Genomic DNA, 45,669 nt, shown 5'->3' with positions numbered 1-45,669 from the left:
TGGATCCTCCGTTTTCCTAAACATAACGGCGGACCACTTCAAAGGGGGAGGATCAGTGATTCATAGGCTTCCATCTGAATTGATGGAGGCGTTGATGGCGCGTATTTTGAGTTCTGACCTGCGGCGCCGGGTGATTGAAGCGATCGAAGGCGGTGTTTCGACACGTGCTGCAGCCCGCCGCTTTTCGATCGGAGTATCTACCGCAGGCAGTTGGCATCGGCATTGGCGCAAAACGGGCAGTTACGAGGCGCTGCCTTGAGGCGGCAGGGCGGGGTCGGTCCTTGATGCTCATGAAGCGTTCTTGTGTACCCCTCCGGTGAAGGCCGCATTGCTGGCGTAGGCTGAAGCCTGTCAGTCCTAGTGATAGCACTAGGAGTAGTCATATGACGAAGCAGCATATTGAGTAATCACGTCGGTTGAGCGTCGCCGGCGATGGTCGCAGCCGGATAAGGAGCGGCTCGTCGCTGCCTGCCTTGAGCTAGGTGTGAGCGTATCAGAGGTTGCCCGGGCAGTGGGTTGTCATGTGAGCCAGTTACTTCGGTGGCGCAAGCAACTCTGCACGATTTCCGATGACCGGACGGCGGCAGATCACGGGACACTTGCACCGGCACCTTCTACGAAGTTTGTCCCTGTGACGATATCGGATGCTGGGTCCTTGCCGGCTCCTGGTCAATCGCCGGACCCCGCTCCGCCGCAACGTGCACGTCGCAAGCCGAGCGTTGTGACGATCGAGTTAGGCCGGGGCAAGCGGGTACGGGTCGACGGTGATATCGACACGGAAGCCTTGGGGCGTATTCTCGATCTTCTAGAACGGCGATGATCCCGGTTCCGAGCGGTGTGAAGGTCTGGCTTGCGACGGGCCATACGGATATGCGCAGAGGCTTTCCCGGGCTGTCGCTGATGGTCCAGGAGACATTAAGGCAGGATCCGATGAGCGGGCACCTGTTTGTTTTCCCCGATCGGAGCGGAGGCTTAATCAAGGTGATCTGGCACGATGGCCAGGGGGCTTGCCTGTTTACGAAGAAGCTGGAACGCGGTCGGTTCATCTGGCCATCGGCAGCGGACGGGACGGTATCCATCACCCCGGCCCAGCTCGGTTATCTGCTGGAAGGCATCGACTGGCGTATGCCGCAAAAAACCTGGAGGCCGAGTTCTGCCTGATAGTGGAAAGCGCTGACATGGTGGGAACGAATTTGGTTCCATCCCGCCATGCTCGATGCGGCTGAACACCTTCCCGACGACCTTGCCAGCGCACACGCGATGATCCTCGCTGAGCGTACGGCCCGCCGTGAAGCTGAGGCACTCGCTGACCGTGCCCAGGCGGTGAACTCGCATTCGGAGGCCCTGATCGCCCGGCTGAAGCTGGAGATCGAGAAGCTCAAGCGCGAGATCTATGGACACCGTTCGGAGCGCAAGGCCCGCCTTCTGGATCAATTGGAATTGCAGCTCGAAGAGCTGGAAGCCGATGCTGCCCAGGACGAACTGGCGGCAGGGGACTCGGCACGATCATCGACCGTTAAAGCGTTTGAACGGAAGCGCCCGTCAAAAAAACCGTTTCCGGAGCATCTAACGCGTGAGCGTGTGATTTTTGCCACTCCGGAGAGCTGTCCATGCTGCGGATCCTCGAAGCTGGCAAAGCTCGGTGAGGACTTCACCGAGACGCTGGAAGTGATCCCACGCCAGTGGAAAGTGATCCAGACCGTGCGGGAGAAGTTCACCTGCCGGGAGTGCGAGAAGATCACTCAGCCGCCAGCTCCGTTCCATATGACGCCGCGCGGCTTTGCCGGTCCGAACCTCTTGGCGATGATCCTCTTCGAGAAGTTTGCGCAGCACCAGCCGCTGAACCGGCAAAGCGAGCGTTATTCGCGCGAGGGCATCGATCTGAGACTGTCGACGCTGGCCGACCAGGTCGGCGCCTGCGCGGTGGCACTCAAGCCGGTCCATTCGCTAATCGAGGCGCATGTACTCGGTGCTGAACGCCTTCACGGTGACGACACCACTGTGCCGATCCTGGCCAAAGGCAAGACCGATACCGGTCGCATCTGGACTTTTGTCCGCGACGATCGCCCGTTCGGCGGGCAATCCCCGCCGGCAGCCCTTTACTATGCTTCTTCCAACCGGCGCCAGGAACATCCCGAGCGCTATCTGAAGAGCTTCACCGGCATTCTACAAGCTGATGCCTACAGCGGTTACAATCCGCTATTCCAGGTGGACCGGGATCCTGGTCCGCTGACCCAGGCACTGTGTTGGTCACATGCGCGCCGCAAGTTCTTCGTGCTTGCCGACATCGCCGCCAACGCCAGGCGCAGGAAGAACGCTGCACCGATCTCACCGATTGCGCTGTGGGCGGTCACACGCATCGATGCCCTCTTCGACATCGAGCGCGAGATCAACGGGCTCGCTGCCGGCGAACGCCTGGAGCGGCGGTGCAGGGACGGCGCTCCGCTCGCCGAAGGTCTTGAGGAATGGCTGAGGACTGAACGGGGTAAGCTGTCGCGAAGCTCCTCGGTTGCCGAAGCGATCGATTACATGCTGAAGCGTTGGGACGGCTTCACCACCTTTCTTCACGACGGCCGGATCTGCCTGACGAACAATGCGGCCGATTGGGCACTGCGCGGCTTCGCCCTCGGCAGGAAGTCATGGCTGTTTGCCGGATCGGATCGCGGTGCCGACCGCGCCGCCTTCATGGCGACACTGCTCAACACGGCAATGCTCAATGACGTCGACCCGCAAGCCTGGCTTGCCGATGTCCTCGCCCGCATCGCCGAAACGCCCGTTTCCAGAGTCGAGGGACTGGTGCCCTGGAACTGGGAACCGCGTACTCCGGCATCGGCACCAGGGTCATGATGCAGAACGAACAGAACGCCCGGTTGCTCATCAAGCTTGATGACATCGAACCCCTGATCTGGCGCCGGGTTGAAGTTCCGCTCGCCATGAGTCTGAAGGGGCTGCACGACGTTATCCAGGCTGTCATGCTGTTTGAGGACTTCCACCTTTTTGAATTTGAGGCCGGTGACAGGTTCTATGATGTCCGTGACACTGCCGAGGACTTCGGCCACAAGACCTATGCCGCGAAGAATGTCCGCATTCGAACGCTCATCGACCGCGGCATCACCACCTTCGCCTATATCTATGACTTCGGCGACAACTGGCGCCACACCCTCATCGTTGAAGCTGTTGAGGATGCCGATCCCGTATACGAGTATCCTCGCTTCCTGGAAGGCGAAAACCGTGCTCCGCCGGAAGACGTTGGCGGGACCTTCGGCTTCGCGGACTTCCTGGAGGCGATGTCAAAGCCACGCCACCCGCAAAATCGCGAGCTGGTGCGGTGGTATGGCAGTCGCTTTGACACGAACGATATCAGCGTCGACCTGATCAACCAGCGCATCGTCCAGCTCGCTCGGCGCCGAACACTCGGCAAAGCCGGCTTTGCCAAAAGCCAGAACAAGCAGCACTGATCGGGAACTGACCGCGCCGCGGTCTTCGCCGGATGCTTACGTTCTTGTTGGGCTTGATCGCGGAACAGGCCGACATCACTCTCGCGGAGATGGTCAAGCGCCTTGAGGGAGAACGCTCCTTGAGGGTTGGACCTTCGACGATCTGGTATTTTCTCCACCGCCGGGGCATCATGTTCAAAAAAAGATAACGCATGCGAGCGAACAAGGTCGACCCGATGTCCTGAGACGGCGCGAGGCCTGGTTCCGCGATCAGCTCGACTGGAACCCGGATAAATTGATCTTCATCGATGAAACCGGCGGGTCAACCAAGATGGCGCGTCTTTATCGCCGCTCACTGCGCGGCGAGCGATGCCGAGCGTCCGTCCCGCATGGACATTAGAAGACGACAACCTTCGTTGGGGCCTTGCGACGATCCGGCATGACAGCGCCCATGGTGCTCGACGGTCTCATGCATGGAGCGGCCTTCCTTGCTTATGTCGAGCAAGTCTTGGTCCCGACCCTAAAGCCCCACGATATCGTCATCATGGACAATCTTCCTGCCCACAAACCAGTTGCCATTCGTGAAGCAATTGAAAAAGCAGGCGCAAAGCTGCGGTTTTTGCCACCCTACAGCCCAGACTTCAATCCAATCGAGATGGCCTTTTCGAAACTCAAAGCCATCCTAAAGGGCGCCGCATGCCGAACAATCGAGGAACTATGCAAACCATCGGAAGCGCAATCGACCGGATCAAACCAATCGAATGTCAGAACTACTTCAATGCCGCTGGATATGACCCCGTATGACGTCAAAACGCTCTAAGTTGACGTAAAATGAGCTGTGACCCGCAGTGTTGAAGCGTGCAGCAATTAGAAATTCGGGCTTTTGCGTTGTGGTGCCACTATGCCGTTTGTGGTGGCAATTCAGGTTGAACTGTGGGGGGGCAGCTCAGACCGTAAGCGCGATTCAACGCCGCTTGGAATTGATTTTACTTCGCGGCAAAGGAGGTGCACACCATGCTGGCGGCAAGTCAATCAGCGGAGCTTTAAATTTTTGAACAAGACCACCAGTCGACTTTCGGAATAAACTGACTGCATCTGAAAGTCGTTCTGGATCAGGAAATTGCTCACGGCAGGTAGCGTGCTTTCTTTGCTTTGACCCCTTTCAAAGCCGCAGTCGACTGAAATAAATCCAGTCTTCGACAGTGTCTGGCGTGCGCCTTGAAGGATCTCGGGTTCAGCCCCTTCGGCTTCAAGTTTCAATAGGGTAACCCTGTCGATGTTCTCGCGTTCGCAAAACGTGTCCAATGAGATCGCAGCGACCATCGTTGTTTCATCGAACCCCTGAAATGCAATGACCGAGGAATCCGCAGTACTGGATTTGTTGAACAACTCCAACTGGGTGTCTTCAAACCACAATGCAGCGTTCACACACCGTTTTCCCGGATTGTTCAATCCGCAGACTTCAAATTCAGGGCGGCCCGGCTCGAAAGCGATATAGTCGAGATGGCTGAGCCTCTTGGCTAGCAGCACCCCGATCTCGCCGACATTGGCTCCACAATCGATAACGACACCGCCAGCATCGAAATCGACATTCTGAAACATGTACTCGCTAGCCAACTGGCTAAGGCGCGCGCCAATACCCTTCTTATATTTTTCGAGCCTGTGCTGACTGAGTATGTAAATTTCATCACCTGCCGAATCGCAGACCTGGAAGCAATCTCCCTTCCAATCAACCTTCAGGCCCCACTTCTTAAGTTTGAGGTTGTACTTGAATGCCTTGGAGAATGCCTCCGGGTCTTCAAGCTTCCACATCCAGTTGTCGTAAATCTTTGTTAAACTTGGTATTTTCAAGATGAAGTGTCCCACCTCAAGCGCTATAAAGCAATGCCGAATACTCGGCGCAAATTTCGTCTCGACCGACTCGCGAGGCATTTCCGCCTGATGAAGTGCCCAATCTACTCATTTGTGTTCTATCGCTAACAATCATTTTGATAGACCCCACCAATCCGTCCACATCGCCACACTCCGAAAGCAACCCCGTCTTGCCGTGCTCGATCAGCCAGCTTGGTCCTTGTGAGGCCGTTGCAACGACTGGAAGGCCTGCATTCCATCCCTCCAGAACGACATTTCCGAGTGGCTCATCGTCAGACGGACAAACAAGGATGTCAGCTGCAAGAAGGAAAGGCGAGGGGTCGCGATGCCAGCCGAGAAAATGTGTACGGTTCTCAACGCCCAGATCGCGCGCGAGGCGTTGCATCTCCTCCAGAAGGTCGCCGTCGCCGATGAGCCAGGCGTGAATGGTCTCGGGTAGTTGCGCGAGTGCCTTGATGATCAGGTCGAACCGCTTACGTTCCACGAACCGACCGAGTGCTATCAGAACGGTCGCGTCCTTCGGCGTATCGAACTCCGCGCGGCACACGGGCTGGAGGCTGTCCGGCAGGGGATCCACGAAATTGCTGATCATATGCGCCCGGTCGGCGGGCCAACCGGCCTCGACCGCCTGCCGGACGATTTCAGGCGTGTTGCCGATCAGATGCTCAACATTGCCATAAGTGTGGAAACCGTCCGGAAAGTCGCCGAGGCGCAGGAAGGTGCGCATATCGGGGCCGGGTTTCGGCAACCACTTGCTGGCCGGGCTCATCCAGCCGAGGGTCGCTTTCGCACCGAAATTCTTGATCTCGCGGGCAATACCCCAGCGCACGAAGTGGCGCTTCAGATGCGAGCGGCTGAACTTCAGTTCCCGGACCGTGCAGTGTTCGGCGAGTTCATCGCGCCACGGTCTGTCGTGCCGGATGAAGGCGATCTGTTCGACGCCGCGCTTCGCCAGCGCCCGCGACAGCCTTACGAAAAACTTCTCTGCGCCACCGTCGACGCCAAGATGAATGTGGGCAAGTTTTGTCGAGCGCTGTGCCACGTCAGTTGCCATCGATCACGTCATAGTAGTTGTGTGCGCGGCCAAGCAGTCCGCGCAGGTTTCCCGACCCTTTCATCAGGCGGATGAGCCCGTAGTAAAAGAGTTTTTCCCCCCGCTGGCGCGCGAACGGTTTCAGGCAGAAGCCGAACAAAGTGGCAAGCAGTCCAAAGACCATGCGCCGCGTGCTCTTGGGAATGAAATGCAGCGCCGCCTTGCCTCTCCCCTCACGCAACACGATGTTGAATGCGCCCGAAGTTGCTGCCATGTGCATCCTGCTGAGCAGCCGCTTGGTGGTTACGCGGGAGGCGGGAATGTCTTCTTCGACAAAGGCATCGTCGACCCAGATCATCTTGGCACCGGCCGCATGGGTCCGGCGGAAAAAGTCAATGTCCTCGCTGCCGAAGGTCAGGCGCTCGTCAAAGCGCAGTCCCAGCCCGTCTGCACGGATTATTCTTGCGTTGATCAGCACGTTGTTGGTGGGCGCTTCGGTGATCTCGGTTCCGGTTGGCCGGGGTTTGAGGAGTTGCGACTTCCACCAGTGCGGCGCAGGTTTTTCGTAGATGCGGCGGACAGGCCCGTTGGCTACCTCGGCTGAAAATGTTTTGCAGGCTTGCAGCAGTTTTTCGATCCAGTCGGGCTCTGCGCGCTCATCGTCATCGATCAGCGCGACCCAATCCGGATCGTGTTCCAGCGCGGCCTCCAGCGCCGTGTTGCGCGCAAAGGGAATGCCCCTGCGCCCCTCGTGATAGAAGAAGACCGGGATCTGCAGAACCGACGTCGCCTCTTCGGCCGAAGCGCCGGTGAAGTAGGGTTTGGGATCGTTTTCCACCACCACGATCGAAAGCTCGGTGCTTTCCGGACCGACAAGCCGATCGAGGCTTGCAAGGCACGCCTTGAGCATGTTCGGGCGTTGCGCTGTGCACACGGCAATGACCAGTTTCTGGGTCATGAAGTAGATTTGATCCTTCCGGTTGGCGGCAAAGGTCCTTCGCATGAGCCGGACCCCGGGTTCGGGCAGGGGTTTGGCGCAACTGGGACGCACTGTCAAAGGATTTCGTCAGTCAGCCTTCCCAGAGAGCGACGCCCACGCTACGGTCTGTCGCGAGGGTATGCACCCGGGCCCTTTGAACGATTGCGTATTCGCAACAGTGTTTGGGAGGACACGAATGAAGGGAATGATGATGCACCGTCCGCTGAAAATAGCGGACATCATCACCTTTGCCGCGGAAAACTATCCGCTCGGTGAACTCGTCTCCGTTCGAACCGAAGGTGATATCCACAAAACGACCTACCGAGAAACGGCGCGTCGCACCGCGCAGCTGGCCCATGGTCTGAAGTCACTGGGGGTAGCGCAGGGCGACCGGATCGCGACACTTGCCTGGAACGGCTACAGGCATTTCGAACTTTACTACGCGATCTCCGGTATTGGTGCGGTCTGTCACACAATCAATCCGCGGCTTTCAGCCGAGCAGATGATTTACATCATCAATCACGCGCAGGACCGGATCATCTTCTGCGACACCACATTCGTGCCTATCATCGAGAAACTGCGCGACCAGCTGCCGAATGACCTGCGCGTTGTCATCATGACCGACAGGCAACACATGCCACAGACTTCGATGGAAGATGTGCTGTGTTACGAAGAGCTGCTGGAGGGACAACCTCAGGACATCGACTGGCCGGATTTCGATGAGAATGAAGCAGCGGGTCTTTGCTATACCTCCGGCACCACGGGAAACCCCAAGGGGACGCTCTTTTCGCACCGTTCGACGGTACTGCACGCCTTTATGCTGTGCGTAACGATTCCGAAGGTTCTGCAGGAAGGTGGCCGCATATTGCCGGTGGTGCCACTCTTTCATGTGAATGCGTGGGGGCTGCCCTATGCAGCTCCGCTCTCCGGAGCAAGCCTGGTGTTTCCGGGCGGCGCGCTCGACGGCAAAAGCCTGTTTGATCTGCTCGACAGGGAAAAGGTCTATTCTGCATGGGGTGTGCCGACTGTCTGGCTCGGCCTGATGAATGAAATCACGCAGAGAGGCAACTTGCCGGATGGCTTTGGTGATGTCGTGATCGGAGGTTCCGCAGCGCCGCGCGCGCTCATTGAGGCTTTTGAGACGAAGGGCGTGAACGTCTGTCACGCCTGGGGCATGACAGAAATGAGCCCGGTCGGCACCCAGTGCAACCTGCCGCCGGATATGGCGGATCTGCCGCTTGAAAAACGTATCGATCGCAAGCAGTCCCAGGGGCGCGGTGTGTTCGGCGTGGATATGAAAATCGTCGACGATGCGGGCAATCGATTGCCGCATGACGGCAAGTCACAAGGGCATCTCTATGTGCGCGGCAATACGATCACCTCCGGCTATTTTGAAGATCCGGAGGCTTCAAAACCTGTGTTCGATCAGGATGGATGGTTCTGTACGGGCGATATTGCCAAGATCGATCCGCAAGGGTTTTTGCAGATCACCGACCGGTCGAAGGATCTGATCAAGTCCGGCGGCGAATGGATCAGTTCGCTCGATCTTGAGAACATTGTCATGTCCCATCCAGGCGTCGCCAATTGTGCGGTGATCGCCGTGCCGGATTCCAAATGGGACGAAAGGCCGTTGCTGATTGTCGTTCCCCGGGAGGATGCGCAGCCGCAGGAGGACGAGTTGCGCGGGCTTCTCATGGCCAAGCTCGCAAAATGGCAGGTGCCTGACGAAATTGTCTTCGTGGATCAGCTTCCCCTTACTGCGACAGGCAAGGTTTCCAAGCTGACACTCAGAAAACAGCGTGCCGAGGGCAATTTATGACCCCGGATGCTCTTTTTGGACTTTCTGGAAAAACGGCACTTGTCACCGGTGGCGCGACAGGGGTTGGTCGTATGGCGGCCGAAGGACTGGTTGCTGCCGGTGCCAGGGTTTTCATCGCAAGCCGAAAGGAAGAGGCCTGCGAGGCAGCCGCGGATGATTTGAATGCCGCCGGTTACTCCGGACGGGCAGAGGGTTTTGGCGGGGACGTCGCAACCGAGCAGGGCATTGATGCCCTGGCTGCCGAAATCGGCAATCGTACAGAAAAGCTCGACATATTGATGAACAATGCCGGCACCAGTTGGGGCACGCCGCTGGGCGAGTTTCCATATTTCGCCTGGGAACGGGTCATGCAGCTCAATGTGACAGGTTTGTTCCATCTGACCCAGAAACTCCTGCCCCTGCTGGAAACTGCAGCAAGCGATGACGATCCCGCGCGCGTCGTCAATGTCGGATCCGTCATGGGGGAATTGCCGCATGGCGATCGTGCATACAGCTACGCAGCCTCCAAGGCGGCAGTCCACCACCTGACGAAGATTCTCGCCAAGGAACTGGCTGACAGGCGGATTACGGTCAACGCACTGGCTCCCGGACCATTCGTCAGCAAGATGACCGCCTTCGCGACGGAAGATGAACAAGTCCGGAGCCGGGTCGGCGCACAGGTTCCACTCGGTAGGGTCGGGCGCAGGGAAGACATTGCTGCGGCCCTGCAATACCTGTGCGGTCGCGGCGGGGCTTACGTCACCGGCGCAATCCTCCCGATCAGCGGAGGTATAAACGTCGAAACCGGACCGGACCTGTTCCAGGAGGCCTATGCGTGACTGTGAGTGAGGATGCGCGCGCACTTACGGTCGATAAGCTGAAATCATTGATCGGCGAGGATGTCGGGGTGTCGTCCTGGTACCTGATTGATCAGGCGCGCATCGACTCCTTTGCCGACGTGACGCAGGATCACCAGTTCATTCATGTCGACCCGGAAAACGCTGCCAAGACCCCGTTTGGCGGAACGATAGCGCACGGCTTTCTGACATTGTCCCTGCTCTCGGTCATGGGCCAGGAGGCGCAGCCGAAAATCTCCGGATCTCGCCTGGGCATCAATTACGGTTTCGACCGGGTCAGGTTCCTTTCTCCAGTGAAGGCCGGGCAAAAGGTTCGTGGTCGTTTCGTCCTGGCAAAGGTGAACGAAATCAGGCCAGGTGAGGTTGATCTTCTCTGGCAGGCAACCGTGGAAATCGAAGGCGAGACCCGTCCCGCGCTCAAGGCTGATTGGCTCAACAGGTTCTATCTGGTCCGCAATGAGGAGAAACAGCCAGCATGCTGAAGGCGCGAACGCTTCCAACTGTCTTGCAGGACATGCGAATTCCGGCAGTGGCGGCGCCACTTTTCATCGTCTCGTGCCCGGATCTCGTGATTGCGCAGTGCAAGGCCGGGATCATCGGTAGCTTTCCGGCACTCAATGCCCGGGATGAACCAGGCGGTCCGGTGTTGCTCGAGATATGGCTTAAGAAGATTACCGAAGAGCTTGACCGCCATAATCAGGCAAATCCGGATCGGCCGGCGGCGCCGTTCGCCGTCAACCAGATCGTCCACCGGTCCAATGACCGGCTCGAACGGGATGTCGAAATCTGTGCGAAATGGAAAGTTCCGGTCTGGATCACGTCCATGGGTGCGCGGGTCGAGGTCAACGACGCCGCTCATTCGTGCGGGGGCATTGCGCTTCATGATGTCATCAACAACACCTATGCAAAAAAGGCGGTGGGCAAGGGCGCCGACGGACTGATCGCGGTTGCGGCAGGGGCGGGCGGTCACGGCGGGCCACAATCGCCATTTGCCCTTGTGCGCGAGATCCGCGAGTGGTTCGACGGCCCATTGTTGCTTGCAGGAGCGGTCTCCACAGGTGAAGCTCTTTTGGCGGCTCGCGTGCTGGGGGCCGATTTCGGTTATGTCGGCTCACCCTTCGTGGCAACGAACGAAGCCAATGCCGACCCGGTCTACAAGGAGATGATGGTGAAGGCAGCGGCGGAAGACGTCCTGACGTCATCCCTTTTCACCGGGCATCCGGCCAACTACCTCAAAGGGTCGTTGACGCGCGTCGGTCTCGACCCGGACAACTTGCCGCCGGACTGGGATGTGAGCGTCATGCCGGACGATGGTCCGCTGCCGAAGGCCTGGCGGGAAATCTGGGGCGCGGGGCAGGGGATCGGCGCGATCAAGTCGGTCGGACCGGCAGCGGCCGTGGTTGATCGTCTGGAACGTGAATACCGGGATGCTTGCGAACGCATGCGAGAGATCATTTAGGGAGACGTCATGGATCTGGGCATATCGGACCGGGTGCGGCCGCTCATCGAGCAGGTCCGGCAGATGGTCGAGGAAGAGATTGCACCGCTGGATATCGAGTTTCATCACGAGGTTGGCGGGCATCCTTCCGGAGACCGGTTCCAGCATACGCCGCGGCAGCTGGAAATTCTGGAAACCCTCAAGACGAAGGCGAAGGAACGCGGCCTCTGGAATTTCTGGCTGACCGACAGCGAAAGAGGCTTCGGGCTGTCCACCGTCGAATATGCCTATCTCGCGGAGGAAATGGGCAAGGTCGGGATCGCCGCCGAGGTCTTCAATTGCAATGCACCCGACACCGGCAACATGGAGGTGCTTGAGCGCTATGGGTCACAGGTGCACAAGGAGCGCTGGCTGAAACCGCTTCTGGAGGGAACGATCCGCTCCGCATACCTGATGAGCGAGCCGGACGTCGCCTCGTCCGATGCCACCAACATTGCGCTGAGCGCGGCCCGCGACGGGGATGACTGGATCCTCAACGGCGAAAAATGGTGGGCGACCGGGGCGGGAGATCCGCGTTGCAGGCTCTATATCGTCATGGCTTCAACAGATCCGTCTGCCCACAAACACAGCCGGCATTCCATGTTCCTGGTGCCGAGCGATTCCGACGGGATTGAAGTCCTGCGACCGATGCAGGTCTTTGGAGCAGATGATGCCCCGCATGGCCACATGCATATCCGTTTCACCGATGTCCGGGTTCCGGCGGAAGATCTGGTGCTCGGCGAGGGACAGGGCTTCGAGGTTGCGCAGGGCCGTCTTGGTCCGGGCCGCATCCACCACTGCATGCGGGCGATCGGTCAGGCCGAAATGGCGCTTGAACTCCTGTGCAAACGGGCCATGAACCGGCAGGCATTCGGCAGGAAACTGACCGATCTCGGTGCCAACTACGACATCATCGCCGACGCGCGCATGGAGATCGAGATGGCGCGTCTGCTCTGTCTGAAGGCGGCCTGGATGATGGATACAAGGGGAACGCGCGCCGCCCAGCCCTGGATCAGCAAGATCAAGGTCGTCGCGCCCCTGATGGCGCTGAAAATCGTCGACGAGGCCATGCAGGTTCATGGCGCAGCCGGCATCAGCCAGGACTTCCCGCTTGCTGCCATGTGGACTCACCTGCGGACACTGAGATTCGCGGACGGTCCGGACGCCGTGCATCGACGTCAGGTGGCCCGCACGGAGCTGCGGAAGTATACCAATGACAGGATCTGATGATGGCACCTGCCGGTTCGGAACTGGACTTGAAGGCACTAGCCGATTGGCTGAACTGGAATCTCGACGGATTTGCAGGGCCGGTACAGGCTGTAAAATTCAATCGGGGCCAGTCCAACCCGACATTCCGATTAACGTCAGCTTCCGGCAGTTATGTCCTGCGCCGCAAACCGCCCGGTGTCCTGCTGAAATCCGCTCATGCAGTCGACCGGGAATTCCGGGTTCAACGCGCTCTCGCGGGCTCCAATGTCCCGGTCGCGAAGATGCATGTCCTGTGTGAGGACGACAGCATTCTCGGGTCGGCCTTCTATGTCATGGAACTGGTGAGGGGCCGGAACTTCGACGATCCGAGGCTGCCCGGACTCGATAAGACCCTGCGGACCGGCATCTACGACAGCATGAACCGGGTTGTGGCGGCCATTCACGCGATTGACCTGGCGGCGGTTGGCCTTTCGGACTTCGGGCCTGAGGGAAACTACTACAGACGCCAGATCGATCGCTGGACCAAGCAGTATCGGGCCAGCGAAACCGAACAAATCGCAGCAATGGACATGCTGATCGATTGGCTCGACAAAACCGTACCGGACGACGACGGCAAGAGGACTCTGGTTCACGGTGACTATCGTATCGACAATCTTCTTTTTGCCGAAAATGGCCCCGAATGTGTGGCCGTTCTGGACTGGGAACTTTCGACAATCGGCCATCCCTTCGCGGACCTTGCCGCCCTGATCATGCAGTGGCAACGGCCTCCGGGAAATGAGGGGCGGGGTCTCGCAGGGGTCGACCGGGCGATGCTGGGTATTCCCGGGGATGAGGCCTTCATCGACGCCTATTGCGCGCGCATGGGGCTGCCCGGCATTCCGGGTTTCGGCTTTTACCTCGCCTTTGCCTTTTTCCGCATGGGTGCGATCCTCCAAGGCGTCAAGAAGCGAGCTCTTGACGGCAATGCTTCCAATCCGGAACTGGGATTGAAGCTCGGGGCCAGTGTACCCGAATACGCAAAAGGCGGGCTGGAAGCGGCGAAATCTGCTTGAATCCAAACCGCCGATACTTGATGTCCCGAACGGTGCTGAAACCCCGTTTTGTTGTCCCGGGCGCCGCGCAGCGAAGACCCGGGATCCAGTAATTGCATTTGTTTGTGGGTTTACCGGAAAACGCCGGCGTTTTGGATCCCGGTCCTGGCCCAGGCGCCAAACCGGGATGACAACCGGAGAAACCAACGTCACGAAAGATGGGCCTCATGTACCGGAATTCGTGACACTTCCTGCAAGGCAGCGCTACTCGCTTCCACAGGACGAGGTCGTGGCCAAGTCAACACCCAAAGATGTTTCAGCTCTGCTCATTCATCTCGGCAAAGGTCCCACCGCTTTCAGCCAGCTTCCGCAGCAACGCCGGAACCTGCCAGTAATACGCGTCTTCCTGCGCATAGTCCTCGATCCGCCGAACCAGTTCCGCCGCACCGATCTGGTCCGCGGTGTGCATCGGGCCGCCGCGGAAGCGAGGGAAGCCGTAGCCGAACAGGAAGACTGCATCGATGTCGACAGGCCTGAGTGCGATGCCTTCCTGAAGGACGCGCGTTGCTTCCAGGATCATTGCGGTGATGAAGCGGCTGACAATCTCGTCTTCGGCAAAGGTCCTTGGTGAAACGCCAGCCTTGGCGCGCTCTGCGTCGATAATTGCAAGCGCGGCCGGATTGGGTCGGGTGCCCTCTGCGTCGTAGATGTAAAAACCCTGTCCGGTCTTGCGTCCGAACCAGCCTTTTTCGCAAATCTCGTCGGCGATCGGAATGTAGCGCTCTTCGGCAGGGCGCGTCGCCGCGCGGCGTTTGTTGGCAGCCCAGCTGATATCAAGACCGGCAAGGTCGGCCACCTGGTAGGGGCCCATGGCGAAGCCGAAGCCGGTAATCGCCTTGTCGATTTCCTCCGGTGAAGCACCATCCATCATCATGTAGTCGGCCGCCTTCTTGTAGAAGGTCATGATCCGGTTGCCGATGAAGCCGTCGCAGACACCTGAGCGAACTGCGATCTTCTTCAGTTTCTTTGCAAGGGCGAAGCCGGTGGCAACCGTGTCCGCGCCGGTCTTTTCGGCAACGACCACTTCCATGAGACGCATGATGTGGGCGGGGGAAAAGAAGTGCAGTCCGATGACATCCTCCGGCCGGCTGGTCGCCGCCGCAATCTGGTCGATGTCGAGATAGGAAGTGTTGGACGCAAGAATGGCGCCTTGTCTGGCCACCTTGTCGAGCGTTCCGAAGATCTCTCGTTTGACACCCATGTCCTCGAACACGGCCTCGATGATGAGGTCGGCGTCCGACAAGGCATCAAGTTCCGTCGCCGTTGAGAGCTTGGAGGAAAGAATTTCATCCCGGGCCCCGGCGCCTAGCTTTCCGCGTTTCACGGCACCGTCGAGATTGGCTCCTATTGTCGATGTGCCCCGGTCGAGACCGACCTTGTCCCGCTCGGTCATGGTCACTTGAAACCCGGCAAGGAGAGCGGCGGTCGCGATGCCGGAGCCCATCGTGCCGCCGCCGATGACACCGATTTTCCGGATGTCACGCGGCGTGGCGGAGGCTTCCGGAACCTTGGCGACCGCGCGTTCTGCGAAGAAGGCGTGGACCAGGCCACCCCGTTGCGGACTGTCCATGCAGTCGTTGAAAAGACGGCGTTCCTCCTTGAGGCCCTCCTCGCGGGGCAGTCTGCTGGCCTCGACCGCATCGACGCATTTGTGCGGCGAAAACAGCAGCCGTTGCGTTTTTGCCAGTTTGTCGCGCATCGCGGTCAGCGCCTGCGGGTCGTCTTCAACGGTAAGGTCGCATGTGCGTCTGCTTGCCAGTTCGCCGTCGAGCAATTCCCTGGCTGCGGTCAGGGCAACCTCGCGCGGCGCGCCGTCTGCAATTTGATCAATCAGTCCCTGTTCCAGCGCCTGGTTTGCCGAAATGGGTTTGCCGCTCGTGATGAGATCGAGCGCCGCCTTTATGCCGGCAAGACGAGGTGCGCGCTGGGTGCCGCCGGCACCGGGCAGAATTCCGAGGGAGACTTCGGGCAGCCCGACCTTTGTACCGGCAAGGGCGACACGTGCATGACTGGCGAGGGCGACCTCCAGTCCACCGCCGAGCGTTGTGCCGTGAAGAACGCAAACGACGGGTGTCTTGCAGTCTTCAATGAAATTACACAGGTCGGGAAGCCAGGGATCCCTGGGAGGTTTGCCGAACTCCCGGATATCCGCGCCGGCAATGAAGGTCCGGCCTTCGCCGTAGATGGCGATAACCTTGATATCCGGCTCGTTCTGCAGAGTTTCGATGGCCTGCCAGAGGCCGGAGCGCACCGCGTGCGAGGCGGCATTCACGGGCGGATTGTTCAGCGCAACGAGCGCGATCCCGCCCTGCCTGTCGATCGACACGACGTCGTTGATACCGGTCAAACCGGTCTCTGATCCTGATTTCATGAAATCCTCCCGAAACCGCCCGGAACAGGCGCTCTTTCGCCGGAATTTTCAATTCCGGACTACAGTTGTCAAGTTGTCCAAAGGGTGTGACCCGAATATCCGTTACTGGTTACGGCATGGGTTGTGTTGTCAGTCTTTCGGTGACGCCTTGGGCGTAAAGGCGCAACGGTCCGGTTTGAGGTCGAGCAGCGGAGTTCCGTTCAGACAGTCCAGGCCGCGCACGATCAATGTCGAACCCTCGACCTTCACCAGCTTTGCACCGACTGTCCCGATCGGATTGGGGCGGACGGGCGAGCGCAGTGCAAATGTTCCATATGTTCTGTCGCTGTGACCCGGGTTTTGTACGACCAGGTCCCGCCTGGATTTGTCGAGCCAGTAAAGAACTTCTATCTGGTCGTAGTCCTCGATCCCTTTCAGCGCCGGAACCCATGGTTCGAAGATCTCGATCCGGCACTCCGGTCCATCCTGTTTCCCCTGACGCGGACAGTCCTTTCGGTCGGTCCATGGCGTGTGGATACGTCCGATGAAATGAAGCCTCGCGTCATCGGGTTCGGAGGTCGGCACCATGATTTCGTGCGCGCGAATGTCGCTCATGCTTGTGTCCTGTCTGATCTCAGTCGGATAACCAGCGGACCGTACCGAGATCCTTCATGTCATACCCGCCGAGAGAATCGGCCTTGTCCCGAAAACTGGTTGTTTCCGAGAACGCGAAGAGTTTTTGCAACGGCTCGGTAAAATAGGATTTGCGGTCGATCAACAAGTCGAAACTTTCATCCACGAGGGGAATGAAGGCGAGTTTGAATTGCCTTGCCATTGCTTCTATGCCGAGCGAGGCGTCGACGTCACCGGCTGCGACGGCAGCCGCTGCATCACTTTCCGTGTGGGCCTGGTCCCTGCTCAGGTCCAGATCGCCTTCGCTCAGCCCCGCCTCGGTCAGCAGTCTGGTCAAGAGCAAGGCAGCACCTGCACCTGGCTGGCGCATTGCAACGCGCCGTCCTTTGAGGTCTGCCATGGACCGGATGCCATCATTCGTCCCGGACGCAACAAGGAGCCCGCGTTTGCGCACGGCCCAATGGATAAGGACACTGTTGACAAGACCGGCATTCGAAACTGCGGAGATGTTCCAGCCAGCTTGTTCGGGCAGATGCAGACCACTCGCTGTCGCTGCGCCCGATTGAAACCGTGTCAGCCCGTCATGACTGCCGTTGCAGAGTGTCGCGAGACCGCAACCCGAGGCCCGAATGGCCCAGTCCAGAAGCGGGTCGTGAGAACCGGCCAGCACGTTTGGCCGATCGTTGCCCGGCGGGTTATCCGGCCCATCGACCCAGGTGCGAATCGCCTCCACCGGAAACAGAAGCTTGCCCGTGATCCGTCGGTGAGGGATCTCGTTGGCGGCGGCAAGGTCATAGACCTTGCGCTCCTTGACACGCAAAAGATCAGCAACTTCCTTCGTGGTCAGGAAAAGCGGCTTGGTGTTGTCAGAATCGGGCAATTTGGTTCCTGCTGTTTCGAAAAGCGTAGCCGAGACCGAGCGCGCAATTCAACAATGCGAGACGTCAAAGATCGGCGCCGCGCCGCTTGAAGCGTAATTTGCGACGTTTTAGGCATAACGGTTCCCAAGCTTCAGATGATATTTTTCTTGTGAACTCAAGACAGCACCACGTGTGCTCAAAGAATGCACGCTGCCCTGGAAGGAAGAATTGTTCCTCCGGGATCTTTTGCATGAGTAGAATTTCCATAATTTTACCAGAAAGCAAAATATAAAGTCGGGCGATGAACAAAAATTATTCATTTTTTTTCACAAGCCTCTTTCAAAGATGCATCTTTTTTGTTTTTCTACCCCTCGATGGCTTCGGCAAATATCTGACCGGTGGCACCTGTCGCCAGACGAAACTGTTGTGCTGTCCATAAAAACAATAGAACCGGATTTGGGGACACAATGGCGAATAACAGGGGCGCTGCTGTTATGTATGACAGCGTTCAGAAGAGCTATGACGGGGAAAGCCTCGTCGTAAAGAACCTCAACCTCGATATTCCGCCCGGCGAATTTCTGACAATGCTGGGACCCTCAGGATCCGGCAAGACAACGTGCCTGATGATGCTGGCAGGTTTCGAACCGGCGACGCATGGCGAGATTTACCTAAATGACCGTCCGATCAACAACGTGCCGCCGCACAAGCGCGGTATTGGCATGGTCTTTCAGAATTATGCGCTCTTTCCGCATATGACGGTGGCGGAAAATCTGGCATTCCCGCTTCAGGTCAGAAATGTCGGCAAGGCGGAACAGGCCGAAAAGGTTCAACGCGCGCTCGACATGGTCGAACTCGGTGCCTTTGGCAATCGGCGTCCCGCGCAGCTTTCCGGCGGACAACAACAGCGCGTTGCCGTTGCGCGCGCGCTCGTATTCGACCCCGAACTCGTCCTGATGGACGAGCCGCTCGGCGCGCTCGACAAGCAGCTGCGCGAGCAGATGCAGTATGAAATCAAGCATATTCACGAAAATCTGGGCGTCACGGTGGTCTACGTGACCCATGACCAGACGGAAGCGCTGACGATGTCGGACCGTGTTGCGGTGTTCAACGACGGCATCATTCAGCAACTGTCGACACCCGACGATCTTTATGAAGATCCTCAGAATTCGTTCGTGGCGCAGTTTATCGGCGAGAACAACAAGCTGAATGGCAAGGTCGTCGGCGTTGACGGTGAGGAATGCCTTGTTGAACTCGGCGACGGCACGCAGCTCAAGGCGGACAAGGTCAATGTCTCTGCAGTTGGCGACCTGACCACATTGTCGCTCCGTCCCGAGCGTGTCGAATTCGACACCAACGATACCATGGACAATCTCGTCAATGGACGGATCGAGGAATTGATCTATCTGGGAGACCACATTCGTGTTCGCATGAACGTGGCTGGAAATGATGAATTCATCGTCAAGGTTCGCAACCGTGGAGAGAAGCGTAAGCTGCATGTCGGAGAAACTGTCCAGGTCGGCTGGGCAATGAACGACTGTAAAGCGCTCGACGCGGTTGCCTAAATTCGCGAGGTGGACGGCAAAGGGCCGCCCGCGACAACAACGGAAGATAATCCGTTCAATCCCAAATAAAGAGGGAGCTAGCTCAAATGAAGCTCAAAACTGTAATCCTGGCAGGTACAGCCCTGGCATTTGCCGGTAGTGCTGCACTCGCCACAGACCTGACGCTCGTCTCCTGGGGCGGTGCTTACCAGTCGTCCCAGAAGAATGCCTATACGGATCCGTATTCGGCTGAAAATCCGGACGTCACCGTGATCTGGGACGAGTCCTCGGCAGAGGCTGTCGCCAAGTTGCGTGCCATGAACGAGGCCGGCAACATCACCTGGGATCTGGTCGATGTTGTTGCTTCCGATGCCATCCGTCTTTGTGACGAAGGCCTGGCGATGGAAATCAATCCGGACACGGACCTGGCAGCAGCTCCGGATGGAACACCGGCCTCCGAAGACTTCGGTGACCTGCTTGTTTCCGAGTGTTTCATTCCTCAGATCGTTTATTCGACAACGTTCGGTTATCGCTCCGACATTGACGAATGGGGCGGCAAGGAACCGACCGAAATCTGCGACATTTTCGATCTGGAAACATTCCCGGGCAAGCGTTCACTGGAAAAGCGTCCGATCAACAACATGGAATGGGCACTTCTGTGCGACGGCGTGCCGAAAGAGGACGTCTATACTGTTCTTGAAACCGAAGAAGGTCAGGACCGGGCATTCAAGAAGCTCGACTCCATCAAGGACAATGTCGTCTGGTGGTCTGCCGGTGCTGAAACCCCTCAGCTTCTGGCCGACAAGGAAGTCGTGATCGGTTCCACTTACAACGGCCGTCTGTTTGCCCTGATCGAAGAGCAGAAGCAGCCGGTGAAGATGTTGTGGGACGCTCAGGTGTTCGATCTGGATGGCTGGATCATCCCGGCCGGTCTTCCCGAAGACCGTCTTGCCGAAGTGAAAAAACTCGTCATGTACGCGACCGACACCCAGCGTCTGGCCGATCAGGCGAAGTACATTTCCTACGGCCCGGCCCGCAAGTCTTCCGCGCCGCTCGTCGGCAAGCATGCTTCGCTCGGCATCGACATGGCTCCGCACATGCCGACCGATCCGAACAACGCCAAGAACACCTTCCTCTATAACTACGAGTGGTGGGCGGATTACCGCGACGACATCGACGCCAAGTTCCAGGCGTGGCTGGCACAGTAAGCCAACTGACTATGGTCCGGGTGGGGGAAAGCCTCACCCGGAACCTTTTTCTTGATATGCGGAAGACAGTTTCATGAGCGATACGACCCAGGACGGTCAGGTATTGACGACGCAGGACGGACGGCCTTTGAAAGCCGCCCTTGGCCGTGCACTGTTTCGAGAGAAATTGCGCGCATTCCTGCTGGTCGCTCCCCTGCTGATCTTTATCCTGATCACGTTTGTTGCGCCTATCATCGATATGCTGCACAGGTCAGTTGAGAACAGCATTGTTGAGGAGACCCTGCCAAAGACGGTTGTGGCGCTGCAGGAATGGGACCCCGGATCCGGTGAAGTCCCGGACGAAGCCGTCTTTGCCGCTCTCTATGACGACATGGTCGTCGCCGTGGATAAAAAAACCCACACCCGCCTCGGGTCTCGTCTGAACTATGAGCAAAGCGGGATTTCCAGTCTGTTCCGCAAGACCGGCCGCCGCATCAAGCGCATGGACGAAGGCGAGCCACTCAAGGACCAGTTTCTGGCAGCCGACAAGAAGTGGGGAGACGTCACGACCTGGCAGGTTCTGAAGCAGTTTTCACCCGCTTATACGGGCGGATACTTCCTGAACGCTTTTGATGCCAAGCTTGGCCCCGAAGGCGTTGAGCTCAAACCCGCCGACGAACGTATCTACCTGTTCCTGTTCGGGCGCACCCTGTTCCTGTCCATTGTCATCACCCTGTCATGTCTGTTGCTCGGTTACCCGATCGCATTTCTGCTGGCGGCCCTGCCGCTGCGGACGTCAAACCTCTTGATGATCCTCGTGCTTCTGCCGTTCTGGACATCACTGCTGGTCCGAACATCCGCCTGGAAGGTGCTCTTGCAACAACAGGGCGTTATCAATGATTTTCTGGTCTGGATAAATCTGATCTCCGACAGCGGCCGTCTGGTGATGATCAACAACCAGACCGGCACGATCATTGCCATGACGCACATTCTGCTTCCGTTCATGATCCTGCCGCTCTATTCGGTAATGAAGACGATTTCGCCAACATATGTCCGCGCGGCGAAAAGCCTCGGCGCGAACGACTGGACGGCGTTCTGGCGGGTCTATTTCCCGCAATCGGTTCCCGGCATCGGTGCCGGTGCGGTTCTCGTCTTCATTCTGTCGATCGGCTACTACATCACGCCCGAGCTTGTGGGCGGGACGTCCGGTATCTTCATATCCAACCGGATTGCCTATCACATCTCGTCATCGCTCAACTGGGGTCTGGCAGCCGCACTTGGTACCCTGCTGCTGGTAGCGGTTCTCGTTCTCTTTGTTGTCTACGACAAGATCGTCGGCATCGACAACGTCAAGCTCGGATAGGAGGACCAGATGAGCGCACTTCCACCATATGCGTCCCCTCTCCAGCGGACATGGTTCTACAGTTTCAGGTTTATCTGCGGGTTGATCTTCTTCTTTCTGATCTTCCCGATCATGGTGATCCTCCCGCTCAGCTTCAACGCCCAGGATTTCTTCACCTTCACCAAGGAGATGCTGTCGCTGAAGCCAGAGGGCTACTCGCTCAAGCACTACAACGACTTCTTCACCAATCCGGATTGGCAGCAGGCACTGAAGAACTCGTTTCTCATTGCGCCCGTTGCAACGCTGCTCGCGACCACTTTTGGAACCGTGGCAGCGATCGGCCTCTCGCAGTCGCATGTGCCGTTCAAGCCCGTGATCATGGCGATCCTGATATCTCCAATGATCGTGCCGTTGATCATTTCGGCTGCCGGCATGTATTTCTTCTTTTCGTACATCGGCCTGCAGGGCACCTATGTCGGCGTCGTGTTGGCGCACGCCGCGCTCGGCACGCCCTTCGTGATCATTACCGTGACTGCGACGCTGGTCGGGTTTGACCGCAGTCTCGTTCGGGCATCGGCAAGCCTTGGTGCAAACCCGGTCACCACCTTCTTCAAGGTGCAGATGCCGCTGATCATCCCTGGCGTTGTTTCCGGCGCGCTGTTTGCCTTCATCACCTCGTTCGACGAAGTGGTCGTGGTGCTCTTCCTTGGTTCCGCCGGACAGAAAACCTTGCCCTGGCAGATGTTCACGGGACTGCGCGAACAGATCTCGCCGACCATTCTGGCAGTGGCCTCCCTCATGGTGTTCATTTCGATTGCGCTTCTGACCGTACTGGAGCTCTTGCGCCGTCGTTCAGAAAGGCTTAGAGGTGTGACACCGGGCTGATTTCAGCCCAGCTGCTCACAAAAAAGGTGCCGGTGGCGGAACGCCAGTCGCCGGGTGGAAGACAAGGGTTTTCCCGGTAGCATGACAATTTGATTTTGGGCCTGGCGGGCCGGCTTCTTGAAGGAAGCCGGCCCGTTTTGCGTTTTTGGCCCTGTAACGGAAGACAAGGCGGAATAGGACCGCATTCAAGAAAGGAGATCTTCCATGAGCGACGACATGATCCGCATTTACGAAATGAACAATGGTGAGAAGGCCTTTTCCCCGTTCTCTCCGGAAGAAATGGACCGGAGGCAGGCGGGCCTGCGCAAGCTCATGGCAGGGCGCCAGATCGACGCCTGCCTGTTCACCTCCTATCACAACATCTGCTACTACTCCGGTTTTCTGTACTGCTACTTCGGTCGGAAATACGGCCTTGTAATCACGCAGGACAAGGCAACCACGGTTGCGGCCGGCATAGACGGCGGCCAACCCTGGCGCCGGACCCATGGCGATACCGTGATCTATACCGATTGGCGCCGGGACAACTACTTTCACGCCCTGCAGACGCTGGTGGGCTGGCCCAATCCGTCCGTCAGGCGCATCGGCATCGAGTTTGATCATGTTTCGCTTGATCTTCTCAAGTTGCTTGAAGCGGCTTTCCCAGGGGTCGAGTTCGTCGATATCGCCGCGGACGCCATGGCGCAGCGCACGATCAAGAGTGCCGAGGAACATGTGCTGATCCGGGAAGGCGCACGTATTTGCGACGTCGGTGGTGCAGCGCTCGTCGAGGCTGTTCAGGCAGGCGTCACCGAACATGAAGTTGCCATCGCATCGACCAACGCCATGATCCGGGAAATCGCGAAGTCCTTCCCGTTTGTCGAACTGATGGACACCTGGACATGGTTCCAGTCGGGGATCAACACCGATGGTGCCCACAATCCGGTCACCAACAAGGTGGTCGAGGCAGGCGATATCCTGAGCCTGAACTGTTTCCCGATGATCTTCGGGTATTACACGGCCCTGGAACGCACGCTCTTTTGCGAACACGCGTCAGACGAGCACCTGCGTCTTTGGGAAATCAACTGCCATGTACATCGCGAAGGCCTCAAACTGATCAAGGCGGGTGCGCGTTGCTGCGACATTGCTTCAGAGCTCAACGGCATCTACCGCAGCCACGATCTGCTGAAATACCGCAGCTTCGGCTACGGCCACTCCTTCGGTGTGCTCAGCCATTATTATGGCCGTGAAGCTGCCGTGGAACTGCGCGAGGATGTCGAAACAGTGCTTGAGCCGGGCATGGTCGTCTCGATGGAACCCATGATCATGATCCCGGAAGGCGACGCCGGGGCAGGTGGCTATCGTGAACACGATATCCTCATCGTGACCGAGGACGGCGCGGAAAACATCACCGGCTTCCCCTTCGGTCCGGAACACAACATCATCCCGAAGCGCTGATGCCATTATTACTGCGAAAGACAACGGGGACGGGGCGCAAATGCGCTCCGTTTTCGTTGACACCTGTCGGTGTGCATAGGGAATTCGCCGGCCCCATTACTCTCGACGGAAAACGCGACCTCACAGCCTTCTTGTCCGGCAAAGGTGCCCTCCTCGCGCGCGTTTCGCTCAACACCGTGACCCAGCGCACGCCCCGGTCTCTTCGATCAGTACCCTCGAATGACCGGGATTGCCTGCAGGCATTGGAACGCCACGCCGCAAGACAAACCTTACAGAGTGTCCTCCGTTCAGCCCCGCAGGAAATCTGGCGATTGGTTTGTCGATAGAAAAGGTGCCGTCACTTAGCACGCTCAATGCGCCGCTTTCCATCAATTGGATCAAACCCGCCTGCTGTGGCAGTACATCATACTCTTCGGCCTTGCCGTCGGTCACGACGCTTTCTGGATCGACGGTCGCAACGCCGTCCGGGTAGTAGCGACGAAGATCTGATTGTAGTGCTGAAGGTGTGTTTGAAGCGACCATCTCTTCAAAGCCGTCGTCAGTCATTCGAAAGCGTCTGTTGCCTTTGTGAATGACAAGACCACCACTGGCCTGTCGCGGTTTTGCTGATGTGTCGCTGCGACCAGAAGGAAGTTTCACCCAACCAAGGTCGTAGTGACCCGCCATCTGGACCTCCCGGTCAAGGTTCGCGGTCAGTAGAGCTCGTGCTTTTATCCCGTTCGAGGAATCGAGATTATGAGCCGGTGGAATGCGACATTCTTTCAGCGTGGCGAGTTCAACTCTGTCTCTCGGCAACCCGACCACCCCGATGCCGCTACGGCTCACGCCGACAAATCGTTCAACGCGCTCCGTCGCCCCGGTGATGCGCAGGACCATCGCATCGTGGACGCTAACAACGATGTAAACCGGATTTTCACCCCTTTCGATATCGAGCGTCGCAAAGCTGGTTTCACGATCAAGACCTGCTACCGCCACGTTGGACACCGCGGTTCCTTCATAACCACCCAGGAAAACAACTTCTGCCTTTTGAGATGGAGGTGGCAAATTGCAGCCGGTGGATTGCCCTATGCCAGCATTGCTTCTGACAGGAGCGCCTTCCTCGGCCACACGCCTCAAGGTTTGAAGGACTTCATCGACGACAACCACACCGTCGTCATTGGAATCGAAAACCATGAACGAGGCGCCCTGCAGCGAGCGGCGCTTACGGTTGGCTTGTTGTTTTGCCACGGTTTCGTCTGCCATAGCCCCTATTTCAGCCGCCGACAAAATCCCATCCTTGTTGGTGTCGACCTTGAGCAACATTTTCTCAAAATGCGATCTTTTTTTGCCCGACATCACGGCTCGAACGCGGTCGATCTCAAGCTGCGACACTTCTGCGTCTCCATCGAGGTCATTCTGCAAGACCGGAGCCATCACACTAATTCGGTTTGAAGCAGATTGCCTTTGATCGATTGTCTCTGCCATCTCACGCGTCAGTACACCCGTCGGCGCCATGGAAAAAAGCTGGTTGATAAGCTGTTCTTCCGCGCGCTCCGTCCCGCGACTAACAAGTTGGCGAAGCATGTCATCCGCACTTATGCGCGATTGCGACCAAGTAGGGGATGACACAGCTAACAAGGCACCAAAGATTGCAATTCTGCGCTTCATAACGAAATCCTTAAATCCAAGATTGCAAACACAAATAGCTATCTTGGATTTAAGAAAAATCTCTTAAAATCTGGGGTAGAATATGGAGCTAATCAATGAGTGCCACTTAAACGTGTGCTGTAACATTTTGTTTCGACTGAATTGATTGTCAAAGCACCTGGGACAATAGTCATGTGGTGTGACCCTGACGAACCGTCCCACGACCGAACTTACGTGTGAAGCGTTGTCTCGTGTCTGCCTAAAAGGACACAATCAATTTGCGCGGGAGTTTCTGAGCAAAACCTTCGAACTCAGCGAGATTGACAGCAGGCTCTGGCCCTTTGAAGCCCTTGCTTACAACAATGAACCTTCGACTTTAACGACGGTTGCCCCGAGTTGTTACAAACGCGCTTGGCACAAGCGTGAAATCCGTGATTCAGATTGTCAATGTCAGCGATCTCTTCGGGAGGAACATGCACGGAATTGGCGCACCCGACAGGATTCGAACCTGTGACCTCTGCCTTCGGAGGGTGGTTGTCATTCGCTTATTCCTTGTTATTTTTCAATTGGTTATTGGATGTTCGCTGTAACGCTTGTGCGCGTCCTGTACTGAGGCCATTTTGGACCTTGCTCTCTGCGTCTTCTGCATGACCGTAGGTTTCGAAAAGCAGTCTCGTGTCAGCCCAGCGGCCTTGCTTCGCGACGGAGTGGGGGTCGATCCCCTGTCTGTTCAACATCTCGGTTGCAAAGCCATGGCGGCCAGCAGCATGAGGCATGCGGACGTCAATCTTCGCGGCGTTGCAAACGCGCTTCCATCGCTTGTAGACGCTGCCACGCGAAGCGTAGCCAAAAAGCAGAATGGGACGCTCCTGGTTTGGATCTCCTGTTCTGCGCGGGCGTCGAGGTTTTAGTTCCATCAATTCGGCCGCGAGCTCTTTAGAGAGTTTGACCGGCGTTCTGGGAAAGCCTTTTGCCGGAGGCATAGAGACGACGCAGTTCTTCAGGTCGAGATCATCCGGAGTGATCGCGAGTGCTTGGCTAATCCTGGCAGCCGTTTCGAACATGAACTGCGCGAGTAGCCCAAATCTCAGATCTGTGTGTTTTCGAAACTCGAGGATCCAGCTCCAGTCCCCCGGAACCTTTTCGGGCCGGCTTTGTTTGCCGCGCCGTTGATCTTGTTTTTCTCGTTCCTGGTTCGAATAGCCTCTGATCTTTAACGCTTCGCATTTACCGAGATCGTGCGCGTGATTGATCACGGCCCGCACGGGATTGATGATTTGTTTTCGCCAGGTGTCCGTTGAATTGTGCGGGGAAATGATCGGTCCGAGATCGCGTACCAATGTTCCGGTGATCTCACTGACTGGAATGTTCTCCAGATACGGCATGACCTTCAGGAGATATCCCGCAAATTCGGGTGTCGGGTTGTAAAGCTCTACTGCATCGGAAAACAGGAATGGCCTTTCAGCCTGAGGTAGATCCGAAGCGTAAAAGGCCCTGATTTCTTGATGTTTAAACCAGGCTAGGTACGTTTCTGCATCAGCCTTTCTAGTTTTTCCCGTGCTCTTACGGATGTACTGACAGTCTGGAATTTCTTCGATGCGACCCCGGATGTGCCATACGTCGGAGTCTTTTCGTCTGATGAGTTCGAGTGGCATTGATCTGTCTGGTTCAAAATCTATTCAATGTGATCGGGATGCAGAAGCATTGGCCGCGTGCAGGAATAAAATGCACCCAGTCTTCGAGCCCTCGCCGTAAGCTGGCGGGCAGAAATCCGGATTCCTTTTTCTGCGAATATGGACACCCACTCTACGGCTGTCTTGGCTTCTGTGAGGGCTTTGGGGAGGACAACTGGTGAGCTCAATAGAACGGCTCCCTTAGCGTGGGAGCCGAGGCGGCAGGGACGAAGAGTGTGTCGGAGCATTGAGCTCATCCATCCGATGCCGGATGCAGCGCACGATTTCGCTGTTCAAGGACGATGCGTTTTTCTGAGTTTCCGATTCCAAAAATCGCTTTGTCTCAACCGGGAGGCGGACAAGGACCCTGGGCCAGTTTTGCTTGGTCATCTGCTAATCTCCAGAATAGTAGCACTATGCTATCTATTCGCCACTCTATGCCGAAACAATCGCATTATGCTAGCATTTTCTATATAGCACTTTGCGAGTATCAACAGGCCATGACGAGCCAGACCAAAGCCAAAGACAAGGATCAATTTGTCGTTCGCCTGCCCGACGGCATGCGCGATCAAATTGCCGAGGCGGCAAAACGCAGTAACCGTTCCATGAACGCCGAGATCGTCGCGCGGTTGGAAGAAACATTCTTGTCCAGTGTTTCCGCCAGATACAAATGGGCGCTTGCTCAGATAAATGACGTCGCCCAGGCGAAAATATCTGTTTCGAAAGTGGCAGAGGCCGTTTCAGAAGAAACGGCAGAGCAGCTGGAGCGAGTGTTTGGAGGGATTGCCTACCCTTCGTTCGATCTTTCCAACCGTGTTGCCAGCTACCTGAATGTGCGGCCGGAGTGGCTCAAGCACGGCGAAGGCCATCCTTTCGAAGTGCACCAGATAAGCTCATACGGCACCGAACTGGCGGATATGCTTGTGAAGCAAGATCCCCAAAAAGTCGCCTTCATCAGAAGCATGGCCAGGGAAGGCAATGTGGCAATCGTCACGTCGCATGATGGCTTTGTCAGCAAAATCTTCAATACGACGTTGAACCTTAGCGAAGTGGTCGGCGGCTCGGGTGAATTTGATCAAGCCAGCTTTTCAAACACTTGCAGGAAGCTGAGCCTGAACCAGGCGCCGATCGGGACGTCCGGGTATCTCTTGGATCCTGAAAATTTTGTTCAGCTCGTGCATGGCGACTTGAACCCTCTTCTTGCGGTCAAACAAGCTCGTTCGTCGTCTTGGTTTTCCGATTGGTGGCAACCGTCCAGCTTTGAAAAACAGGCAAATGACCATGGTTACTGGCCCGGCTATCAGGAGCTCTGCAAAAGAGTTTTTCACACGGTTGAACACTTCGATTCCTTGCGAAACGAGCGTGACAAGATTTTGAGTGGGTAGCAGCATCGGGACCCTATCCTGCGGCGGAACGCATTGCCCGAAACAGCGTGATTGGCCACCTAATGGCAGATCGTTTCCCGTGGTGTGCGTATCCTCCCTTAAATAGCCGCAGTCATTAATTAACAAAATTGCATTTTTCTTTATTAGTGAACTCCGTTATTTAAACGGACGTACTTAAAGCTCTGGAGCCATTGCCGTGCCCGTTTCCCATGAACCTGATGGACGTTTAGGAACGTTTGTCGAAACGTCGGTAGCGGGTGAGCGCGTGCGTGCCTTTGTGCCACCACCGCTGCCACCGGTGCCGCCTGTTGACCTCTCGGCCCTAGTGACACGATTGAGCGCTGCAGAGCGAGCCCTGGGGCGGCTCGATGGGGTCTCTGTCCTTCTGCCAAACAAAGAGCTCTTTCTCTATATGTATGTCCGCAAGGAAGCGGTTCTATCTTCCCAGATTGAAGGCACGCAGTCGACGCTGTCCGATCTCTTGCGGTTCGAAACGGAAGCCGCCGCCGGCGCACCGCTCGATGACATCAGGGAAGTTTCCAACTACGTCGATGCCATGATGTACGGCCTCGATCGGATGGCCACGTTGCCGATTTCCCTTCGCCTAATTCGCGAGATGCATGACCGGCTGCTCGACAGCGGCCGGGGCGCAACGCAAAACCCGGGTGAGTTTCGAAGCTCGCAAAACTGGATTGGCGGAACACGGCCAGGCAACGCGATGTTCGTGCCCCCACCACCAAACGAGGTCATGAATTGCCTTAGTGATTGGGAGCAGTTTCTGCATTCCGAAACTCGAGATATTCCGCCGCTCATCAAGGCGGGTTTGCTTCACGTGCAGTTCGAGACAATCCACCCTTTCCTGGACGGAAACGGCAGACTTGGCCGTTTGTTGATCACGCTGTTTCTGTGTGCTGAGGGCGTTCTGCGCCAGCCGCTACTCTATCTCTCGCTCTACCTGAAGACCCACCGCGCGGATTACTACCGCCTCTTGCAGGAAGTGCGCGAACGCGGTGCCTGGGAAGCCTGGCTCGAGTTCTTTCTGGATGGTATTGCGGAAACCGCCAACCAGGCTTTCGAAACCGCGAACCGGATCGCCTCCCTTTTGGCGGAGGACCGTGGGCGGATTGTTTCTGATACAGATCGAACCGGCTCGGTTCTTCAGGTTCATGACCTGATGCGCACACGCCCATTCCTGACAGCCGCTGCTGCGGTAGAGCACAGCGGCCTGACAATGCCAACCGTCAACGCAGCCCTGGCTCAACTACAGGCACTCGGCCTGGTCGAGGAAATCACCGGCCGCAAAAGAGACCGCGTTTTTGCCTATCGCGCCTATTTGGATATCCTGAGCGACGGGGTGGCCCGTTGATGGGTTTGGTGCATTCAGTCAAATTCTAAGGCTTTGCAAATTGACGCTAAAATGACAGCTTCGCGGCCCCAATTCGGACGTTCGCAGGATTTTCTCTCGATCCGTAAAGCTGCCGTTAGTTAGGGGATGAGCGTAGGTCTATTGAGGACGGAAACCGGACTTTTGCTGCGGTTGAAAGGCACTAGTCGCGATTTCCGAAAGCTGACATGTAGAGATACTGAGGCGGCGGCGTACACATCCTTCATGGATGTTAGCGTCCGAGCATTTCCATGTTGCCTTCGATCTGCAGTCGCTCCGGGACCTGCCGGATCGGGAGCAGATGGAGGATTCAGGTATTTTACGCGAGGCATGAACGATTCAGCCCGTCCTTATCACCCTTCGTCTATCGCCGTATGGGTCGAGGAAAACAGAGGGTGAAAGTCCGGCAGCATCGACATGATGCTGCCGTCAGGCTGCAGAAACTCATGTGCAGCTCCTGGTAATAGGGCAGGATCGAGCGGAAAACGCGCGTTCGGGTTGTGAAGCACGACCATGCCTTCCACCCAGGTCTCAGTCGAGGCGGGCCCCACGTCTTCGGAAAATGGCGTTGGATAGGGGTTCTCAATATTCGAATCGTTCCGCTGCATGCCGCTCCGCAACAGTTTGACGCGTGCGTCTCCGAAGCCGGTGGCTTTGCCTAGGCGGTTGAACTTCGTGACTGTTCCTTGGGGGTTGATGATAACAGCACTGACGTTTTCAGCGCCTTCAAGGTTGAAGAATCCCGAGCGCGCGCGTTTCTTGCCGTAGCGATGGGCTTTGATGCGTTCGATCTTCCTCGCACCGTCTTCAAGCCAGTGCCTGACACCGAAAACGTACTCCGTTGCAGCCGGCACAATAAATCGCATGGTTCCCTGCAGATGGAAGTCCTGAACCGCGATGCAGAACGGCAAGTTTTTCGCGGCGGGTTGTTCCCAATAGGCTGGCTTATGATTGAGTTTGTTTCGAAGAGCTGACGACAGCCGAATGGGGATGTAGTTCTCCAGGTATTGCTTGAATGCTTCAGCCTCGTCCGGGACCTTCTCTGGGCCAGAAGAAGAGGGATTTACGCTGGTCGCCTCGACCGCAAAGCTGCCAAGAATCCCCTGAAGGACATAGTCTGGTGTCGGAGCATCAGCCTGTCTGACAAATCCGAGCTCTGTGAAGGTCGCAAACAGGTATAGCTCCCAAAGCAGTGCATCCCATCCAGCTGTCTGGAATTTTTGCACGAAGTTGCCATCAACATCCTCGTGAAACCGCATCATGTTTGAAATGAGTTCTCGAGCAGGCGAATATCGCGGGTCTTTCAGCAGCATCTTGAACGAAGAATGGAACCGCTCCTCATCAACGGTGGGTTCAAAAAAGTCGACAGCTTCTCCTTCTTCATCGCCTTGGTGAAACGCCTCGTCAGGTAAATCTATCGCTTCACGCATCGCAACCATGAGCGACGAATAGGCCTCCTCGGCAGTTGGATATGAGGCGTTTACCTTGATTGCCCGAAATCGGGCTACCGCATCCCGGCCAAACATCACCCATCCGTAGTCGTCGTCAATCCGGTCCCAGCAGAGCATGCCGAGAACGCGCTCTCGGGGGTCGGCGAACCAATCCAGTTCCTTGGTGATGAGCGTGATTTTTGGATGCCTCGAGTACCCCGCGAGGGCATTGAAACGGCGTCTGTCAAGGTGTCCGAAGATCGTCACCAGCTTCTCAGTGTTCTGTCGCGATCGTGTGTTTGGCAACAAATCCGATACCCCTTCTGAATTCGTCTTGGACCTAACCGCGAAGGGGACGCCAAAACTCGAAGCTCGAACTCGAGAACGGCGGGTTTTTTTTGACTTGTTCCAATAAGCCTAACTCGTCTCCGACTCAGAGGACTTCACTTTCGCTATTTCAACAAATATGTGCGCTAGCCTTATGCGTGGCGCTATTGGCGTCCGATCATGTATCGAGTCGAAACTAGCTGCTGCGGGAGCAATCGCAGATGGAGCGATGCGAAGCGATCCGTTTTCGGACTGACACCGTAGCGCCTCGTGATGCTTGTCTATGATTGCTTCGACGTCCGCCGGCAACTCACTTGATCCAGGTCGGAAAAAGGCCCACATCGCGCCTTCTGCTGATCGGTGACCGTAGCGTCCATCAACAAACCGGGTCATCCCATCTGTAACGTAGGCTTTCGCCGGACGGCCTCTGCCGATCACTTTGAATTCGACCACGAAGTTTGGCAAGCCATGCAGCCTCCACTCAATATCTGACCGACCGATTATTCGCCTTTTGCCGTCAGGAGCCAAATCGACACGTGACAACTCGGCAAAGAACTCCCCATCAAAAGGCTGAGCTCCAGAGTCGTACTTCTTGGACAGATAGGCACCAAGTCCTTCTGTCAACTCAGGTTCACTACGGTCCGAAAATGGCTGCCCAACACCGGAGTAGCCCGCCTCATACTCAAGCCACTGGGCGAGCAAGTAGTCAAGAATCTCAGAAGTTGGCGGGCGCCTTACGAGATATGCCCAAGAAGAGGTATCCGCTACACTACTCACGCAGACATTCGCTCCCTCGACAGTGCCTGGAGCTGTAGCGCTAGTTGATTGCCGTCTTCTATCGCGCATCTACGCATCCAAAAACGAGCGATCAACGGCTTTACCAGGTATATTTGATTGCCGTCGATTGCGGCAACGTCTGGTACGGTGAGGAGAGTGTCCTCTGAATTACCAATCACGTTCCCAAGGGCCTGGGAGATAACTTCTATTATTGAGTCATCATCCAACTTATCGGCACATGGCTGGTCGCCTAGAGTCAATACTGCTGCGCCAATAGGTACACGGCGACCGGTCCATGTAGCCACTTGGATCGATCCTTGGCCACCGGTGGCGTTGCGCCATCGCAGAAGTGTTTTTGCCAACGTGCCGGCGTATCTTCGCATCATTTCGATCGTCGGGGATTCTCGGAGCGGCCTTTTAAGCGCGCCATATCTTAGGCTTGTCGGTTGCAATGCCGGTCCGGCGAACGTAGCGAGCTCTTCGATCATCGCAATTTCATTATCCGTCAGCTGAAAGTACGAATAGACAAGTTGATTGACCTCGGGCTGAACTTGCTGCCAGGCACGAGATTGCTTGAGCTCGTGCGAGTTTTCGACTCTTGCTAGTATCTGATCGACTTCCGAAAGAATGGAGCGGGCAGCATCTGGTCTTGGATGGTTTTCGAGGGACCAAAACGGCCAATCGAGCGCTTCCCGGATATGTAGTTTCGGTCGTTCCGAAGCGACACTACCACTGAGTAACAATAGCAACCACACGCCCATCGGAGAACGGAGATAGGCGGTCAGAAAGCGCGCCAAGAGTCGACCTGTTTCCGTATTTGGAGCAGCCAGAACGGCAAGAGAATGCTGAAAAGAGAACGGTTGGTCAGCGTAGATCGCTTTCACGCCGTCAATAGGGTGGGTGCCATCCGTCCACAGGACCCTTGGACCGTCAAACAACCTATCATGATATGCTGGAATGCGAGCAATTCGATCAAAAGGCAAAGACGAGAGGCTCTGCTTGGGCACAATCGGAAGATCTCTTGGCAACATGTTCGCGCTAAGAAAAGGAGCCAAAGACATCCACTCGGGAACGTCGATGTACCAGCTTTCTGGAGAGCGTCTACGGTCCTCATCTTTCGCATGAAATCCCTTTGCTTCAATCCAACCGGTCTTGGCGAGCTCGCGGATTCTTCCTCTTCGAATCAGGCGCTTAAGCAAATCGATGTCCGCATTGGATCCCCAATAACGGGTTGCAAGCTGAGCTTCATCAGTGATCAAAGCGCTCGATGGCATAGTGTCTCGGTCGCCTCCGTGCACTGCAAGGCGCCCAAATGCGAGCGATATGTCAGTCTTTGGCGTCCAGTATTCAAATCGCTCCGCCTCTATGCTCCCGAACCGCTCACTGGGAGGACGTGCGGTGGCAATCAAAACTACAAAGGGGTGGACTGCGTCAGCAAAGATAAGTCGGCGCATATCGGAGAAGTTGATGATCTTCTCAACTGAGTATCGCCCTAGAAGATGTACGCGAAAATCTCGCTGCGTCGGATCACCTGAAACAAATGGTGTCACAGGTAGTATCAAAGCAACCCGCCCGTTCGGAGCAAGCGTGTCCGCGGCACCGAGAGCGAACGCTGTTGCGATTTGACGTTTTGGAATATGAGGACGCGGCTCGCTTTGCCGTGAACGCCAATCTTCCAGTGTCCTTGCAGCTGGTTCCTGCGCCCGCAACTTACGCCACGGCGGGTTTGATAGAAAAACGGTAAACCTCTCGTTGTTTCTCTTTTCACTTTCTTCGCTGAAAAAATCCCCTTCAGCTCCCCGGCGAATATTCTCGGTCAGCGTTGGTAGCTGGTGTCCACCTTTCCTGAGCTCGATGAGGTCACTGGGGTTCAAATCTGAAAGCAGGGCGAGGTAAAGACTGAAAGCTGTGAGTTGACACGCATCCTCATCAATGTCCCCACCATAAATCTGATCCAGCAGAAGCCTCCGCCGTGTTGCGAAGTCCGCAACCGGCTCTAGTCCACTGGACACGGCTCTGACCTCGTAGGCACGAATGACACGCCGAAATGCTGCGGTTAGCAGCATGCCAGACCCACATGCACCGTCAAAAATCTTCTCGGCTAGGATATCACGGCCATCCAAGGCCAACTCAACGATCCAGTCTGCGAGCAACCGCGGAGTGTAATATGCACCTTGGTCTCGTTTGGCACCACCCCCGGCTCCTTCCTCCGAAGTGATATTACGTGACGATAAGAACGTTTCATAGATACCCGCAATCAACTCGATTGGTATCTGGCTGAAATCGTAGCGCCAAAAACTGGTCTGGCCTGTGCGCAAGGTTGTACGACTGAGAAATTGTTCCAACCAAGAAAACGATGAATCTGTCAATTGCTCCCAGCCAGTTTCACTTTCGGTGCTCGTTAGAAAGTCACCATTGAAGTCTTTTCGGAGAGCATTGATGAGCTTTCGCAAGCCTTTCCGGTCGCGTTCGCACACTAGGTCAAATAAGGGACGTACATTGCGGCTTGATCGGTATGTCGTGCCGACGATGCCTCTATCTTCCAAGTAGGTGATAAAAATCATTCTCGCGATGAGGCGCCGAGCTTGCGGAGCCCCAATGCCATTAGAGGTCAGCTTGCCCACCAGGACCAGAATGTTGTCGAGAAGAATCTTGTCAACGCGTCTCTGTGGGTCGAACCAACCATCGCGACCGCGCAAAGCTTCGCCACCGACTAGGCCGGACACCGACCACGTTCTTTCAGCCTCCTGCCTCTGTTCCAAAGTGTACTCTTTGGGATCGGCTTCTGGATTGTCCACTGACCACACCTCAAGCCGGTCGCTGCTAGTCACAAGCAGGATGCGGGCCAGGTTTTGATTCCAGAGGCGTTCGCAGAAGTTCCGGATCTCAGATTTTCGGACATCGGCATCTGATGCGAGTCGAAGCCCATCAACTAGGCAAACTGTTGGCACGCTGTCGATACAGAAGACAGCGTTTCCTGCGGCCCCGGTTTCCGGACCGAAGATCGCTCGAAGTTCTGGGGCAAAGGGATGCAGGTCTACGCTGGCTGATCCGGCCACGATATATGATTTGGGTAATTGGTCATACCCAAGCTCCGACACCCATGGTCCTGTAAGTTCACCGTCTTCTTTCATCTGCTCCATATTGGCGGACCGGTAGGTGCTAGGCGATATATCATTTTATATTGATGACATATTTTTAAAAATTGGTCATTATAAAAATATGTATGAAGAGACGAAAAGCGATCGACTTCCGGCAAAGCGTCGCGGCAGGCCGGCAAGGAAATCTGGCGATCCGCCCTCCTCTGTGCAGCAGAGGAGGCTTGTCTTCATCGAGCGAGCCCTGCTGTGGACCGGACGAGTGAGCCGTCGCGCCATTTCGACGACGTTCGATGTCAGCATGGGCCATGTGTCTCAAGACTTTCAAGTTTATCGCAAACTCGCACCGAGCAATCTTGAGTATGATCTCAGCTCAAAGTGCTACACGCCAAGTGCGGCATTCCAACCGGTTTTCTGCCAAGAAGATCCTGCAGACATTCTCGGTTTGATCGCGTCGACAGCAGCTTTGCCGCTACAAGAACGCACGCGGGTTCTTGGATTCTCGGTGGCCTGTGAATCCCTGCAGACATTCCCTTCAGGCGTTCAAAACGACGTGCTTGTCGATGTTTTGCGCGCGATCACATCAGCTAGTGCCATCTCAGTTGACTATCAATCGATGAATACTCCGAAGCCGGTGACCCGGGTCTTCTGGCCTCACGCGCTGATTTTCTCTGGACACCGTTGGCTGACGAGAGGATGGGACGTGCGGCACAACGAGTACCGAGATTTTGCTATTGGTCGAATTCTGCACTCTGAAAAGTCGGCTGATGATCGAGTTCTTACGAGAGACAACCTTTGGCACGACCGAATTGACATTGAGTTCGCCGTAGCTGACCGGCTTTCGCCCACTCAGGCTGAAGTCACTGCTCGCGAATTTGGGATGACGCGAGAAAACGGGGCATACGCTCTGCGGGTAAATGCACGTAAAGCAATGATTCCATATCTATTGGACTACTGGCGAATTCGGCCAGGTAGTGGAGAGACTCAGGCAATTCCGCTTTGCATCGAAAACTACTCCGCGATTAATGCGTACGACCGTCGCGATCTCTCGCATTAATCGTTAGTTATTGCGTTCACATCTGTTGCGTTCATCCGCATCTACTGTGAAACGGACAATTTTGGTCTGCACCCGACACGTCGAGAACGTATCTTCCGGCAGCTTTTCAAGCGTTTCTGCTTCACCATGTTCGAAAGTGACCGGAACCAATGCGACAAGCGTTGCTGGCACGTTGTGGCCGTTCCGACCAAGGAGTGAAACGGCGGCCTCGATATGTTTACGAACCTTCGAAAAAGGCGGGTTCATGACAATTCGCGGGAACTCGACCCTGCCTTTAACCTCCTCGGCATAGGTCAGAAAACAGGTTTGAATGACGGGGACACCAAGCGTTTCCACTTGGGCGGCAAGCTTGTAGTGACGCTCAACTGCGCAGATTTTCTCAGATGGGTATCCGTTCGCCAGCAGTGCCGATACCAGTGCGCCAGTGCCTGCACTCGGTTCCAGGATACTGAAATCTCCCGGCGGTCCTAGATATTCAGCCATGCGTTGGGCAACGCTGCAGGGTGTCACGTGGCACTCGCTCGCTTTGTCGATGACAAGAGGTTCTTTGATATCCAGAGCCTCGGGAATATCGCGGCAGGACCGGTGCTGAACGGAGACAAAGAAGGGTTTGTGTGGGCGCGAGTACACGGATCTTTTCATTGCAAGCCTGTTGGAGAATTGGTGTCTGGCCAACGCCGAGGGGGCAGACCCCCTCGGCAGACTTTAAGTCAAACGCTATTGGACTGTTCCTTGAAGCCATCCGGCGCCGGATGTTCCTTTGAGTCTGTCAGGAACACTGCCACCCATGGGCGCATGTAATAGGCTTCTGTGCTGGTCGGATCCTTGCAAATCTTGAACCGGAACAAACCGCACGCGCTGGTACGGGTGCCTCGCAGGTCCTGCCAGACCTTGGAATATTGTTCTTTGGTGAGTTCGATCTGGCGGAAGGCGTCCTTCCGGCCGTAGATATTCCCAGTCGCTGCGACGATCTCTCGGTCCCCGGCCTTGAAATTCAGGATAGGCGGAAGTGCCGGTTTCTTGTTCGGAACGACATAACCGACTGCCTGCATAAGGTCGCGCCAATCGTCCGCGCTAAGGTCAAGCGATTCCGCATTGGCAATATGCAGCGGCAAGGGTGCCGAGCTCGTTAGCCTGAAGCCGGTTTCACTGACCTCGGCATTCGGTTTGTGTGCGCCGTGCTCGCGGGAAAAACCCTGCAGAATGACGGGCGTTATCTCTCCTTCATATCGCCCAACCGGTCCCAGCAAATCACGTTCGTATGCCAGCCGGTTCAAAACATGATCGATCCAGCGGCGACGAGTCTCGCTGTCCAGGATCTTTTGGGCATTGCGCATCGAAGTTTCCCGTAGTTCCAGAGCAGTCATGGAGCCATCACGGAAGGCGCGTTGATGGTCCCAGTAACAGAGGTCACCAGTTTTGAGGCGCATGCCGGAGAGCTTGGCGATTGTTTCGTCGCTCGTGGCTTTCTCCCAAACCTTCACGCAAAGGGCGGCGTGATTAAGCGCGCGCTGATAGTCGCGCAATTCGGCCAGCAGGGTTTTGATGCGGTTGGCACGGACACGGGGGCTGTTTTTCATGTTGGCGAAACGTTCAACGCCCGCAGCCTTCCATTGCCAGTACTGAACCGATTTTGCAGCTTTGACCGACTTGTCCATGGCATTGTGCATGCGTTCCTGGGTCTTCCGTGCCTTGCGTTCGGAGTGATGCCCGACAAGGATTGGTTGCCCCATGTAGAATGCCTGGGAAAGATCGTCGGCGGCCCGCATGAAGGCGTTTGATTCACGGTCCCGTTTCTCAACAAGGGCATCAAGGCGTTCGGCCTTTGCCTCGGCCCGCTCCACCAGCGTGGTCATCTCCAGTTCGATTTCACCAGCCAGTTCAACTAGGAAGTCTTCACGTGCCGGGGTCCATTTGGGAGCAACAAACAATTCCTGTTTAGGTGCCCACTTGAACCCCATCTCTTTGACGTGTGCGTAGGTCTCGGCGTCCAATCTGCGATCTGCGTAAAGACGCAGCTTGTTGTCTTCCGGGCTATAGGTTGCGGTGTAGTTGTCTTGGTTCATGAGTTTGCTCCGTTTCCCTGAACTTGGCCGTTTGGCTCGTTTCATTTTCCGCGTCGCCGGAAACGGGGGCGGCAGGTCAAGGGCCGGAGGCGAGGAGGGGAATCACCCGCGCGCACAAGGCGGAGCCGCGGAGCGTGGGGAAACCCGGCGATAGGCTGCGCAGCGGTTCATCCTTGATCTGCCGGGGGCGGAGCCCTTTCCAAGGGATATGACCGGCGGACAGCCGGACTCTATGTGATGGGGGAGCGGGTCAGGTACGGGAGAAGAACGCGATCGGGACGGTTTGCCGGCGCGATCCTGTTTTTTGGAGGACCTAGACCGCTCCCCGCCGGGGCAACGCCCCTCTGGGGACAATCCGCCCGGCCCGTTCGGGACGGTCCATTGACCCAAATACCAAGAATGAAATTTGCGGGGACTGTTTCCTGATGGAAACGGCCAGCCATGCGGGGATTATCACAGGGCTGGCCACATCAGGCAGCGTTACGCCGCCTCGTCGATTACTTCCTCTGACACAGGAGCGTCGTCAGAGAATGTCATCAGGCTCGGTACCCAGCCTGTCCCCGCCACCTTGTCAGAGGCATAGGCCACCGCTTCCTTTTTCTTCATCTTGCGAACGGGGGCCGCGGCTTCCTCTCCGCAAGCCTCAACAAGGCTCTCGTGAATGAGGTCGAGCTTCACGCGGGAGAAGTAGTTTTCGGCGGTCGGTTGAAAGCGCTCGGTGATATCCGTGCCAAGCGCCAAGCCGATCCGGTCGCCGTGGTCAACCCCGGTTTTGTTGTAACCCTCGCCATATTCGATGGCATTGATCGTCTGGGCGACACAGAAGGCCTGCAATTCCAGCAGGGTCTTATGCGAGACGTTCAGACACCAGTTCCAGAGTTCGGTTGGATCAAGAGGCAGAACCGATTTCCAGCTTTCACGCTGGCGCTCAATCGCATTCAGGATATCGCACTGTCCGGCGTCCTTGATCTGGCTTTCCAGGCACGCGCTGTCGAGGCTGATTTCAATCGTGCCGTTATCCCGGGCTGCGCCGTGATTATAGAGCGTCTTGATCGCCATGGAATGAACCGCAACGGCGAGTGCAACATCAGGGTTCTTAGCCAGCTCCATGCGCAACACAGCGGTCTTGCGGGCAGTCAATTCGGCAATCAATGCCTTTGAATGGGACGCGGCTTCCGAGACGTTTTCACCCTCCTTGTCACCGGCAGCGGCCTTAGCCTTTGCATCCGCTGGGTCGATCAGTCCGCGCTCGATGCGCAGATCACCGTGATAACCAATTGAAATGATGGTGCCGCAGATTGCTTTCTGGTCTTCAGAAAACTCAGGCACATATTTCGCCTGCAGGTTCTCAAGCGCCTCGTCGGCAGCCTCGAAGACCACCCGGTCTTCCTCGTCACCTGTTTCGTTGTAGCGGGAGGCCGCATCGTCGCTTTCTGCCTGCAGGCGCTCGAGCTCTGTCTGATCTTCGGCGGAAAACTGCGGATGTTTCGGATATTCCCGGCCAAATGCCTGCATAGTAGTGTAATCAAACTCTGCCTGATACCGGACCCATTTCCAGCCCTCTCGGGCGATTTCCTGAGTTGCCGCTTCGATCTTCTCGGCGACCAGCTTTTCGACCAAGGTAATGTCTTCAACATAACCGTCGTCACGATCCGAAAAGAGATCACAGATCACGATGCCACCGGCATTACGTACAGCGTCCAGACCGCCGATGAATTGGATCCGCTTATCGGATGCCGGGACCTTGCCGTCGGTCAATGCCCTGCGGATGTCATGGCTGTTGCGGTAATACCGTGGCAGGGAGTTCCAGACCCGCTCCTGTGCGTCGTGATCGTCGCTGACGGTGAACGCCTGCAGCTGGGACAGTTCCATCTCACCTTTTTCGAAGAGCTCAAACAGGAAGGGAGAGACACGGGCGAGTTTCAGGCGCTTGGTGACGATCAGCTCGGTGGTGCCAAAGCGTTTTGCAATGTCTTCTACCGTCGTTTCTTCATCGGCAAGAGCCTTAAAGGCGCGGAACTGATCTGCCGGGTCCATGGCTTCGCGCATGACATTCTCGGCAAGGCTGAGTTCGGTTGCTTCTTCCTCGGTTCTGACCTGACAGAAGAGTTCATAGTCAGTGGTCAACAGGCCTTCCTTGATAAGGTGTTCCACGGCGCGGTATCGACGGCCCCCACCAGTCACCAGATAGTGGCCCGGTTTGATATCTGGGCGGACAATCAGGTTCTGCAGCACGCCATTGACCGCGATATTGGCTGCCAGCGATTCAATGCCGTTCTGATCGGTTTTCTTGCGCACGTTCTTCGGGTCGAGTGACAGCTTTTTGAAAGCGACTTTGATTTCGTTTGTGGTGGCTTTGGTCTTGGTCATTGGGTCTGCTCCTGTTTCCCGAAACTTCGCCGATGTGGCTCGTTTCATTTTCCGCGTCGCCGGAAACGGGGGAGGACGGTCAGGGACCGGAGAAGGGGAGGGGTATCCCCGTGCGCACAAGGTGATAACCGCGGAGCATGGGGAAGCCGCTTTTCCGGCCGCGCAGCGGTTCATCCTTGACCGGACGGGGGCGGAGCCCCGTTACAAGAGAGATGACTGGCGCAGCCAGACTGAATATCTGCAATGCGTCATGCGCGAACGATCGTTTTTGAATGGCGATCACGAATGCGAACGATTGCGGTCATCGGGACATGCCTTTCGACTTTCGGGAGGTGATCTGGCGGGTGCGGATCTGTTGCGGATCCTGTCCTGTAATAATTCGAAGGTATGATTTCTGAAGCTCGAGCGCCTCGCGCGCTTCAGCATCGACACCGGCCTGTTGCTCCAGAAAACGCCTCCAGGACAATTGCCTGCCCGGCTGACCAATTGTCATTCGCTTCCATGCAGGATGGCGTTCAAGGCGCGGATCGAGTGGCCGGCGCCGGTACCTATCCTTGGTCTGCCGGGTGCCCGGGTTCTTATACGGTTCGAATTGACCGTATTTCTCCTCCAGCCTTATCCGCGAAAGTTCGCGGTCGACCATGCTGGCTTTTTCCATCGTGCCGGTTGCGATGTCCCGAAAGACTAAGCCGTTCCCGCGCTTGCGAAGTTCAACTCCATAAAGCGCGAAGCCATCATACAGCTCTTTCCAGGAGCCGGCGCGACGATGGATCTGCAGGAAGGCGTCTTTATGATCTTTGAGGTATCCCGAGAACGACTGCTCCCAGGAATTGGCTTCCTTGTCTCGAGCTTTCTGGTTCAGGCGCTCGTTGTCCTGGCCGCGGCCTTTCACCACCTGCAAGCCGTGTTTCTTTTCCAGCATGTCGGCAGTGGACTGCAGGATCTGGAAATCACGGAAAGGCGCATGCATCCGGAACGTTTCCGGGTGCACCAGATTGAACTGGATATGCATGTGGAAGTTCTCGGTGTTGATATGGGTGCCCACAACGCGCTGATGGGCTTCGAGGCCGAGAGCCTTCGCGAACTCCAATTCGATGTCTTTCAGAGCGTCCGTTTCCGGCATCTCACCTTCTGCGAATGAAACAACCAGGTGATAGTTGGGATCGGCATTGCTGCGATGGTTCAGCGCCTGAGTCGCACGGATCTCCGCGATCGCCGTGTCCAGGTCCTCCAATCCGGCGCCGGCGTTGCAGTTAGAAAGCCAGAACTGATCCAGCTTTTCTCCCTTTTCCTTCGCACTGGCGATGTATTTCGCTAGGGCGGCCGCGCCGCGCGCCCGCTTGATAGACGTCTTCTTCGCAATCACGGCTTCAGATCCGCAATGCAAGCCTTGATCTCGCCCTGCGTTTGTCGGACTTCCCTCAACAGTGATTGCATTTGCCGGACCAGATGACCGTCTGTGGATTCGTTCATACCCTTCAGGAGCAGATTGCCAAGACGGGCCTGGTCGGCATTCACATGCAGGAGGTTCAGAATTGACTGTTCCAGAGATCGATCCGGATATTTGCCAGACTGGAGAATGCGTTCTGCCACCTTTGATACGGACATGTTTGTTCGTTTCGCATGGGTCACGATCCTCTGGTGAATGTCGGGATCCAGGTATGTGATCAGCTGGACACGCTTAGGACGTTTCAACGCGACATCTCCAGCTTCCGTTCCAGGCCTCTGTCCTTTCCTGCATTGCGGACATGCCCGCGCTGCATCTCAGCGAAGGATTCCCGCAGCGCCGTCAGAAGGCCTTTCTCACCCCGGTGTTGTTTCAGGTCGTTCCAGTCGGTCGCACGGCGATCCTTTTCTGCGGGTGTGAAGCTCGGAGCCAGAACCTTGCCGCCGACGGCCTCGGCTGCAGCCCAGGCGCACTTCAATCCCTTATTCGGAAGCGGCGGTGTTCTTTCGGGTAGATGATGATCGTCGTCGGCGGCGATCAGGATGTTGGCGGCAGGATACCGGTCGCGAACCGCTTTGGCAGTCGCTGTAAGATTGTCGCCGTCAAAGGCGACGAATGTGGGCAGCTTCGTCGCGTTATAGACATCGGCACCGGTGGCATAGCCTTCACCGACAATGACCGTCAGCCTGTCACCTTTTTCGGGTGCGTTCTTCAGATCCTTGTTCGGGTCGATGGTGTGATAGAGCCCATCCTTGCGGCCGTGTTTCAGATAGGTTTTTTCGTCACCCACGAACTGCAGGGACCAGATCCGGCCGGCATCGTCACGAAGTGGAATGACCATGCGGCCATCGTCAGCGAGCTTCACGCCATAGCCGCGGGCATTTTTCCTGGCGAGATAAGGACAGTTTTCCGGGGTTGCCCAGGTCTTCAGGTTCGTCCAGATGCCGAAGGCACGTTTTGCGGTCGCCTCCTGTTCGTTTGCCCGCTCGCGTTCGCGGTTTTCGCGGGCCTGTGCCGCCTCGGCCGACAACCGCTGCCTCTCTTCCAAAGAGACGGCGTCGCCCTTGCCGGTCCACTGCAAAGGTTCATCAGCGCCCTTGAAGTTCTTGAACTGGCCGTTCGGAACCCCGTCCAGAAAGCCGCGATAGCTGGCGTTGGTCACCTTGCCGTCACCGGCAAGTGCAACACGGTGCCACGTGCCGTCCATTTCAGGTGAGCCTTTCAGGTCGGCCCCGTTGTCGCGCAGGAATTGTCCAAACGCGGTTCTTGGATCCTCAAGGGGGCGCTCCGGCTGGTGCGATGGAAGGAATTCCCTCAAACCCTCAGGAACATCCGCTCCCTTGGCGAACCAGGCTTTCTGTTTCTTGTCCCAGAGCGCACCAGCCGCCTTGGCTGTTTCGCGCAGGTCGTAGGGAACAGAGAGATAGGTCTTATCGATAGGTTTGGCGTCGGCCATGTCGGCTAAACTCCGGTTGTAGGAAAGCAAGGATTGGATAGAAAAAGACGGACGATCAGTCGAGGTAGACGCCGTCGACGTCGAGCCGGCCGGTCATCTGGACCAAAGCTTTGGGCCAGATTTCGCGCCCGGCTGTGTCCGTGACGGAGATCCTCTGCAGCAGCACTTCGCTAGAGAGTGTGCCGCCCGTTATCTCCAGGTCGCCGAATTCCCCGTGGATCTTCAAAAGGGTTGCGATGACTTCACTGATCTTCATGGCGCTGCCTTTCCATTGGACGGCGGGAGAGAGGGAATGGACGTAGGGCAAGCGATCGGGATCCTGGCCCGGGCCTGCATTTCCTCGTTCTGGAAATAGAGCACCTGGCGGCCATAAATGGCGGGGCGCCCGGCGACAAAGATCAGCATGTCGCCGGCCCGGCTGACCTTGCCTCCGGTGCCTGTCTGGATCCCCGGCAGCGACATGCACTCATCAGGCGTCAGCAGCGGGCGCGCGACTTCGCTCAAGGTTTCGGAATAATTGGTGCCGACCCGGCCGGTAGAGCGGCTGGCGGAAGTCTTCCTCTGAACCAGCGTTGTCTTGCCGGCCATGTCGGACAGAACCCGGGCCGTCTCCATCGTGTTCGGCGCATAGGCGATCCGGACGTGACAGTTGGAAACGATCGACTGTTCTCGGCCATAAGTCTTCTGCAGCTGGGTCAGATCCTGGACGATCACAAAAGCTTTCAGGCCGTAACCTGCCATGAAGGCAACCGCCTTCTCAAAGATCTCCAGCTTGCCGACGGAGGTGAACTCGTCGAGCATCAAAAGCATACGGTGTTGGTAATGCTTCACCGACCGGCCGCCCTCGAACGCCATGTGAGAGGTAAGGCGGGTCAGGAACTGGTTCAGCAGGATCCGTACCAGCGGCCGCAAGCGAGCAATGTCGGACGGCGGGATGACGATATAGAGCGTAGCCGGCTTCTCGCCGTTCATCAGATCGGTGATGCGGAAATCGGATTCTGAAATGTTGCGGGCCACAATCGGGTCGCTGTAAAGTGCCAGCTGCGACGTACCGGTGGAATGAACACCAGAGCGTTCGTTGCTGGACCGTTTGCGCATGCGGGCTGCGCCAAGCCGTACCTCGTCGTTGACGACGGCACGCCCGTGCTCGTAGCTCTCCATATCCTTCAGGAGCCGGTCGAAACTATCGTCTTCCTGATCGTTGAAGGCGGCCTTTGCCGCCGCGGCGATGGTCTGTTCGCTGATGGATTTAGGATCCTCGTCATCGCCGATCGACATGAAGGCGCGCACATCGGCCAGAGTGGCTGTGCGCTGCTCCTGCCGCTTGATCCGGTAGAGAACATGAAGGATTGCGGTGCAGAGCCAGCCATAGCCTTCCTGCATCCAGAAGTCCTTGAGGCCGGTGCCGTCCGGATCGATGATCATGATGGCAATGTTCTGGCAGTCGGCAATCTCGTGATCGGTGCCGATGCGGACCTCTGCGAGCGGATTGTATTTCACGGAACCGCGATCCGCGGCCGGATCGAAGCGGTATGTCCGTCGTCAGAGGTTTTGAGCAGATCGGCGGCCTAATCTAGTGGAGGCTCTG

35 protein-coding genes and 3 pseudogenes are annotated in these 45,669 nt (G+C 56.7%); 20 read left to right on the top strand and 18 right to left on the bottom strand.

What is annotated here, in order from left to right; all coding sequences use genetic code 11:
• Window positions 1–94: 94 nt before the first annotated feature.
• The 6 genes and pseudogenes from LA5095_RS32855 to LA5095_RS33380 form a co-directional block, all read left to right on the top strand.
• Window positions 95–241, top strand: a pseudogene (locus LA5095_RS32855) (helix-turn-helix domain-containing protein); the annotation flags it as partial.
• Window positions 242–406: 165 nt separating this feature from the next.
• Window positions 407–820: an IS66-like element accessory protein TnpA gene (tnpA, locus tag LA5095_RS33555; RefSeq protein WP_082443013.1), complete on the top strand. Its 414-nt coding sequence runs from the start codon at window positions 407–409 to the stop codon at window positions 818–820.
• Window positions 817–1,161 carry an IS66 family insertion sequence element accessory protein TnpB gene (gene tnpB / locus LA5095_RS31525; RefSeq protein ID WP_055391951.1) on the top strand — a complete coding sequence of 115 codons (345 nt, stop codon included), beginning with the start codon at window positions 817–819 and terminating at the stop codon, window positions 1,159–1,161. Before tnpA ends, tnpB begins: the two co-directional genes overlap by 4 nt.
• A gap of 48 nt (window positions 1,162–1,209) precedes the next feature.
• Window positions 1,210–2,847 carry an IS66 family transposase gene (gene tnpC, locus LA5095_RS31520; RefSeq protein WP_055391950.1) on the top strand — a complete coding sequence of 546 codons (1,638 nt, stop codon included), beginning with the start codon at window positions 1,210–1,212 and terminating at the stop codon, window positions 2,845–2,847.
• Entirely contained in the window at window positions 2,844–3,458 is a 615-nt protein-coding gene (locus tag LA5095_RS31515) for a plasmid pRiA4b ORF-3 family protein (protein ID WP_055391949.1), read from the top strand. The genes tnpC and LA5095_RS31515 overlap by 4 nt, the downstream gene beginning before the upstream one ends.
• Before the next feature lie 41 nt (window positions 3,459–3,499).
• Window positions 3,500–4,241: pseudogene (locus LA5095_RS33380) on the top strand (IS630 family transposase); the annotation flags it as partial.
• A 228-nt stretch (window positions 4,242–4,469) separates the two neighbouring features.
• Here LA5095_RS33380 and LA5095_RS31505 read toward each other — a convergent pair.
• The 3 genes from LA5095_RS31505 to LA5095_RS31495 are packed head-to-tail and all read right to left on the bottom strand — an operon-like array spanning window position 4,470 to window position 7,345.
• Window positions 4,470–5,288: an FkbM family methyltransferase gene (locus LA5095_RS31505; protein WP_158510461.1), complete on the bottom strand. Its 819-nt coding sequence runs from the start codon at window positions 5,286–5,288 to the stop codon at window positions 4,470–4,472.
• Between the two features lie 16 nt (window positions 5,289–5,304).
• Window positions 5,305–6,363: a glycosyltransferase gene (locus LA5095_RS31500; RefSeq protein WP_055391947.1), complete on the bottom strand. Its 1,059-nt coding sequence runs from the start codon at window positions 6,361–6,363 to the stop codon at window positions 5,305–5,307.
• A complete protein-coding gene (locus LA5095_RS31495; RefSeq protein ID WP_055391946.1) occupies window positions 6,353–7,345 on the bottom strand; it encodes a glycosyltransferase family 2 protein in 993 nt (330 codons plus the stop codon). Before LA5095_RS31495 ends, LA5095_RS31500 begins: the two co-directional genes overlap by 11 nt.
• A gap of 172 nt (window positions 7,346–7,517) precedes the next feature.
• On the opposite strand from LA5095_RS31495, the gene LA5095_RS31490 reads away from it, so the two are divergent.
• From LA5095_RS31490 to LA5095_RS31465, 6 genes are read left to right on the top strand one after another with little or no spacing between them, the layout of a single operon-like run.
• Window positions 7,518–9,140: a long-chain fatty acid--CoA ligase gene (locus LA5095_RS31490; protein ID WP_055391945.1), complete on the top strand. Its 1,623-nt coding sequence runs from the start codon at window positions 7,518–7,520 to the stop codon at window positions 9,138–9,140.
• Window positions 9,137–9,958 (top strand): SDR family NAD(P)-dependent oxidoreductase, encoded by an 822-nt coding sequence (locus LA5095_RS31485; RefSeq protein WP_055391944.1) that lies wholly within the window; start codon window positions 9,137–9,139, stop codon window positions 9,956–9,958. Before LA5095_RS31490 ends, LA5095_RS31485 begins: the two co-directional genes overlap by 4 nt.
• On the top strand, window positions 9,955–10,458 hold the full coding sequence (locus LA5095_RS31480; protein ID WP_055391943.1) for a MaoC family dehydratase: 504 nt from the start codon (window positions 9,955–9,957) through the stop codon (window positions 10,456–10,458). Before LA5095_RS31485 ends, LA5095_RS31480 begins: the two co-directional genes overlap by 4 nt.
• Entirely contained in the window at window positions 10,452–11,435 is a 984-nt protein-coding gene (locus LA5095_RS31475) for an NAD(P)H-dependent flavin oxidoreductase (protein ID WP_055391942.1), read from the top strand. The genes LA5095_RS31480 and LA5095_RS31475 overlap by 7 nt, the downstream gene beginning before the upstream one ends.
• 9 nt (window positions 11,436–11,444) lie before the next feature.
• Entirely contained in the window at window positions 11,445–12,680 is a 1,236-nt protein-coding gene (locus tag LA5095_RS31470; RefSeq protein ID WP_055391941.1) for an acyl-CoA dehydrogenase family protein, read from the top strand.
• A 2-nt stretch (window positions 12,681–12,682) separates the two neighbouring features.
• Window positions 12,683–13,714, top strand: a complete 1,032-nt coding sequence (locus tag LA5095_RS31465) for a phosphotransferase family protein (protein WP_055391940.1) — start codon at window positions 12,683–12,685, stop codon at window positions 13,712–13,714.
• A gap of 295 nt (window positions 13,715–14,009) precedes the next feature.
• Here LA5095_RS31465 and LA5095_RS31460 read toward each other — a convergent pair whose 3' ends face one another.
• The 3 genes from LA5095_RS31460 to LA5095_RS31450 all read right to left on the bottom strand — a co-directional run bounded on the left by LA5095_RS31460 (window position 14,010) and on the right by LA5095_RS31450 (window position 17,616).
• Window positions 14,010–16,124 carry a 3-hydroxyacyl-CoA dehydrogenase NAD-binding domain-containing protein gene (locus tag LA5095_RS31460; RefSeq protein WP_055391939.1) on the bottom strand — a complete coding sequence of 705 codons (2,115 nt, stop codon included), beginning with the start codon at window positions 16,122–16,124 and terminating at the stop codon, window positions 14,010–14,012.
• A 129-nt stretch (window positions 16,125–16,253) separates the two neighbouring features.
• Complete coding sequence (tsaA, locus tag LA5095_RS31455; protein WP_055391938.1) at window positions 16,254–16,718, bottom strand: tRNA (N6-threonylcarbamoyladenosine(37)-N6)-methyltransferase TrmO; 465 nt, start codon at window positions 16,716–16,718, stop codon at window positions 16,254–16,256.
• Between the two features lie 19 nt (window positions 16,719–16,737).
• Window positions 16,738–17,616 (bottom strand): substrate-binding domain-containing protein, encoded by an 879-nt coding sequence (locus LA5095_RS31450; protein ID WP_055391937.1) that lies wholly within the window; start codon window positions 17,614–17,616, stop codon window positions 16,738–16,740.
• A 447-nt stretch (window positions 17,617–18,063) separates the two neighbouring features.
• Here LA5095_RS31450 and LA5095_RS31445 point away from each other — a divergent pair, with 447 nt between their 5' ends.
• From LA5095_RS31445 to LA5095_RS31425, 5 genes are all read left to right on the top strand, one after another.
• Window positions 18,064–19,158: an ABC transporter ATP-binding protein gene (locus LA5095_RS31445; RefSeq protein ID WP_055391936.1), complete on the top strand. Its 1,095-nt coding sequence runs from the start codon at window positions 18,064–18,066 to the stop codon at window positions 19,156–19,158.
• An 86-nt stretch (window positions 19,159–19,244) separates the two neighbouring features.
• Window positions 19,245–20,345, top strand: coding sequence for an extracellular solute-binding protein (locus LA5095_RS31440; RefSeq protein ID WP_055391935.1), 1,101 nt, complete (start codon window positions 19,245–19,247; stop codon window positions 20,343–20,345).
• A gap of 73 nt (window positions 20,346–20,418) precedes the next feature.
• Window positions 20,419–21,687: an ABC transporter permease gene (locus tag LA5095_RS31435; RefSeq protein WP_055391934.1), complete on the top strand. Its 1,269-nt coding sequence runs from the start codon at window positions 20,419–20,421 to the stop codon at window positions 21,685–21,687.
• A 9-nt stretch (window positions 21,688–21,696) separates the two neighbouring features.
• Complete coding sequence (locus tag LA5095_RS31430) at window positions 21,697–22,551, top strand: ABC transporter permease (protein WP_055391933.1); 855 nt, start codon at window positions 21,697–21,699, stop codon at window positions 22,549–22,551.
• 204 nt (window positions 22,552–22,755) lie between these two features.
• Window positions 22,756–23,985: a M24 family metallopeptidase gene (locus tag LA5095_RS31425; protein ID WP_055391932.1), complete on the top strand. Its 1,230-nt coding sequence runs from the start codon at window positions 22,756–22,758 to the stop codon at window positions 23,983–23,985.
• 168 nt (window positions 23,986–24,153) lie between these two features.
• On the opposite strand, the gene LA5095_RS31420 is transcribed toward LA5095_RS31425, so the two are convergent.
• Entirely contained in the window at window positions 24,154–25,632 is a 1,479-nt protein-coding gene (locus tag LA5095_RS31420; RefSeq protein ID WP_144436240.1) for an EF-hand domain-containing protein, read from the bottom strand.
• Between the two features lie 524 nt (window positions 25,633–26,156).
• Window positions 26,157–27,266: a tyrosine-type recombinase/integrase gene (locus LA5095_RS31415; protein WP_055391930.1), complete on the bottom strand. Its 1,110-nt coding sequence runs from the start codon at window positions 27,264–27,266 to the stop codon at window positions 26,157–26,159.
• Window positions 27,267–27,586: 320 nt separating this feature from the next.
• Here LA5095_RS31415 and LA5095_RS33475 point away from each other — a divergent pair, with 320 nt between their 5' ends.
• Window positions 27,587–28,669, top strand: coding sequence for an Arc family DNA-binding protein (locus LA5095_RS33475; RefSeq protein ID WP_306362711.1), 1,083 nt, complete (start codon window positions 27,587–27,589; stop codon window positions 28,667–28,669).
• A gap of 196 nt (window positions 28,670–28,865) precedes the next feature.
• Window positions 28,866–30,035: a Fic family protein gene (locus tag LA5095_RS31405; RefSeq protein ID WP_055391928.1), complete on the top strand. Its 1,170-nt coding sequence runs from the start codon at window positions 28,866–28,868 to the stop codon at window positions 30,033–30,035.
• Window positions 30,036–30,406: 371 nt separating this feature from the next.
• Here LA5095_RS31405 and LA5095_RS31400 read toward each other — a convergent pair whose 3' ends face one another.
• Together LA5095_RS31400 and LA5095_RS31390 are read right to left on the bottom strand one after the other, a co-directional pair.
• Window positions 30,407–31,750 (bottom strand): hypothetical protein, encoded by a 1,344-nt coding sequence (locus LA5095_RS31400; RefSeq protein WP_055391952.1) that lies wholly within the window; start codon window positions 31,748–31,750, stop codon window positions 30,407–30,409.
• Between the two features lie 833 nt (window positions 31,751–32,583).
• Window positions 32,584–35,721 (bottom strand): HsdM family class I SAM-dependent methyltransferase, encoded by a 3,138-nt coding sequence (locus LA5095_RS31390; protein WP_158510460.1) that lies wholly within the window; start codon window positions 35,719–35,721, stop codon window positions 32,584–32,586.
• Window positions 35,722–35,746: 25 nt separating this feature from the next.
• Here LA5095_RS31390 and LA5095_RS31385 point away from each other — a divergent pair, with 25 nt between their 5' ends.
• Window positions 35,747–36,742 (top strand): BrxR family helix-turn-helix transcriptional regulator, encoded by a 996-nt coding sequence (locus LA5095_RS31385; RefSeq protein ID WP_144436237.1) that lies wholly within the window; start codon window positions 35,747–35,749, stop codon window positions 36,740–36,742.
• Window positions 36,743–36,745: 3 nt separating this feature from the next.
• On the opposite strand, the gene LA5095_RS31380 is transcribed toward LA5095_RS31385, so the two are convergent.
• The 8 genes and pseudogenes from LA5095_RS31380 to LA5095_RS31345 form a co-directional block, all read right to left on the bottom strand.
• A complete protein-coding gene (locus tag LA5095_RS31380) occupies window positions 36,746–37,384 on the bottom strand; it encodes a hypothetical protein (protein WP_055391924.1) in 639 nt (212 codons plus the stop codon).
• A gap of 68 nt (window positions 37,385–37,452) precedes the next feature.
• A complete protein-coding gene (locus tag LA5095_RS33135) occupies window positions 37,453–38,808 on the bottom strand; it encodes a DUF3560 domain-containing protein (protein WP_055391923.1) in 1,356 nt (451 codons plus the stop codon).
• A gap of 480 nt (window positions 38,809–39,288) precedes the next feature.
• Complete coding sequence (locus LA5095_RS31370) at window positions 39,289–41,178, bottom strand: ParB/RepB/Spo0J family partition protein (protein WP_055391922.1); 1,890 nt, start codon at window positions 41,176–41,178, stop codon at window positions 39,289–39,291.
• A 301-nt stretch (window positions 41,179–41,479) separates the two neighbouring features.
• Entirely contained in the window at window positions 41,480–42,544 is a 1,065-nt protein-coding gene (gene traI / locus LA5095_RS31365; protein WP_055391921.1) for a TraI/MobA(P) family conjugative relaxase, read from the bottom strand.
• Complete coding sequence (locus tag LA5095_RS32850) at window positions 42,541–42,873, bottom strand: hypothetical protein (RefSeq protein ID WP_158510459.1); 333 nt, start codon at window positions 42,871–42,873, stop codon at window positions 42,541–42,543. Before LA5095_RS32850 ends, traI begins: the two co-directional genes overlap by 4 nt.
• Window positions 42,870–44,081, bottom strand: coding sequence for a DUF5710 domain-containing protein (locus LA5095_RS31355; protein WP_055391919.1), 1,212 nt, complete (start codon window positions 44,079–44,081; stop codon window positions 42,870–42,872). The genes LA5095_RS32850 and LA5095_RS31355 overlap by 4 nt, the downstream gene beginning before the upstream one ends.
• A gap of 55 nt (window positions 44,082–44,136) precedes the next feature.
• The gene (locus LA5095_RS31350; RefSeq protein ID WP_055391918.1) at window positions 44,137–44,337 is read right to left on the bottom strand and encodes a hypothetical protein; all 201 of its coding nucleotides are present in this window, start codon (window positions 44,335–44,337) and stop codon (window positions 44,137–44,139) included.
• Window positions 44,334–45,602 (bottom strand): annotated as a pseudogene (locus LA5095_RS31345) (type IV secretory system conjugative DNA transfer family protein); the annotation flags it as partial. The pseudogene LA5095_RS31345 and the gene LA5095_RS31350, both read right to left, overlap by 4 nt.
• Window positions 45,603–45,669: the final 67 nt, after the last annotated feature.

The organism is Roseibium album (genome assembly GCF_001404515.1).
Classification (GTDB): Bacteria; Pseudomonadota; Alphaproteobacteria; order Rhizobiales; family Stappiaceae; genus Roseibium; species Roseibium album.
This window is presented reverse-complemented; position numbering and strand designations above follow the sequence as displayed.

Bases quoted from the DNA above. Each gene is read 5' to 3' on its own strand.
- tnpB (WP_055391951.1), top strand. From the start codon at position 817: ATGATCCCGGTTCCGAGCGGTGTGAAGGTCTGGCTTGCGACGGGCCAT.
- tnpC (WP_055391950.1), top strand. From the start codon at position 1,210: ATGCTCGATGCGGCTGAACACCTTCCCGACGACCTTGCCAGCGCACAC.
- LA5095_RS31515 (WP_055391949.1), top strand. From the start codon at position 2,844: ATGATGCAGAACGAACAGAACGCCCGGTTGCTCATCAAGCTTGATGAC.
- LA5095_RS31500 (WP_055391947.1), bottom strand. From the start codon at position 6,363: ATGGCAACTGACGTGGCACAGCGCTCGACAAAACTTGCCCACATTCAT.
- LA5095_RS31495 (WP_055391946.1), bottom strand. From the start codon at position 7,345: ATGCGAAGGACCTTTGCCGCCAACCGGAAGGATCAAATCTACTTCATG.
- LA5095_RS31490 (WP_055391945.1), top strand. From the start codon at position 7,518: ATGAAGGGAATGATGATGCACCGTCCGCTGAAAATAGCGGACATCATC.
- LA5095_RS31485 (WP_055391944.1), top strand. From the start codon at position 9,137: ATGACCCCGGATGCTCTTTTTGGACTTTCTGGAAAAACGGCACTTGTC.
- LA5095_RS31475 (WP_055391942.1), top strand. From the start codon at position 10,452: ATGCTGAAGGCGCGAACGCTTCCAACTGTCTTGCAGGACATGCGAATT.
- LA5095_RS31470 (WP_055391941.1), top strand. From the start codon at position 11,445: ATGGATCTGGGCATATCGGACCGGGTGCGGCCGCTCATCGAGCAGGTC.
- LA5095_RS31465 (WP_055391940.1), top strand. From the start codon at position 12,683: ATGGCACCTGCCGGTTCGGAACTGGACTTGAAGGCACTAGCCGATTGG.
- LA5095_RS31460 (WP_055391939.1), bottom strand. From the start codon at position 16,124: ATGAAATCAGGATCAGAGACCGGTTTGACCGGTATCAACGACGTCGTG.
- tsaA (WP_055391938.1), bottom strand. From the start codon at position 16,718: ATGAGCGACATTCGCGCGCACGAAATCATGGTGCCGACCTCCGAACCC.
- LA5095_RS31445 (WP_055391936.1), top strand. From the start codon at position 18,064: ATGGCGAATAACAGGGGCGCTGCTGTTATGTATGACAGCGTTCAGAAG.
- LA5095_RS31440 (WP_055391935.1), top strand. From the start codon at position 19,245: ATGAAGCTCAAAACTGTAATCCTGGCAGGTACAGCCCTGGCATTTGCC.
- LA5095_RS31435 (WP_055391934.1), top strand. From the start codon at position 20,419: ATGAGCGATACGACCCAGGACGGTCAGGTATTGACGACGCAGGACGGA.
- LA5095_RS31430 (WP_055391933.1), top strand. From the start codon at position 21,697: ATGAGCGCACTTCCACCATATGCGTCCCCTCTCCAGCGGACATGGTTC.
- LA5095_RS31425 (WP_055391932.1), top strand. From the start codon at position 22,756: ATGAGCGACGACATGATCCGCATTTACGAAATGAACAATGGTGAGAAG.
- LA5095_RS31420 (WP_144436240.1), bottom strand. From the start codon at position 25,632: ATGAAGCGCAGAATTGCAATCTTTGGTGCCTTGTTAGCTGTGTCATCC.
- LA5095_RS31415 (WP_055391930.1), bottom strand. From the start codon at position 27,266: ATGCCACTCGAACTCATCAGACGAAAAGACTCCGACGTATGGCACATC.
- LA5095_RS33475 (WP_306362711.1), top strand. From the start codon at position 27,587: ATGCGTTTTTCTGAGTTTCCGATTCCAAAAATCGCTTTGTCTCAACCG.
- LA5095_RS31390 (WP_158510460.1), bottom strand. From the start codon at position 35,721: ATGAAAGAAGACGGTGAACTTACAGGACCATGGGTGTCGGAGCTTGGG.
- LA5095_RS31380 (WP_055391924.1), bottom strand. From the start codon at position 37,384: ATGAAAAGATCCGTGTACTCGCGCCCACACAAACCCTTCTTTGTCTCC.
- LA5095_RS33135 (WP_055391923.1), bottom strand. From the start codon at position 38,808: ATGAACCAAGACAACTACACCGCAACCTATAGCCCGGAAGACAACAAG.
- LA5095_RS31370 (WP_055391922.1), bottom strand. From the start codon at position 41,178: ATGACCAAGACCAAAGCCACCACAAACGAAATCAAAGTCGCTTTCAAA.
- LA5095_RS31355 (WP_055391919.1), bottom strand. From the start codon at position 44,081: ATGGCCGACGCCAAACCTATCGATAAGACCTATCTCTCTGTTCCCTAC.
- LA5095_RS31350 (WP_055391918.1), bottom strand. From the start codon at position 44,337: ATGAAGATCAGTGAAGTCATCGCAACCCTTTTGAAGATCCACGGGGAA.